The sequence below is a fragment of the Sandarakinorhabdus sp. DWP1-3-1 genome (assembly GCF_049896705.1).
Taxonomy (GTDB): Bacteria; Pseudomonadota; Alphaproteobacteria; order Sphingomonadales; family Sphingomonadaceae; genus Sandarakinorhabdus.
This window is the reverse complement of the sequence record NZ_JAFCUV010000001.1, coordinates 678961-735367: the sequence shown is the minus strand read 5'-3', so window position 1 is coordinate 735367 and position 56407 is coordinate 678961. Positions and strand designations below refer to the sequence as shown.

Below are 56407 nucleotides of genomic sequence, written 5' to 3'. Positions count from 1 at the left end.
ACCGTGCCGTCACCGCCAGACCGGCAGCCGTCAGCGCCGCGATCGCTGCACTGACAACACCCTCCGGCCGGCCATGGCGGCCGTGGCGGCGATTGGAGCCGAGCGCGATCAGGATGGTTGTTGCCATGGCCCCGTTGCGCCTACACGCTGGCGCCATGGAAATCGAACCTGCTCCTGCCGTGACGCCGCCTGCCGAGCCCTGGCCCGGCCATGTGCCGCAACCGGGCGACGCGCCGCGCGACTGCCCGATCTGCCCCCGCCTCGTCGGCTTCCGCAACGCCAATATCGAGCGCCACCCCGGCTGGTGGAATGCGCCGGTGCCGGCCTTCGGGGATCCCGATGCCTGGCTGGCCATCACCGGCCTTGCCCCGGGACTGCAGGGTGCCAACCGCACCGGCCGGCCGTTCACCGGCGATTGGGCCGGGCTGCTGCTTTATGCCACGCTCGAAAAGTTCGGCTTTACCAGCGGTACCTACGAAGCGCGCAGCGACGACGGCCTGGCGCTCGAAGGCGCCATCATCGTCAACTCGGTCCGCTGCGTGCCGCCGCAGAACAAGCCCGACCCAAGCGAGATCCACGCCTGCCGTCCGTTCCTCGTCGAGCGGCTGAAGACGCTGCCGAACCTGAAGGTCATCATCGCGCTGGGCCAGATCGCCCACCAGTCGACAATCAAGGCCATCGGCGGCAAGCTGCCGAAATATCCGTTCGGCCACAACAACCTCCACCGCCTGCCCAGCGGCATCGTGCTGATCGATAGCTACCATTGTAGCCGCTACAACACCAACACCGGCCGGCTGACGGCGGAAATGTTCGAGGCTGTCTTCGCCACCGCCTTGGCCGAACGGGAGCGCGGATGAACCTCGCACGCATCGCCGCCAACGAGCGTATCGCCCAGCTCGACGTGCTGCGCGGCCTTGCCATCCTGCTCATCCTGTACATGAATATCCAGTATATGGGGGATTTCTCGAACCCCGAGTATTTCCCCAACCGGGTCAGCTGGAACGGCTTCGACCAGGCGGCCTGGTGGGTGAACCGGCTGCTCGATGGCACGCAGCGCGGCCTTCTGGAACTGCTGTTCGGCGCCGGCGTGCTGATCATGGCGCGCCATGCCATGACGCCCGACGGCCCGGTGGCGGTGGCCGACCTGCACATGCGCCGCAACATGTGGCTGATGGTCTTCGGCATCGCCCATGGCGTCGTTTTCCTGTGGGAAGGCGATATCCTCTTTGCCTACGGCACCGCGGCGTTGCTGATCTTCCCGTTCCGCCGCCTCCGCTCCCGCTGGCTGCTCGGCCTCGGCATCGCCGTCAACCTCGGCCTGCTGGCCCCCAGCATGATCGAGTATCGCGAGCGCGCCGCGCTGGCGACCGCCGCCACGGCCGCCGGTGACCGGCTCGCCGGCGGCGAAAGACTCGGCGACGCCGACAAGGCCGTGCTGGCGAAATGGGGCGCCGCCCAGGCCGAGGCGCGGGGCATCGATCCTGCCATCATCAAGGCCGAAAAGGCCCGCATGAAAGGGCCGTTCGCAGCCTATGCCGCCGCCCGCATCAAGGCCTGGGTTTCTGTCGAGTTCACCGAAGTCGGCATCTACTGGGAAAATGTCATCGAAGCGTTCGGCACCATGATGATCGGCATGGCGTTGTTCAAATGGGGCATCATCCAGGGCCGGGCGAGCCGCGCCACCTTTGTGCTGCTGCTGGTCGCCGGCTATGGCATCGGCCTGGCCCTGCGCGTGCCCGCGACCGTCGCCCAGCTGCGTTTCGACGCCTTGCCCGATATCGGCATGGTGACCTTCGGACTGGCCCGCCTGCCGATCACGCTGGGGCACATCGGCGGCGTCACGCTGGCGCTGTCGACCGGCCTCGGCAAGATCATGCTCAGGCCGTTCGAGGCCAATGGCCGGTTGCCGCTGTCGACCTACATGGGCGCCTCGGCGGCGGCCGTGGTGCTGTTCGGCTGGCCGTTCCTCGGGCTGTTCGGGAAATTGGGCTTTGGCCAGCTGTTCGCCCTCGCCACCGCCATCATCGTCAGCCAGATCATCATCGCCAACCTGTGGCTGAAGCTGTTTGCCACGGGGCCGCTCGAATGGCTGTGGAAAAGCCTGTCCTATGCCGCGCCCCAGCCGCTTCGCACCGGTACCGAGCCGCTCTCATGAGCTTTCAGGTCATCGACCATGACCAGGGGAGCATCCCGTGGCTGCGCTGGCGCCACGACGGCATCGGCGGCTCCGACGCCCCAGCGCTGATGGGCGAGAACCCCTGGCGCTCCCCGGCCGCGCTGTTTGCCGAGAAGGTCGCCCCGCCGCGCTACGGCCCGGCTCGTTTGCTTTCAGGCCGCCGCCCGCGCCCGGCGCCCGTCGTCGCCGACTTGTTCGGTGCCCCGCCGCCGCCCCGCGATACGGGCCTGGAGGCCCAGGCCCGCCGGCTCTACATTGCCGCCCATGGCAGCGCCGTCGCGCCCTGTTGCCTCGTCTCCATCGCCCGCCCCTGGCAGCGCGCCAGCCTCGACGGCCTCGATCCCGCCGCCGGCCGCGCCCTCGAGATCAAGTGCGGCCAAGCGACCTACAGCGAAGTCGCCCGTTCCGGCCGCGTCCCCGGCCATTACATCGGCCAGCTCCAGCAGACCCTCGCCGTCACCGGCTACCCGAGCATCGATTTCTGGGTCTGGTGCCCCGGCCGGCCGCCGCTGCTCATCACCGAATGGCGCGACGAGGTCTATATAGAACGGCTCAACGTGCGCGGCGCCGACTTCTGGGCCCGCGTCCTCGCCGCGCGTCAGGCGTCGACTGCCAGCCGCCCATAGAGATCCGGCCGCCGATCGCGGAAAAAGCCGAACGCCGCGCGATGTTTGGCCGCGAGGTCGAGGTCGAATGTCGCCAGCACCTGCCCCTCGCCGGCGTCGCCGACCTCCGACATGATATCCCCGCGCTGGTCGGCTATGAAGCTCGTGCCATAAAAGGTCTGCGCATGCGGCGTCCCCGCCTCCTCGGTGCCGACGCGATTGCATGCCACCACCGGCACGACGTTCGACACGGCATGGCCCTGCATCGCCCGTCGCCACATGCGCCGCGTGTCGAGGTTGGGATCGTGCGGCTCACTGCCGATCGCAGTCGGGAACATCAGCACTTCGGCGCCCTGCAGCATCATCGCCCGCGCCGTCTCCGGATACCATTGGTCCCAGCAGATGCCGACGCCCACCACACCATGCTTCGTCGGCCACACCTTGAAGCCGGTGTTGCCGGGCCGGAAATAGAATTTCTCCTCATAGCCCGGGCCATCGGGAATATGGCTTTTCCGATAGACGCCCATGATGTTGCCGCCATCGTCGATCATCGCGAGGCTGTTGTAATGATGCGGTCCATCGCGCTCGAAGAAGCTCGTCGGGATATACGTCTTCGTCTCCAGCGCAACCTGCTGCATGGTCGCGACCGCCGGGTGCTTGTCGAGCGGCAGCGCATTGGCGAACAGGCTCTCGTCCTCGTGGCGGCAGAAATAATGCCCCTCGAACAGCTCGGGCGGCAGGATGACCTGCGCGCCCGCGGCGGCAGCGGCGCGCACGGCCACGGCAGTGTGGGCGATATCGGTATCGCGCACGCCGGTGAAGGCGAGCTGGAGCCCGGCAACGGTGATGTTACGCGTCATGGATCCTCAAGCCGGCTGCTGCTGGGTGATGCAATGAAAACTGCCGCCGCCGGTCAAAATATGGTCCGCGCGCAGCCCGATGCAATCCCGGCCCGGAAACAGCGCGCCGATCGCCCGAACCGCGGCAGCGTCCGACGCCGCGCCATAGGTCGGCACGACGACCACGTTGTTGCCGATGTAGAAGTTCATATGGCTCGCCGGCACGATCTCGCCGTCGCGCTCCACCCGGCCGGGTGAAGGCACGCCGACGATATCGAGCCCGAAATCGCGCGCCCGGTCGTGCGCATCGACCAGCACGGCATGATTGGGGTCGTCCGCCGCCGGCACCGGCAGCGCCAGCACCCCCGGCGCAACGAAGCGCGCCAGGTTATCGACATGGCCGTCGGTATGGTCGTTGAGCAGGCCGTCCCCCAGCCACAGCACCCGGTCGATCCCGAGATCGCGGCGCAGGTGCGATTCGATCTCGGTGATGTCCATCCTGGGGTTGCGGTTGGGGTTGAGCAGGCATTGCTCGGTGGTCACCGCGAGCCCGGTGCCGTCGCAATCGATGGCGCCGCCCTCCAGCACCCAGCCATGCCGCGCCAGCGGCACGCCGGCGGCCTGTGCCACGAACGCCGCAACGCCATCGTCGCCGGCCAGGTCGTATTTGCCACCCCAGCCGTTGAAGCGGAACCCGGCCGCCGCGGCGCCGACCGGCGATGCCATGAACAACGGGCCAGTGTCGCGCAGCCAGATGTCGCCAAAGCCGTAGGCGTGGAAGCCGACGTCGCAGCCCGCCAGCAGGTCGCGCGCCACGGCCATCGCGGCGTCGTTCGCCACCAGCAGCTCGACGCGTTCCCCCGCGGCGATCGCCCGCACCATGGCGGCAACTTCGGCCTGCGCCGGTTCGAGGTCATCTTCCCACAGGTCGGCGGCGCTGGGGAATGCCGTCCAGGTCGCGGCGTGCGGCATCCATTCCGCGGGCTGGCGCGCGGTCACTTGGCGGCGCTCCGCGAGGCATCGCGAATGGCGCGGAACTCGCTGTCGGTGAACCAGTTCGGCCAGGCGCTGCCATTGGCGAGCTCGAGCCCCAGCCCCTTGTACAGCTCCAGATCCTGCACCGCCCCCGACCAGTCCCAGTCGGGCGAATATTCGTCCGACGGCTGGTGATAATCCTTGCCGAAACGCGCCACCGCCGCGGCCGCCGACCCCTTTGGCTTGCCGACCAGTTCACCGCCGCTGCCCGCCGCCAGCATCGGCACGCCCAGTTTGGCAAAGCTGAAATGATCCGACCGGAAGTAAAAGCCCTTCTCCGGCGTGGCCTCGGCCCGCAGCGTGCGACCCTGCGCCCGCGCCAGCCGCAACGCCATCGCCTCCAGTTCCGACTTGCCGGCGCCTTCCACCGTCAGCCCATCCATGCGGCCGATGACGTTGAGGCTGTCCATGTTGACCCCGCCGACAGTCCGGCCGAGCGGATAGACCGGGTTTTCGGCATACCAGCGCGATCCGAGCAGGCCCGATTCCTCGGCGGTAACCGCGACGAACAGCACCGACCGCGCCGGGCGCTTGCCGGCAGCAAAATCCGCCGCGATCGCCAGCATGCCGGCGGTGCCCGAGGCATTGTCGACCGCGCCGTTGCAGATGTCGTCACCCGCGGCATTGGCGGCGCAGCGGCCGAGATGGTCCCAATGCGCCGAATAGAGCACCACCTCGTCCGGCCGCGACGCGCCGGGCAATATGCCCATGACATTCTTGGACAGCGACCGGGTGATGCTGTTGTCGAGCGTCGCCGACGCCGTCAGCCTGGTCTCGACCGCCTTGAAGCCCTTGACCTTCGCCGCCGCCATCAGGGCCGCCAAGTCGAGTCCCGCCGCCGCCAGCACCTGCGTCGCCGCCGGCTTGGTCATCCAGCCTTCGACACCGACGCGCTTCATGCCCTTGTCGGGCAGATCGAGATCGATCTTGGGCGCCCGCGCCGTCGAGGTGATGACGCTGAACGGATACGCCGCCGGCTCCGTATCATGAATGATGATTGCCGCCGCCGCCCCCTGGCGCATGGCTTCCTCATACTTGTACGAATAGCGGCCGTAATAGGTCATCGCCCGGCCCTCGAAGAGCCCGGCATCCTTGCCCGCCGCCCCGGTCTCCCAATCGGGATCGTTGACCAGGATGATCACCGTCTTGCCGCGCACATCGGCACCGGCGTAATCGTTCCAGCCGCGCTCGGGTGCGTTGATGCCATAGCCGACGAACACCACCGGCGCATTGGCGAGAACCTGCCGCTCGACCTGCCGCTTTGTCCAAACCACCATGTCGTCGATGTAGTTCAGCGTGATCGGCGCTGCCCCACCAGCAAAGGTCAATGTCACCTTGGGATCGAGCGTGATCGCCGCCAGCGGGACATCCTGTGTCCACTGCCCCTTGTTGCCCGGCTGCAGCCCGATCGCCTTCATGCGGCTGATCAGATAATCGACGGTCTTCGCCTCCCCCGCCGTGCCCGGCGCCCGGCCCTCGAAGGCGTCGGACGACAGCGTCTTCGTGTCGAGCTTAAGCTGGTCCACCGAGATGGCGGCGGCCGGGACGGAAGCAAGGAGCAGGGCGAGCGCGAGCGTTTTCATGGCGGAGTGCTTGCCAGCCATGACGGCGCGACGCAACGGGCGAGGATGGGGGAGCAGCTAAATCCACCCCATTGTCACCCCGGCGCAGGCCGGGGCCCATGAACCACGATCGATGTCGCCCGTACGCACACGAACCACATGGCAATTGTGAATTTGTGGGCCCCGGCATGCGCCGGGGTGACAGATGCAACCAGTTCACCCCTCGGTCGTCGCCTTGAACCCCTGCGCCACCACATACCATTCGCTCGACCCCTTGCGGCTGGCCGGCGGCTTCACATGCTTCACGGTGGTGAACGACTGTTTCAGCAGCGCCGTCAGCGCGCCGTCGCCGCCCCCGGCCAGCACCTTGGCAACGAATGCCCCGCCCGGCCGCAGCAGCCGCCCCGCCATGTCGAGCCCGGCTTCGATCAACCCCATGGTGCGCAGGTAATCGGTCATCTGATGGCCGACGGTATTCGCCGCCATATCCGACAACACGATATCCGCCTGGCCGCCCAGCGCCGCAAGCAGCACGCTTTCCGTGTCGTCGTCGAGAATGTCCTTCTCGAACAAGGTCACCCCCGTGATCGGCTCGATCGGCAGCAGATCGATCCCCACCACCGTCGCCCGCGGCCGCCTTTCCAGCACCACCTGGCACCAACCACCCGGCGCCGCACCCAGGTCGACAACCCGCTCGACCTGGTTCAGCAGCGAAAATTGCGCATCGAGTTCCTTCAGCTTGAACGCCGCCCGGCTGCGATAGCCGGCGGCCTTGGCGGCGGCGACATAGGGGTCGTTAAGATGCCGGGCGAGCCACTGGTTCGACGACGTCGTGCGCCGATGGGCGTTCTTCACCTTGACCTTGCCGCCGCGCGAGCGGCCGCCGGTGCCGCCCGGCCCCCCGCCGGCGCTGCCGCCCCCCTTGCCACCCTTGCCGCTCGTGACCGTCATTTACCTGCTGCCCAGACGCCGTCGCGGCCCATCAGGGTCCGCAGGATACCTTCGCGGATGCCCCGATCGGCCACCCGTACGTCGCCGCCCGGCCAGCGCGCCAGGATCGCTTCCAGGATGGCGCAGCCGGCGACGATCAACTCCGCCCTGTCGGGCCCGATGCACGCCACCCGCGCCCGCTCCTGCACGCTTTGCAGCGCGATGCGCCGGCACAGTGCCAGCAGCGGCGCATTGTCGACCGCACAGCCATCGACCTGACGCCGATCATAGCCCGGCAAGCCGAGTTCGACACTCGCCAGCGTCGTGATCGTCCCCGACGTGCCGAGCAGCTGCACGTCGCGCACGCCGCGCGCCACCAGCCGCTCGCGAAAGCCGTCGAGCATCGGCCCGACCCGCTGCAGCATGCGTTCATAACCGCGCAGGCGATCCTCCGCGCCCGGCCATTGTGGCTCGGTTTCCGCCAGCGAAACCACGCCCCAGGGCAGGCTGACCCACTCCAGAATATCGGGCTCGCCGCCGTTCACGGAGCCGGGGGCGACCAGCATCAATTCGGTCGAGCCGCCGCCGATGTCGAATACCAGCGCCGGCGGGCCATCGGCGGCGATCAGCATGTGGCAGCCAAGCACCGCCAGCCTCGCCTCCTCCGCCGCGCTGATCACATCGAGGGCGATGCCCGTCTCGTCGAACACCCGCTCGACAAAGCGCGCCCCATTGGCGGCACGGCGACAGGCTTCGGTGGCGACATTGCGGGTCAGGCGCACGTCGCGCCGCGACAGCTTGTCGGCGCAGGCGGCGAGCGCCGCAACCGTCCGGTCCATGGCGGCATCCGACAGCCGCCCGGCCTCGAGCAATCCCTCGCCCAGACGGACGACGCGGGAATAGGCATCGACGATGATGAAGCCTTGCGGTCCCGGCCGTGCGATGAGCAGCCGGCAGTTGTTGGTGCCGAGATCGAGTGCGCCATAGGTATGGCCGCGGCGCAAGGCGGGGCCCCGTTGCATCCGGCGCCCGGCGCTATCGCGTGACGGTGCCCATTCCACGGCCCCCGCCCCTGGCGGGGTTACCGTGTCGGGCGGCGATGATGCCGGGGCCGACATTGCAGTCTGTAATCCCATTCTTCACCGGCCACCCAGAACAGGGCGCCGGAACCTGTCGACACGCTAGTGCGGCAGCCCCGCCAATGCAAATATGCGGCCAACGGCGGCCGATAGGGCAACAGGCAATTGACTTGGCCGCCGGTCCTGCCTAGACGGCGCTTCCGCTGGCAGCCGGCCTATTGCCCTGTCGTCTAACGGTAAGACAACGGACTCTGACTCCGTTTATCGAGGTTCGAATCCTCGCGGGGCATCCAGCCCGCCAGCGCCAGCCCGGAAAATGCGAAAACGCCCGCAAAACCCCCGTTGCATCGCGCGGTGGCCGCCCCTATACGGGCCGCCTTCCGTCGCTGTGGGGCAATAGCTCAGATGGGAGAGCGCAGCAATCGCACTGCTGAGGTCGGGAGTTCGATCCTCCCTTGCTCCACCAACGACCCGTTCAGGGCTCGCAATCAGACTTTCGCCAGCGTGCCCGGCGGTGCATCGCCACCGATCGACAGGTTGCTCAGCGCATAATCGACAAATTCGACGTGGAAATCCATCGGCATCGCCTTGAACCGGCACGCCGCCACGATCTGTTCGATCAGGAAACGCGGCTGGTACGCCGCCAGCGGCACGTTTTTTGCACCCAGCTTGGCCACGATATCATCGAATACCGCGTCGTTGAATGCCTCCCCCAGGCCATGCGCCGCCGATACATCGGCCCAGATGCGCTTGTACAGCGCCAGCGGCGGGGCGCCGACCTCCAGCTTGTACGGGATGCGCCGCAGGAACGCCGGGTCCATCAGGTCGGCCGGGGCCAGGTTCGTCGAAAAGATGACGATCGCCTCGAACGGCAGCTTGAAGCTCTTGCCGGTGTGCAGCTTCATGTAATCGACACGGCTTTCCAGCGGCACGATCCAGCGGTTGAGCAGCGCCGTCGGGGTCACGATCTGGCGGCCGAAATCGTCGATCAGCAAACAGCCCCCCGCCGCCTTCACATGCAGCGGCGCCTCGTAGAAATTCGCCGTCGGCTCATAGCGCAGGTCGAGCATCTCCAGTGTCAGTTCGCCGCCGGTGACGATGAAGGGCCGCTTGCATGCCACCCAGCGTTCGTCGAAATCCTCGGCAAACAGCGAGACCGTGAGCAGCGCCGATTTCGGTTTCTTGTCGACAGGCTCGTGCACGTCGGGATCGAACACCCGCATGATCTGGCCATCGATCATCACCGCGTGCGGCACATGGATGACGTCCTTGAATACCCGGCTCAGCCGTTGCGCCGTCGACGTCTTGCCGTTCCCCGGCGGGCCGTACAGCAGCACCGGGCGCCCCGACCGGATCGCCGGCCCGATCTGGTCGACAAAGGCATCGGCGATCTGCAGGTCGGCAAACGCGGCCTGGATGCCGGCCCAGTCGATATTCTCGTTGGTGACCTTCTGCAGCTCGAGCCAATGGGTATAGCTCGTCAGCGTCACCGGCGCCGCGCCGGCATAGCTCGACGCTTCCAGCGCCTCCACCGCGCGCTTGCGGCCCTTTTCGGTCAGGCCATAGCGCATGCCACCGCCACCCATCGCCTGGCCGAGGCCGTTGAACAGCTGGTTGCGCACCCCTGAGTCGAACAGTTCGGCCATGATCGCCGTCGGCAGCCGCATCGCCTCGCTGCAGGCGGCCAGTGTCTCCAGGCCGCCCGACAGCACGGTCTTCAACAGCAGGTTTAGCAGCTCGGTCTCGCTGATGCCGGTTTCGGCGATCGATACCGGCGCCTTGGGGATCTGGTGCGAAAACTTGTCCAGCGTTGCCTGGTCGATGGCGCCGATATCGATCAGTTTCTGCCCGAGCCGTCCACCCTCGCTCGACTGCAGCTGCAGCGCCGCATCGATTTGACCGGGCGTCACCAGACGCGCCGCCACCAGCAATTCCCCGATACGCATGCCCGTCCCCCGTGCCCCACAACCGGATTACGGTCTGCCCGGCACTGTTTCAATTGGAAAATTCGGGAATCGTCGCCATGGCGCGACACCGCGCACCTTGAACCCCGCCCCGGCAGCGGGCAATGACATCGGCGTGTCCGCCACCGTCCTGCCCTTTGCCATCGCCACGCTGCAGACGATGGCGATCGTCATCGCCCGCTATTTCGCGGCGAGCGGCGGCTTTGCCTGGTGGACCGCCCGCCGTGGCATCGTCGCCGGGCCCGCCGATCCGGCGCGCCGGCGCCGCCAGGTCCGCGCCGAAATCCGCTGGTCGATCGTCTCCGCGCTGATCTACGGCCTGCCCGCCGGGCTGATGCTTGCTGCCTGGCGCTTCCAGGATCTCACCCGCATCTACACCGACTTCGGCCTCGGCGACGCGCTCTGGTGGCCGGTCAGCGTCGCGCTCTACCTGTTCCTCCACGATAGCTGGTTCTACTGGACCCACCGCTGGATGCATGCCCCGGCGCTGTTCGCCCGTGTCCACGCCATTCACCACGCGTCGAAACCCCCCACCGCCTGGGCCGCCATGAGCTTTTCGCCATGGGAGGCGCTGTCCGGCGCCCTCGTCATCCCGCTCATCGTCTTCGTCATCCCCATCCATCTCAGCGCGCTCGCCGTCGTCCTTACCGTCGCGACGGTCATGGGCGTCACCAACCACATGGGGTGGGAGATGTTTCCCGCCCGCTGGGTCGACGGCTGGTTCGGCCGCCACATCATCACGGCGAGCCACCACGAGGAACACCACAAGCGCTACACCTGCAATTATGGCCTGTATTTCCGCTTCTGGGACAAATTATGCGGGACGGACAAAGGGCTGGCCAACTTCAGGCGATAGAAGCTACACTGGCTATCCCGGGGGGCCGGTATCACCGGCTGAGAGGCAGCGTGCACGCTGCGACCCGCTGAACCTGATCCGGTTTGCACCGGCGTAGGGAGGGCGTGGCACCTGCCCGCACTCCCCTTTTGTGGAGTGCTCGACATGGCCGACATCAATTCCAAGATCGAAATGCCCGTCACCACCGGCGCCCTGCCCGGCAGCCGCAAGGTCCATGTCGCCGGCACGCTGTTTCCCGATATTCGCGTCGCCATGCGCGAGGTCGTGCTCGAGCCCAGCGCCAACGAGCCGCCGGTCCGCATCTACGACACCAGCGGGCCCTATACCGACGACACCGCCCGCATCGACATCGCCGCCGGCCTGCCGGCGCTGCGCCTGCCCTGGATCGAAGCGCGCGGCGATTGCGAGCGCTACGCCGGCCGCGAGGTCAAGCCCGAGGACAACGGCATCTTCGGCGGCCTGAAACAGCCCGAAACGCCTGAATTTCCGCACGTCAACCGCACCCCCTGGCGCGCCAGGGACGGCAAGGCCGTCACCCAGATCGCCTATGCCCGCCGCGGCATCATCACGCCCGAGATGGAATATGTCGCCATCCGCGAGAATATCGGCCGCGCGGCAGTAGCCGGCCACATCCGCGACGGCGAGGATTTCGGCGCCGAGATTCCCGACTATGTCACCCCCGAATTCGTGCGCAGCGAGATCGCCCGCGGCCGCGCCATCATCCCGTCGAACATCAACCACCCCGAAGCCGAACCGATGGCCATCGGCCGCAACTTCCTCGTCAAGATCAACGCCAACATCGGCAACAGCGCCGTTGCGTCGAGCATCGCCGAGGAAGTCGAAAAGATGGTCTGGGCCACCCGCTGGGGCGCCGACAATGTCATGGACCTCAGCACCGGCCGCAACATCCACAACACCCGCGAATGGATCCTGCGCAACTCCCCCGTCCCCATCGGCACCGTGCCGATCTACCAGGCGCTGGAGAAAGTCGGCGGCATCGCCGAGGACCTGACCTGGGAGGTGTACCGCGACACGCTGATCGAACAGGCCGAACAGGGCGTCGACTATTTCACCATCCACGCGGGTGTCAGGCTTGCCTATGTGCCGATGACCGCCAACCGCGTCACCGGCATCGTTTCCCGCGGCGGCAGCATCCTCGCCAAATGGTGCCTCAGCCACCACAAGGAGAATTTCCTCTACACCCATTTCGAGGACATCTGCGAGATCATGCGCGCCTATGACGTGTCGTTCAGCCTCGGCGACGGTCTGCGCCCCGGCAGCATCGCCGACGCCAACGACCGCGCGCAATTCGCCGAGCTGGAAACCCTCGGCGAACTCACCCAGATCGCCTGGAAGCATGACTGCCAAGTGATGATCGAGGGCCCGGGCCATGTCCCGATGCACAAGATCAAGGTCAACATGACCAAGCAGCTCGAAACCTGCGGCGAGGCGCCCTTCTATACGCTCGGGCCGCTCACCACCGACATCGCGCCGGGCTACGACCATATCACCAGCGGCATCGGCGCCGCGATGATCGGCTGGTTCGGCTGCGCAATGCTCTGCTATGTGACGCCAAAGGAGCATCTCGGCCTGCCCGATCGCGACGACGTCAAGGTCGGCGTCATCACCTACAAGCTCGCCGCGCACGCCGCCGACCTCGCCAAGGGCCACCCCGCCGCCCAACTCCGCGACGACGCCCTCAGCCGCGCCCGCTTCGACTTCCGCTGGCGCGACCAGTTCAACCTGTCGCTCGACCCCGAAACCGCCCTCAAATACCACGACGAGACCCTGCCGGCGGAAGGCGCCAAGGTCGCCCATTTCTGCTCGATGTGCGGCCCGAAGTTCTGCAGCATGAAGATCACGCAGGACGTGCGGGATTATGCGGCGAAGCAGAACACGGATGCGATGCTGGAGGCCGGGATGGCCGAGAAGAGCGCCGAGTTCCGGGCCAAGGGTGGGGAGATTTATTTGCCGGCGGCGGAGTGACAATTGCCGCTAAAATGTCTCTCTACGACGATTGACGGTAGCGAGTATCGGCGACCACACTAGGAGCGTGCGGACGAGAGGCGGGGGCCAAAATTGTCGGACGAGATCATTAAGATACTGCTTTCTCAAGGATATTTTCCGAAAGAGCTTCCGCCGACGTTTACGACGGAGTCTTTCGGCAACAACGCGCCAGACCTCATATCCCAATGGAGATCTGATAAACTCTTTAAGGAGAGGCGTGACTACAAAACGCGGGATAAAAGGAAAAAACGGGACGCTTACGGCTACGTTATAAGTGCGGCAGAGGTAGAGACTCTGTCGATTCCAAAAAAAGGCTTCGAACGCAGAAGCATAAACATAACCCACCCGATTCCTCAATCACTTCTCACATACGAACTGGCTACGAACTGGCGCAAGATCTCTAGGTGGCTTCAGCGTAGGCGGTTCACAATGGACAGTTTGGAAGTCGATAGTAAGCATCCTAGAGGTCTAAAGGATATAAATTTTGCACTTCATCGGATTCGTAAGGCGTACATTGAATCAACCTCAGACTGGTTGGTAAAAACAGACATTACAAGATTCTATCCTTCTATTTATACACATTCGATACCTTGGGCTGCATATGGGAAAGAACGGGTCAAGTCGGATCTGAAAACTCACGAAGGCTCCTTAGGAGACCGACTGGACGCGATAGTTCGCGCATGCAACCGTAACCAGACTGTTGGCATTCCTATTGGCCCAGAAACTTCACGTATTTTAGCGGAGATAATTTCTAGTCGTATTGATGATATGATATCAACCAATAGTAAAGATTTTACCAAAAATCGAGTGGATCGCCTTCAGGATGACTGGTTCATCGGACTATCGTCATTTGAAAAGTCTGAAAATGCGATAGCATCTATATCAGCAGCCTATCGAGCATACGGGCTTGACATCAATGGTAGCAAAACCAGCATACAGCGCGCCTTATTGCACACCGAAGAAGCTTGGCAATCTGAGCTAGGCGCTTTTTTGATTCATAGGCCGGGCCCGCTGCACGGTAATAGGCTTCGGGAGTTTTTGAGCTTGGTGATTCGCCTGCAAGTCCAATTTCAACAGCAACCAGTTACGAATTACGCTCTATCTGTCATTGCATCACATCGACCTTTGCCCAATGACGCTGAGATGCTGGAGTCGTTTCTACTTAAAGCTGCGGTAGTTTCGCCAGGGTCAATGGATAGAATATGCCAAGTACTCCTCAACCTAAGCTTCAAGACAAAACGTGTTTCATCTGATCGTATAGAAAAGAGATTTAACGAACTCATAACCCAAAATGTCGTAAATGGACACGACTACGAGGTAATCTGGTTGTTGTTTACCCTTCGAGGGCTGAAGCAAACTGTAACGAGCCGAATTCTGTACGATAGTTTAGTTAATACTCAATCGAGTGCTCTCGCTCTAACCATGCTTGATATGAATAGCCAAGGTCTTTGCCGCAGGCGACTTCCTATATCGGCATGGGAAGCATGTGTTACAGAGGATAGGGTTAAGACTGAACCCACGTGGTTGATGGCCTACGAAGGTATCCGCCACGGTTGGCTCGCTGATCCGAGAAGCGTGATGACCAAGCCATTCTTCCAAAGCATGGCATCGCGGAACGTCGTATTCTATGACGAAAGACGTAACGTTACCAAGACCGAGAAGACCGTCAAGCTGCGCGGCATCGCGCGCAAAATCGATAACTTAGAAATATCGAGTCTTATGTTCCAGCTGAGGCATTTTGACGATAACTATTAGGCGTTTGTCAGTTAGCTTTGATCGCTAGGGAAAGAACGCTGCTAATGCCCTGTGTCGAAAGCGGTAGTGTGCCTTAAGACAAAGGGGTCTAGGGCCTCAGGCCCCAGCCGCCGGAGGCCCTTCGTCCTCCAACGCCCACGCCGGCGCCTCCAGCGCCTCCGCCACCTTCCGCCGCGTGGCTGCCGAGCCAGTGCCGCCGGGAGAGGTAAGTCTTGGGCGAGCGGATGCTCAATAAGGCGGCGAGGGTGCTGCGCGCCACCGTGGCCCCCCAAACCCCCACATTGCGAGAACCCCGAAAAACTGCTAATCATTACACCTCGGGAAGGTGCGGCCAGTGTCGCAAAAGCGCCGGCCGGCACGGCCATGAGGCGCTGCGGACCACACCGCCGGGGATCGCATGATCCTTGGAAGGGGCCGCCGCCATGCCGCCACGCCTGATACCCACCATCGTCTTCGCATTCGCACTGGCGTTCGCCGCGCCCCCGGCAGCCGCGCAGGAAAACAGTCTCGGTGCGCCGCCGCCGCTCGAATTTCCGTTCCAGGCGAAGCCCGAAGCGCCGAAGGGCGTATCGATGGCGTTCTTCCGCGCCGGCGTCGAGAAGGCCGCCGATTTTGCCCTGTGCTCGATCCTGATGAAGCGCGACGGCAAGACCGGCCCCAGGGATGCCCAGGGCAATGAAACCTGCCTGCCCGACTATGCCAAAAAGGTCAAAGACAACCAGGGCTTCGTTCAATGGGCGCCCAATGCGCGCCCGCTGAAGTGCAAGACCTGTTTCGGCCGGCCCTTTACCGATCCCGAGCGCCACACCAGCCAGCCGAACCTGCGCCGCTTCACCGTTTTCGGCCGCCTCGCCTTCGTCAGCGTCACCGGCCCCAACCGCAGCATCACCTATCCTTACCAGGTGCATTTCACCTGCGCGGCGCCGAACGGGGCGCGCCAGGGCAATCTGGCGATCGACGTCGCCTTCGACCGCGCCATCGTCGGTGAACCGGGTTTCTGGGAGAAACTCGTCAGTTTCTTCACTGCCGACGAGCTGTCGCGGTTCATCGATTCCCGCATCAAGCGCGAGCTGTCGCCGATCGGCAGCCTGCGGACCTTCCAGGGCCCGTGCCGCTCGGTCGGCATCGACCTGGGCACCGATCCGATCACCGATGCGGTGAAGTTCGATCCGCCGCTGGCGACGCGGCCCTTCATCGTGGCGACCGGCGTCGACACGGCGACAATCCAGTTGCTGAGCATCCGGCGCAATCCGCTGCCGCCCGGTGTCGCCGCCGCCCATGCCCGGCCCGGCGCGCCCGAGGCGGGACAATTCAGGTTGTTCACCAACGGCGTCGTGCGCCAATTGCCGCCGGCGGGACTGGCATTGCCGCCCGAAGGTGGCAGCGTGCCGCTGAATTTCTGCCGGTCGGTGACGCTCGGCAGCGCCAACCGCCTGCAACTGCTGTTCGTCAACGATCTCGGCGGCGCCGTCTGGTCCGAATTTCGGCGCCCGGCGCGGTTCGGCGCCGGGCCGACACGCACGATGACGACCGGGCGCACCATCCTCGTCCCCGCAATCGGCAGAGGCCCCGGCGCCCACCCCCAGCCAGTGCCGCTGCGCGAGTTCGAACTGACCTATCGGATCAGTTTCAGCCCGACCATAAAGGCGAGACCCGGTCTCGCCGGCGCCGCACCTGCCGACGGCGCGCCCTGCGTCGCGCTGTAAAGCTGTCACCCTCTCCCGCCCGCCAAACTCGGCAAGGCGACGTCTACCGCCTGGCCAAAGCGCCGAGTCGCCTCCTCCCACGGGCGGCAAAGACGATGGACACCCCTCGAGGCCACAGCGCGGAATCCGGCCGGCTGTCCTACATGGTTCGTTTGTGCAACAGTCGCGGAATGCACAGCCTGCAGCCAGACCCTCGCCCGACGCTGCAAGACAGGGCGCAGGCGTACAGATTTTACAAAGTTCTCGCCCATTGCAACTCGGTGACTTTCGAGACTTTTGTTGGATGTTGCCGCCTGCGATCGAGCCGCCGACAGCCCCGCTCCGGCCTTATTGTACCGTGGCGGCTTCGCGCGCGGTCCAGTGCTCCGGCTCGGCATCGTCCCATTGGGTGATGCGCAGCGTCTTTTCCGCGGTCTGCGACATGGCGATGACGTGGTCGACGCCTTCGACGGTGATCGCGTATTGCCCGTCCTCGGTGTGTTCGATGAAGCCCTTCTTGCGCAGATACCAGGCGTGGAATTCGAAATGGTCTTCCGAACAATCGAGATTGCGCAGGATGTCGTAGGTACCGACACCGGGGTGCCGCGCGCATTCGCGCCGTTTCCTGTACAGGTACAACAGGATACTGCCGTGCATGTTGGCATCGCTGATCGCCGCCATGCCTTCGGTGCGCGGCGTCTCTTTCGGCGCAAAGGAATAGCCGGTCTTGTGGGTATAGAGCGTATTGTAGATCGACCGCTTATCCGGGTTTCTCAGCAGACTATAGGCTTCGGTGATGTTGTTGAAGCGCTCCAAGTCGGCGGTTTCCGGATGATCGGGGTGATACATCTTCGCCAGCTGGCGATAGGCCACCTCCAGCTGTCGCGCGCTGCACCGGGGGTCGACCTGCAGAACGGCATAACAATCGATGAAGGGATGACCGTCTTCCATGGTGAACCCCAGCTACGAGAAGTGCATGATGCCGCCGGAGACCCGCCCCGCGATAGGCACGACCCATATGCACCCACGACCATGATGTTGTCAAAGAAGAAACCATTTATTCATGGTAAAGTAGCCATCCCGCAGCTTGGACGCGGCAAACGCATCGGGAGTCGCCGCGCGGCGTCGCCCGGGCCGCCGGTATCGGTCGCTGACCGAGTCGGACGCGCCGCTGCTTCAGGCCACCGTCACGACGTCACGCGCTCGCCACCCGCCGCCGCATGACCGAGCCGACCAGCCCGAACCCGGCCACCAGCATCGCCCAGCTCGCCGGCTCCGGCACATTGGCGCTGGCGATGATCGCGACGCCGCTACGGCCCTCGGTGACGTTGCCGCCCGGTCCGAAGAACAGCACCGTCTCGCTCGGCGCCACGCCGAGGCATGTCACCGCCGACAGCGCGCCATCGAGGCAATAGGCGCCGCGGCCCGAAAACAGCATCAGGAAGATCGAATCCGCCGCGAAATCAAAGGTCAGATGCCGCCCGGCGGCGACAAGGCCGCTGCCCGACAGCTGCGGCGCCTGGTCGGCATAGGCGACCGACGTCGTCCGCGCCGGGCTGGTCAGGGTGACAAAGAAATCAGTGATGTTGGTATCGGCCAGCACCCCCAGCGTGCCGTCGGTCGTGATCGACATCGTCGCGGTGTTCGCCCCGACCGTCCGCACGCCGGTATAGATTGTCGCCGCCGCGGGTACCGCCATCGCCGCGATCACACCCGCCATCCCCAACCTGTGAAATGTCGTCATGCCTGCCCCCCGCAAAACCGCCGCAACGTGCACCGGTATTTACGGAACCGCAACATCTGCCGGCGCCTGTCGCCTCACATCCCGAACTTCGCCCGGAAAAACCCCACGATCGCCGTCGTGCTGCGCACCCGGTTCGGCAGCTTGCGCCAGCCATGCCCCTCGTCGGGGAACAGGATGTACTCCACCGGCACGCCCCGGCCCTTCAGGCTGGCAACAATCTGTTCGGCCTCGATCACCGGCACATTGGTGTCGTTGGCGCCGTGGAGCACGAGCAGCGGCGTCGTCACTACACCGATCTTGTTGAGCGGCGACAGGCGCGCCAGCATCGCCTTGTCCTTCACCGGGTCGCCGTATTCGACGGTCGAAATCGCCGCCATCCAGGGCTGGGTGTTCTTGAAGAACGTGTCGAAATTGACGACACCGAACAGGTTGACCCCGGCAGCGAACATTTTTGGAAACGCCGTCACCCCGGCCATGACCATATAGCCGCCATAGCTGCCGCCCATGATGCCCAGCCGCTTCGGATCGGCCAGGCCCGCCTTCACCACGAAATCGCTGGTATCGGCGATATCGGTGACGCCGTTCACCCGCAGCGGGCCGTTGTCGAGCTCCATGAATGCCCGCCCCGCCCCGCTCGAGCCGCGGACGTTGGGCAGCAGCACCGAGATGCCGTTCGCAACCAGTGCCTGGACATCGCTGCTCAGGCTGGGCCGCGACTGGCCCTCCGGCCCGCCGTGATACAGAAACACCATCGGCTGCGGCCCGGCGGCGCCCGCCGGCGCATACAACCAGCCCGACAGCTTCACCCCGTCGCGCGCCGTCCATTCGAGCAAGCGCGGCCGCACCAGCGCCGCCAGGTCGACACCGTCATGCGCCGAATCGGTCAGCCGGGTCAGGGCATTGTCGGCGACCTGGACCCGATACAGGTTCGCCGGCGCCGCCGCGCCCGACCCGGTGAACAGCAGCGATTTGCCATCCGCAGCAAAGTCCGGCGCGCCGGCGAGATCGAAGGGCAGCACTGGCCCGGCACGCTCCTTGCCTGCCCGCGTGTCGAACCACGCCAGTTCGCTGCGGCCGCCCTTGTTCCAGAACAGCGCGATGGTGGCGCCATCCTCGCTCAGTACGGCATTTTCCAGCTCGGCATCGACGCGGGCCAGCACCGTCCGCATCGGGCCGGTCTTGCCCGCGGCATCGATATCGACGGCGACCAGCGCATAACGATCGGTGGCGGCGTTGCCGATCAGCCACAGCCGCCGGCCGTCGGGCGACAGATCGATGGTCGAAAACTGCGCCCGCCCCTCGTGCGGCGTCACCAGCTGCTCCGCCCCGCTGGCGCGATCGACCAGCCAGATATTGCTGTCGCCGCGGGTCACCGCCCGGTCGACGACGGCGATCCGGCCATCCTTGCCGACGATCAGGTCGCCGAGCCCCGAAGACCCCTTGCCGATGCCGGTCGCCGTTCCGGTGGCAGGATTCACCAGCTGCGGTTCAAAGCGTGCCGGGTCGACGGCGGCCGAGCCGATGCGCAGCGCCTTGCCGTCCTTCGTCCAGCCGAACAGGCGGTTGTTGCTCTGTCCGCCGGCGGTAACCAGCCGGTCACCGCTGCCATCGGGCCGCATGACATGGACCTGAACGTTAAGCCCGCCACCCGGCGCCACGTCATAGGCCAGCCAGTCGCCGGCCGGGCTCCACGCCACCGACTGCACCGGATCGGGAAGACGCGTCAGTTGCACAGGCGGGTCGCCTCCGGTGATCGCCCACACCTGCGGGCTGCCCGACGCATTGGCGATATAGGCGATGCGCCGGCCGTCGCGCGAGGCGCTGGCGCCAGTGCTGCTGCGGATCGCGGCGATGGCCGCGACCGTTTCGGCGACGCTCGCCGCCGCCAATGGCGAACCCGCCAGCAACATGCCCAAGCCGATGATCGAGACTGGCCGCACCTGTTTCCCCCATTTGATCCGCCCGCCCGTCATCAACCCGGCGACCAGCCCGGCGCCGCCAGCGTGAACCCGGCAAATTCGAACCCGGGCGCCACCACGCAACTGACCAGCGCCCAGCCGGCGCCGGCCCGTGCCGCCTGCCAGTGGCCAGCCGGCACCACCGCCTGGCAATGATCGCCGGCCAGGACATCGCCGCCCAGCCGCACGCTCGCCACCGGCCCGGCATTGCCTGGCGCGGTGTGCAGCGCTACCGCGCTACCGGCATGCCAGCACCAGATTTCCACCGCATCGACGCGGTGCCAGTGCGACGCCCGATCGGCCTCCAGCAGGAAATGGATGGCCGTGACCGGCGCGCGGCCGTCCGCAGCCGGCGGGCCGCGCAGCGTCTCGCGATACCAGCCCCCCTCCGGATGCGGTGCCAGGTGCAACGCCGCGACGATCGCCGCGGCGCCGACGTCCATCACTTCGTCGACGGCTTGGCCTGCGGCTCCTTCTTGGGCGGGGCTGCCTTGGGCTTCCGGGTTTCCTTGTTCGACTTCATCTGGCCTTTTGCCATTGCGCGCTCCTCTGCCGGCGAAAACGCCTGTCGCGATAATGGCGGCTTGGCGGCCCCGCGTCACCGGGCAATCGCGATCCCGTGCGCAAAAGGCCAGGTTACAGCGAACGCTGCGCTGCAACATGTTGCTTGGCGCTGCGATCACCAGCGGCTAAGACACAGCCGCTTGCAGCGTGTCGGGAAAATTCAACGTCATCATGCCCGGCCCTGCTGTCCTCCGCGCCCGGGTCGCTCGCGCCCTCGGTGACCGAAACAACCGCCAGACCGCCATTGCCTTTGCCATCCGCCTGTTCGGCGCCGCCGCCAGCTTCGGGTTCAACACCATCGTTGCGCGCGAGTTCGGCGCCGCGGGTACCGGCAGCTTCGCGCTCGCGCTGACCACGGCGACGATCGCCTCCACCTTGTCGCTGGTGGGGCTCGATTACATCCTGCTGCGTACCGTCGCCGGCGATGTCCGCGTCGGTGACACCGCGGCAGCCGGCGGAACGATCCGCAAGGTCGCGGCACTTGTCGGCGGCATGTCGGGCAGCGCCGCCGTGCTGCTGGCGTTCGTCGGCGCCCCGATCCTCGCCTGGATACTCGATGATGGCCGCGACCCGACAATGCTCCGATTGGCGGCACTGGCAGTCGTGCCGTTGGCGATGATGCGGATCGCCGTCACGTCGCTGCGGGGTTCGGGCATTGTGCTGCGCGCCCAGTTCATGGACGGGCCGCTGCCGATGCTGCTCACCCTGGCCTGCCTGGCTGTGCTGATCGCCAGCGGCCGCACCGACGATATCGCGCTGCTGTTCGTGCTTTATGCGGCAATGACGGCAATGGGGACCATCACCGCCTGGCTGATGTTCCGGCGGCAATCACGCGGCTGGGCGCCGCCGACGGCGATGTCGGCCCGACCGCTGCTGTCGCGCAGCTGGCGGATCTCGCTGACGGTGCTGGCGGCGATGGTCGCCGACTGGCTGATCCTGCTCGTCCTCGGGCGTTATTTCGGCCGAGTGGAGGTCGGGCAGTTCCGCGTCGCCTGGCAGATCACCTCGCTCATCGGCCTGGTCATCACCACCCTCGATGTCGTCGTCGGACCCCGCCTCGCCGCTGCGCACCGTACCGGCAGCATCGCCGAGGTGCGCGGCATCTGGGCTAATTCGGCCAAGATCATGACACTCGGCTCGCTACCGCTGCTGGTGGTGGTGCTCGCGGTGCCGGAACTGATCCTCGGCATTTTCGGCCCGGAATTCGTCGTCGCGGCCACGGCGCTTCGCATCCTTGCGCTGGGGCAGGTCGTCAACATGCTCACGGGCTCGGTCGGCGCCGTGCTGCTGATGACGGGGCGGGAGAATTGGTCGTTGCGCCTGGCGCTGCTGTCGCTGGGCGCTCTCGGGGTGTCGGGGCTGCTGCTGGTGCCGGCATATGGCATCGTCGGTGCCGCTATCGCGACGGCGCTGGGCAGCACCGTCAGGAACGCGACGATGACCGTGCTGGCGCTGAAACAACTGCGCGGGCCGGCTTCCACCGACCCGCGCTGATTGTGACTTCAGGTGCTGTTACGCCGCCTTGTCGGTGACCAGCATCCGCACCGGCTCCTTGGTGCCGGCAACGACATCCTGGTCGACGAGGATCTCCTCGACACCCTCCAGGCCGGGCAGCTCGAACATGGTATCGAGCAGGATCGATTCCATGATCGACCGCAGTCCGCGGGCGCCGGTCTTGCGCTCGATGGCGCGCTTGGCGATCGCCGCCAGTGCGTCGGGCTGGAAGGTCAGCTTCATGCCCTCCATCTCGAACAGGCGAGCGTACTGCTTCGACAGGGCGTTCTTGGGCTCGGTCAGGATCTTGACCAGCGCCGTCTCATCCAGGTCTTCCAGTGTCGCGATCACCGGCAGACGACCGATAAATTCGGGGATCAACCCGAACCGCAGCAGATCCTCGGGCTCGCATTTCATCAGCAGCTGGCCGACACGACGCTCGTCGGGCGCGGCGACATGCGCGCCGAAACCGATCGACTTGCCCTGCAGCCGGTCACCGATGATGCGATCGAGGCCACTGAAGGCGCCGCCGCAAATGAACAGGATATTCGTCGTGTCGACCTGCAGGAATTCCTGCTGCGGATGCTTGCGCCCGCCCTGCGGCGGCACGGAGGCGGTGGTGCCCTCCATGATCTTCAGCAGCGCCTGCTGCACTCCTTCGCCCGACACATCGCGGGTGATCGACGGATTGTCGGCCTTGCGGCTGATCTTGTCGATCTCGTCGATGTAGACGATGCCGCGCTGCGCCCGCTCGACGTTGTAGTCGCTGGCCTGCAGCAGCTTCAGGATGATGTTCTCGACATCCTCGCCGACATAGCCGGCCTCGGTCAGCGTCGTTGCGTCGGCCATGGTGAACGGCACGTCGAGGATGCGCGCCAGCGTCTGGGCGAGCAACGTCTTGCCGCAACCCGTCGGCCCGACGAGCAAGATGTTCGACTTGGCGAGTTCGACCTCGGCACCCTTGCCGCCATGGTTCAGGCGCTTGTAGTGATTGTGCACCGCCACCGACAGCACGCGCTTGGCATGCATCTGGCCGATCACATAGTCATCGAGCACCTTGCAGATCTCGCGCGGGGTCGGCACGTCGCCGGCCTTTTTCACCAGCGCCGTCTTCGTTTCCTCGCGGATGATGTCGTTGCACAGTTCGACGCATTCATCGCAGATGAACACCGTCGGTCCGGCGATGAGCTTGCGCACCTCATGCTGGCTCTTGCCGCAAAAGCTGCAATAGAGCGTGCTCTTCGAATCGCCCCCACTCAGCTTGGTCATGGCTTTCCTCTCTCGCTCCACTGCGAGTGTAACTGTGTAAACGTGCCCCCGGCAAGTCCGGCGGCACAATCGGGCGTCATATTAACGCAGTGATCGGCCGGCCGGACCCACAAAACGGGGCCAGGCCGTCCGGTCACGCGGCCTTCAACGCTTCTCCATCGGTCGGCAGCGGGCGACGCTCGTAAACTTCGTCGCACAGGCCGAATTCCTTGGCTTCATCGGCCGACAGGAACTTGTCGCGCTCCATGGCACGCTCGATGGTGTCGAGATCCTTGCCGGTGTGCTTGACGTAAAGCTGGTTCAACGCATGCCGGACCCTGAGGATCTCGCGCGCCTGGATCTCGATGTCGGTGGCCTGGCCCTGGGCACCGCCCGACGGCTGGTGGACCATGATGCGGGCGTTCTTCAACGCAACGCGCATGCCCGGCTCACCGGCGGCGAGCAGGAAGCTGCCCATCGACGCGGCCTGGCCGATGCAGCAGGTGCCGACCCGCGGGCGGATATACTGCATGGTGTCATAGATCGCCATGCCGCTGGTGATCACGCCGCCCGGCGAATTGATGTACATGAAGATGTCCTTCTTCGGATTTTCCGATTCCAGGAACAGCAGCTGGGCGACGATGACCGAGGCCATATGATCCTCGACCTGGCCAGTGACAAAAACGATGCGCTCGCGAAGCAGGCGCGAATAAATATCGAACGAGCGTTCCCCACGATTGGAGGTCTCGATGACCATGGGGATAAGGCCGGCGTGGATGTCGAGCATGAATTACCTTTCCGTGTCACCGCAACGTCGGACGTTTGGCGACGAAGTTCAAGAGGGACAATGCGCTGCGGCCCGCCCCCGGCGCAAGGCCGCACAAGGCAAAGCGGGACGCGGCTGAAAGGCCGGCCCCGCTTCGTGTCTCGCCAAGCCCCGGGCGATCCGCCCGAGGAACATGGTGCTACTCGGCCGCCTTCTTCGCCGCACGCTTCGGCTTGGCCGGCGCTTCGGCAGCGGGAGCGGCCACTGCCGGCGCTTCGACAGCTGGCGCCGCCTTGGCCTTGGCCGCCTTCTTCACCGGCACCGCTTCGACCGGTGCTTCGACAGCGCCAGACTCGACAGGGCCAGACTCGACAGCGACTGTCTCGACAGGCGCCGCCTCGACCGGGGCTTCGGCCTTCACGGCCTTGGCCTTGGCGGCCTTCTTCGGCTTCGCCGGCGCGTGGTCATGGTCGTGGTCGCAATCGGGTCCATGGACATGCCCGGCATGGCCATGATCATGGATGTGTGCCGAACCCGGCGTTTCGTCTTCGTCCTCGATCGCGGCTTCCAGGTCGGCGCGGCTGACGCTGCGCTCGGTGATCGTCGCCTTCGACAGCAGGAAATCGACGACCTTGTCCTCGTACAGCGGCGCGCGAAGCTGGGCGGCGGCCATCGGGTTCTCCTGCAAGAACTTCACCACCTTCTGCTGCTCGCCGGGGTAGCGCGCGGCTTCCTGCCCGATCAGCCGATTCATCTCGGGCTGGGTCACGGTGATGTTGTTGCGCTGGCCGATTTCGCTCAGCAGCAGGCCCAGGCGGACGCGGCGAACGGCGATACGGCGATAGTCCTCGCGCTCGGCCTCCAGCTGCGCCTGGGCGGCAGCGGGGTCGGCATCCTGTGCCGCTTCCTGCTGCAGCTGGTTCCAGATCTGCTCGAATTCACCGTCGACCATCGATTCCGGAACGTCGAAATCATGGCGCGCCGCGAGCGTATCGAGCAGCTTGCGCTTCATGTGCGTGCGCGTCAGCCCGCCGAGCTCGGCATCGAGCTGGTCCTTGAGAATTTCCTTCAGAGCATCGAGCGAGTCGATACCGAAATTCTTGGCGAACTCGTCGTCCATCGCGCTCTCGACCGGCGTTTCGACCGCTTGCACGACGATCGCGAATTCGGCCGGCTTGCCCTTCAGATAGGCGACATTGTAATCCTCGGGGAAGGTCACCTTGACGGTGCGCTCATCGTTGGCCTTGGCGCCGACGAGCTGATCCTCGAAGCCCGGGATGAGCTGGCCGGAGCCGAGCGTGACGCGCATGCCCTCGCCCTTGCCACCGTCGAACAGTTCGCCGTCGACCCGGCCCTCGAAATCGATGACGACGGTGTCGCCGGTCTTGGCCTCATAAGTGACAGGTGCGGCCTCGCTGCGCTGCGACTGCCCGGCCAGGCGCTTCAGCGCCTCGTCCATGGCGCTGTCATCGGCAGCAACGACCAGCTTTTCGAGCTGCAGGTCGTCGATCTTGATGTCCTCCACGGTCGGCAGCACCTCGAGCGCGACCTTGAAGCCGACATCGCTGCCTTCGGTCATGTCGCCTTCCAGGTCGACCTGCGGCTGGTTCGCCGGGCGGAGCTGCTTTTCGCTCAGCAGCTGCTGGACGCCGTCATTGACGGCCGCCTGCAGCGCCTCGCCGCGCAGCGCCTCGCCATGCATCTTGCGCACCAGGTTCGGCGGCACCTTGCCGGGGCGGAAACCAGGCATGCGGATCGTCTTCGACACTTCGGCAAGGCGCGCATCGACCCGGGCGGCCAGCGTCGCGGCGGGAATGACCAGCGAATATTCGCGGCGGAGACCCTGATTCAACGTTTCGGCGATCTGCATCTGTCTGTCTCGTCTTTCGGCGAAGTCCGGCGCGCGGACCTGGTGCGGGCGAAGGGACTCGAACCCCCACGTCTTTCGACACTGGTACCTAAAACCAGCGCGTCTACCAATTCCGCCACGCCCGCTTAGGAGTGAAGCGCGCGTCTATAGCAACGCTGCGGCAACGCGCAAGGCTGCCGGCCCGCCCGGCGTCAAATCAGGTCGAGGCCGTAGAGGGTGGAGCCGAAACTGAAGACGACCATGAGCGCGATGCTGACGCCGAGCATCAGCTGATTCTGGCGCTTGGCAAGAAACATCGCCACCCTCGAATCGTCCCGGCGGCCGCCGACTGCCCAAGCCATCAGCACCAGCCACAGGGCAAAGGAGAATAGCGAGACGACATTCAGCGCCGCCAACGTGTGGCGACGCGGATGGCGCTGGGCATAGGCGATGGCGGCGGGCAGGAAATTGAACACGACCAGAAAAACGAAGATCCACCAGGCTACCCAGAACGCTGTGCCACTGATCATCGCCGTTCCTTTCACCCCAAGCGCAAGCTGCACGATAGCAACTTACCCTGCGGTTAACGGCGATTAAGCATATCCGTTCCGGATCGATCCGGGTGGCGATCAGGTCCGCATCAGTGCCCGATCCAGGCCCGCAGCAGCAGCGAAACCAGCCCGACGGCGGCGACACCCGCCGCCCACAGGCCGAAAAACCACAGCAATTGCCGCGACTTCACCTCAGTGATAGCCTTCGTGGCCGACCTTGCCGCGGAATACCCAATAGGCATAGGCGGTATAGGCGATGATGATCGGCAGCATGATGCCGACGCCGATCAGCATGAACACCTGGCTGTTCTCCGCCGTGGCCGCCTGGAAGATCGTTACCTCGCCCGGCACCAGCCAGGGGAACATCGAAAAACCGAGCCCGATGAAGCTGAGCAGGAACACCGCCAGCGCCAGCAGGAACGGCTGCAGTTCCGCGCGTCGCGCCAGCGCCCGGACGAACAGCAGCGAACAGACGGCGACAAGGATCGGCACCGGTGCCCCGAGATACAGGCCGGGCGCCGAGAACCAGCGGCTGAAATAGTCATGGTTTAGGAACGGCGTCGCAAGGCTCACCGCGACGACAGCAACCAGGGTCGCCACGCCGGCGAGTTTCGCCATCCGGAACGCCTGGTCCTGCAGGCCGCCTTCGGTGCGATAGATCAGCCAGCAGGCGCCAAGCAGCGCATAACCGACGACGACCGATACGCCGGTCAGCAGCGAAAATGGCGACAGCCAGTCCCACCAGCCGCCGGCATAGGCGCGGCCGCTGACCTTCACCCCCTGCAGGATGGCGCCGAGGATCACCCCTTGCGAAAATGCCGCCATCGTCGAGCCAAAGGCAAAGGCCGCGTCCCAGATCCACAGTCGCGTCGTCCGCGCGCGATACTCGAACGCGACACCGCGGAACACCAGCCCGAGCAGCATCGCGATCAGCGGCGTGTACACCGCCGGCATCAGCACCGCATAGGCCAGCGGGAATGCGGCGAACAAGCCACCGCCGCCCAGCACCAGCCAGGTCTCGTTGCCGTCCCACACCGGCGCGATGGTGTTGACCGCGGTATTCCTGTGCTCGCCCTTGGCAAACCACGGGAACAATATGCCGAGCCCCAGGTCGAAGCCGTCCATGACGACATAACCGAACACCGCCAGCGCGATGATGCCGGCCCAGATCAGCGAGAGCGTGTCGTTCGGTGCCATCGCCGCTACTCCGCCATCACTGCATCGGGGTCGACCTGCGGCGCCGGCGTGATGCCGGCGGCGCGGGTGATGCCATCCGCGCCCTGCCCGCGAGTCGGACCTGTTTCGCCCGGATGCGGTTCATGGCCCATCAGCTTGATGATGAACCACGTGCCCACTCCGAACACGCCGAAATAGACGATGATGAAGGCGATCAGCGACGCAGCCACCGCCGGCGCCGCCAGCGGCGAGACGCTGTCGGCGGTACGCAGCAGCCCGAAAACGGTGAACGGCTGGCGCCCGACCTCCGTCGTCACCCAGCCGGCGATCACCGCGACAAAGCCCGTCGGCCCCATCAGCAGCGCCAGCCGGTGCAGCCAGGGTGAATCGAACAGCTGACCGCGGGCCCGCGCCCACAGGCTCCACAGGCCCATCGCCAGCATCAGCACGCCGATGCCGACCATCACGCGGAACGACCAGAACACGATGGCGACCGGCGCCCGGTTGGCGGCGGGATAACCATCGAGCCCGACGATCGGCGCGTCGAAATCGTCTTTCAGGATCAGCGACCCCAGCCGCGGGATCTCGACCCGGGCGCGCATCGCCTGCGCCTTGTCGTCGGGAATGCCGAACAGGATCAGCGGCGCGCCGCCGTTCGGATAGCTGTCGTAATGGCCCTCCATCGCGGCGATCTTGGCGGGCTGGTGCTGCAGCGTGTTGCCGCCATGTTCGTGGCCGGCGAAAATCTGCAGCGGCGCGACGACGGCGGCCATCCACATCGCCATCGAGAACATGATGCGCGTGCCCTCGCTGGTCGCCAGCCCCTTGCGGCGGTCGCGCAGCAGGTGCCAGGCGCCTGCCCCGCCAACGACCAGTGCCGTCGTCAGATAGGCCGCCAGCAGCACATGGGCGAGCCGGTACGGCATCGACGGGTTGAAGATGACCTCCAGCCAGTCCTGAACATAGAACTGGCCCTTCGGATTGATGCCATAGCCGGTCGGCGTCTGCATCCAGCTGTTGACCGAGATGATCCAGAAGGTCGAAATCGCCGTGCCGAGCGCCACCATGCAGGTCGCGGCGAAATGCAGCGGCTTGCCGACGCGCTCCAGCCCGAACAGCATGACGCCGAGGAACCCCGCCTCGAGGAAGAACGCCGTCAACACCTCATAGGCCATCAACGGGCCGATCACCGGCCCGGCCTTGTCCGAGAACACCGCCCAGTTGCTGCCGAACTGATACGCCATAACGATCCCGGACACGACGCCCATGCCGAAAGTGATGGCAAAGATCTTCAGCCAGTATTTGAACAGCTGCAGGAACACGTCGCGGCCGGTCTTCAGCCACAGCCCTTCCAGCACCATCAGATAGCTCGCCAGCCCGATCGTGAACGACGGGAAGATGAAGTGGAACGATACAGTGAAGGCGAACTGCATCCGGGCCAGGGTCAGCGCCGAGAAAGTGTCGAACATGCCTGCTCCGGGTGACCGAACGATAGGGCGTCGCGCGCCACATAGCAGAAGCCTTCCGGCGCCGCGCGGGCTTTTCGCCGCAGGGCGCGGACATCCGGGCCAAAATACGCCGTCGGCAGCGGCTCATTCCCGGCTATAAGCGGGGAAAACCTGCGGGGGACCACTTGACCAGCGACATCGACATTGCCCGCGCGGCGGCCCTGCGCCCGATCCGGGAGATCGCCGCCGGCGTCGGCCTCGGCCTGGCCGATATCGAGCCGCAAGGCCACCACATCGCCAAGCTGTCGGCCGGCGCACTGCAAGCGCTCGCCGATCGCCCGCGCGGCCGGCTGGTGCTGGTCACCGCGATCAACCCGACGCCTGCCGGCGAAGGCAAGACGACGACGACGATCGGCCTCGGCGATGCGCTCAACCGCATCGGCAGGAAGGCTGTGATCGCGCTGCGCGAACCGTCGCTCGGCCCGGTATTCGGTCGCAAGGGCGGCGCCACCGGCGGCGGCCAGTCGCAAGTGGTGCCGATGGAGCGCATCAACCTGCACTTCACCGGCGATTTTCACGCCATCACGTCGGCGCACAATCTGCTGGCGGCGCTGATCGACAATGCCCTCCACTATCGCCTGCCGACCGCCACCGGGCTGCCACTCGATGCCCGCCACGTCACCTGGCGCCGCGTGCTCGACATGAACGACCGGGCGTTGCGCCAGATCGCGACCGGGATGGGCGCGGGCAACGCCCCGGCCCGCGAGACCGGCTTCGACATCACCGTCGCGTCCGAGGTCATGGCGATCCTCTGCCTTGCCGACGACCTCGCCGACCTGCAGGCGCGGCTCGCCCGTATCCGCATCGGCCGCGACGAGGCCGGCACCCCGGTCACCGCCGGCGACATCGGGGCGGCCGGCGCGATGACCGCCCTTCTCGTCGATGCCATGCTGCCCAACCTCGTCCAGAGCATCGGCGGTTCGCCCGCGCTCATCCACGGCGGCCCCTTCGCCAACATTGCGCATGGCTGCAATTCGGTCGTCGCCACCCGCGCCGCGCTGGCGCTCGGCGAGTTCACCGTCACCGAGGCCGGCTTCGGCGCCGACCTCGGCGCCGAAAAATTCTGCAACATCAAGTGCCGCAGCGCCGGCCTCGCGCCATCGGTCGCCGTCGTCGTCGCCACCGTCCGCGCGCTCAAATATCACGGCGGCGCGGCGCTCGCCGATCTCGGTCGGGACGACTCCGCGGTTCTCACCGCCGGCCTCGCCAATTTGACCCGCCATGTCGAGAACATGGCGCGCTTCGGCATCCCCGTCGTCGTGGCGCTCAACGCCTTCACCACCGACAGCGCCGCCGAACAGGCCGCCGTCATCGCCCATTGCCGCGACGTGCTCGGCGTTCCGGCGCATCTCTGCCGCCACTGGGCCGACGGCGCCGCCGGGGCCGAGGACCTGGCCCGCAGCGTCGCTGCCCTCGCCGACGCCGGCAGCGCCGATTTCCGCTTTCTCTACCCAGACGCCATGCCGCTCGCCGACAAGCTTCGCACCGTCGCCCGCGAGATCTATCGCGCGTCGGACATCGCGCTGACCGCCGCCGCTGTCCGCCAGCTTGCGGCCTTCGAGAAACAGGGCTTCGGCACCTTGCCCGTCTGCATGGCCAAGACCCCCTACAGCTTCACCGCCGACGAAAGCATCCGCGGCGCCACCAGCGGGCATCTGCTGCCGATCCGCGAGGTCCGCCTGTCGGCCGGCGCCGGCTTCGTCGTCGCACTCTGCGGCGACATCAACACCATGCCCGGCCTGCCGAAAGCCCCGGCGGCAAACCACATCGGCGTCGACGCGGCGGGCAACATCACCGGGCTGGACTGACCCTGACGGCATCGCAATAATGGTTGCCGCCGACGTCGACACACGTTTCGATGATGCGAAGCCCGGCGACATCGCAGAACGCGACGTCGACGATGCTGGCACCGGCCGGCAGGTTGGCTGCGGCCCAGCTTCGGACGACATCGGCACCGATATCGGACCGCGCCGTCAGGAACGCCACGGCCACTGCATCCCAGCCTTCGGACCTGCCGCCTATCACAGCAGCCACTTCGCGGGCAGGTGACTGGCCACCCAGATCACCGCACGCTGCAGCGGCCCCGTCCCCGGCTCATGGTCATGGATGATGGTCCGGTCGCCGTCGCGCTCGATCCAGCGCAGCCGCCGACCATCGAGTTTCACCTCATATGCCGCCTGGGCGATATCGCCATCAAAGAAGCCCTGCAAACCCGCCGCCAGTGTTCGGCTTTCGATGACGAAACCGATTTCGGTGTTCAGCCGTGCCGACCGCGGGTCGAGGTTCAACGACCCGACGAACATCTTCTCGCCATCGACGGTGAACGTCTTGGCATGCAGCGCCGTGCCGCTCGACTTGAAGGCCGACCCGCGCACGACGCCGCGCCGCAGCTTCAGCCGCGCCCGTTTCTCGGGATGCGCGCCCTTCAACTCCCACAGCCGCACCCCGGCGCGCAGCAATGGCCGCCGCGACGGCGCATAGCCGGCATGGACCACCGCGACATTGTTGGCCTTCAGCGAGTTGGTCAGCACGTCGACCGATACCCCGGCGGCCGTCAACGCGGCGAGCGACGTGACGCCACTGTCGGTCGGCACGAAATAGGGCGACACCAGCCCCAGGCGGTGCCGCGGCTGGCCGATCGCGGCGCGCAGCCGCGTGCCGATCAGCCCGCGCGTCCGCGCCCGCCCCAGCCCCTTGGCGGGGTCGTCACTGACCATCCACACCGGCACCCATTCGAGGCCCTCGGCAAGGTCGGGCATGCTCGCCGCGGCGCCCGGGTCGTCGGACAGTGCCAGGTCGCTGCCAAGGGTCGCCGGCGGCAGGATCCGGGTTGTCGGCCAGGCCGATCGGCACGCCCAGTACCGGTCGAAATCCGCCGACACCATCGGCACGATCGCGCCGACCGCCAGCACATCCAGGTCGGCAACCTGCTCCTGCGCATGCCGGCCGAAATATTCGTCACCGATGTTGCGCCCGCCGATGATCGTCACCTGGTTGTCGACGGTCATGCTCTTGTTGTGCATCCGGCGGTTCAGCCGCGGAAAGTCGGTAAGATAACCAACGACCTTCGGCCGTCGGATGACAAACGGGTTGAACAGCCGGATCTCGACGCCGGCATGGCTGTCGAGCGCCGCCAGCAGCTGGTCGAGCCCGCCGATGCCATTGTCGTCGAGCAGCAGCCGCACCCTGACGCCGCGATCCGCCGCCGCGCGCAACGCCGCCAGCAGCTGCCTGCCCGAGGCATCGGCGCGCCAGATATAGTATTGGATATCGATGCAGCGCTCGGCTGCCGCGACCAGTGCCAGCCGGCTGTTCAGCGCATCGGCGGGATCGCTGACCAGCCGCACGCCGCTGAGGCCCGGGTTGGCAGCAGCCGCCATGGCGACCGCCCGACCCAGCGCGGTATCGGCGGTATCGTCATAGGCCGCCGACGCCGGCCGGTCCCGCCGCCGCGGCAGTCGTCCGGCCCACCACAGCGCCAGCCAGCCGAGCGCCGGCACCACCAGCCACAGCCAGCTCATTCGCCCGACAGCTCCAGCCGCACCCAGACCGGCAGATGATCCGACGCCACCGCCGCCCGCGCGCTGTGATGGACGCCGGCGCCGACGACACCGACCTCTCCGCCGACAAAGATCCGGTCGAGCGCCGCGATCGGCATGCGGGCATGGAAGCTCGGGCCCGTCGGCACCGGCGTCAGCACCGCCGAAAAGTCGGCAATCGCCGCTGCCGATGGCCGCCATTCGTTCATGTCGCCCATCACCAGCACCGGCGGATCGCCCGGATGCCGCTCCAAATGCCGCAGCACTGCCCGCGCCTGGCGCCGCCGCCACAGCCCCGACAGATCGAGGTGCATCCCCACCACCCGCAGCGCCGCGCCATCGATCGACAGGTCGGCGAGCACAGCGCCGCGCGGCTCCAGCGCCGGGATCGGCAGCGTCGCCTGACGCACGATGGTCACCCGGTCCGATACCAGCACGGCGTTGCCATGCCAGCCGATCGACAGCGGCCGCGTTTCGAACGGCACGCAGCGCCAGCCCTGCGCCGCCACCGCCGCCAGCGGTAGCGCGCTCTCGCGGCTGCCGAAGCGTCGGTCGGCCTCCTGCAGCACGACGATGTCGGCGCCGATCTCGTGGAGCACCGCCAGGGTGCGGTCGGGCCGGCGCCGGAAATCGGTGCCGATACCCTTTTGAATGTTGTAGCTGGCTGCCAGCACCGAAATCGCCATGGCGCCAGCCAAGCACCCATTTGCAGCGCTGGCCAGCCCCCCGGGTGGCGAAAATGACGCGGCGGGCATTATGCTATGGTCACTTGCCAATACCTGCATAGGTCAGTATTGTTGACCTAAATAAACCTTGGGATATGCTGATGGTCGCCGGCCTGCCGCCTGTATCGCTCGATGACAAATATCGCTTTACCGAAGGGCGTGTGTTCATGTCCGGGGTGCAGGCGCTGGTCCGCTTGCCGCTGGTGCAGCAGGCGCGCGACAAGGCGGCGGGGCTTAACACCGGCGGCTTCATCTCCGGCTATCGTGGCTCGCCGCTTGGCACCTATGACCAGGAACTTTGGCGCGCCAAGAAGATGCTGGCGGAGCGCAACATCGTCTTCCAACCCGGCGTCAACGAAGAACTCGGCGCCACCGCGGTCTGGGGTTCGCAGCACGTCGGCATGCGCCCCGGCGCGACCGTCGATGGCGTCTTCGGCATCTGGTACGGCAAGGGCCCGGGCCTCGACCGCGCCATGGACGTGCTGAAGCACGCCAATGCCGCCGGCACCTCGCCCCATGGCGGCGTCCTTGCCATCGTCGGCGACGACCATGGCGCCAAATCCTCGACCCTGCCGCATCAGTCCGATCATAATTTCCAGGCGGCGTTCGTGCCGTTCCTGGCGCCGTCCTCGGTCCATGAATTCGTCGAATATGGCCTGCTCGGCCTCGCCATGAGCCGCTTTGCCGGCACCTGGGTCGGCTTCAAGGCCACCGCCGACACGGTCGAGACCAGCGCCACCATCGACCTCGCCAATGAATGGAAACCGATCATCATTCCGGATTTCGAATTTCCGGAAGGCGGCATCCATATCCGCGGCGGCGACATCTGGCGCGAGGAAGATACCCGCCTGCAACGCTACAAGGGCTTCGCCGCGCTCGCCTTTGCAAAGGCCAACCGGATCGACCGCATCGTCTGGGACACGCCGAAACCCCGCTTCGGCATCGTCACCACCGGCAAGGCCTATGCCGACACGATGGAGGCGCTCGACGAACTGGGCATCACCGCTGCCGTTGCTGCCGACATCGGGCTGCGCGTCTACAAGGTCGGCATGCCCTGGCCGCTCGAACCCGATGGCATGCGCGCCTTCGCCGAAGGGCTCGAGGAAGTCCTCGTCATCGAGGAAAAGCGCGAGTTCATCGAGCACCAGCTGAAATGGCAGCTGTATAACTGGAACCCTGCCGTCCGCCCGCGCATCGTCGGCAAGCATGACGAGCGCGGCGACTGGCTGCTGAGCCCCGACAATGAGCTGACCCCCGGCGTCATCGCCCATGTCATCGCGGCGCGCATCCAGCGTTATCACGACACCGAAAACATCCGCAAGACGCTGACGTTCTTCGACGACCAGTCGCGCAAGTCCGATGCCTATGTGACTCCCATCAAGCGCACACCCTATTTCTGCTCGGGCTGCCCGCACAACAGCTCGACCAAGCCGCCCGAGGGCCAGCGCGCGCTTGCCGGCATCGGCTGCCACATCATGGCGCTGTGGATGGACCGCGCCGAAACCTTCACCCAGATGGGCGGCGAAGGCGTGACCTGGGTCGGCGAGGCGCCGTTCACCAGCGAAAGGCACGTCTTCGCCAATCTGGGCGACGGCACCTATTTCCATTCGGGCCTGCTGGCGATCCGCCAGTCGATCGCGGCGGGCGTCAACATCACCTACAAGATCCTCTACAACGACGCTGTCGCCATGACCGGCGGCCAGAAACACGACGGCGAGCTGAGCGTCGACCAGATCGCCCAGCAGATGGTCGCCGAAAACGCCAGGAAGGTCGTCGTCCTGACGGAAGACCTGTCGCGTTACCAGGGGGTTGTGTTGCCGTCTTCCGTCCGGCTGCTCGATCGTTCGGCGCTGCCTGCCATCCAGGACGAATTCGCCGCCACCGCCGGCACCACGATCATCATCTTCGACCAGACCTGCGCCGCCGAAAAGCGCCGCCGGCGCAAGCGCAAGACGATGGTCGATCCGTCGCAGCGCATCTTCATCAACAGCGCCGTCTGCGAAGGCTGCGGCGATTGCTCGGTTCAATCGAACTGCGTGTCGATCGAGCCGCTGGAAACCGAATTCGGCCGCAAGCGCCGCATCAACCAGTCGAGTTGCAACAAGGACTATAGCTGCCTCAAGGGCTTCTGCCCGAGTTTTGTCACGATCGAAGGCGCCGAGGTCAAGAAATCCAAGGTCGATTTCGAATTCGCCGACGTGCCGGAGCCAAGCGTGCCCGCCCCCGGCCATGGCTATAACATCATGGTCACCGGCATCGGCGGCACCGGCGTGCTGACCGTGTCGGCGCTGCTCGGCACCGCCGGGCATCTGGAGGGGCTCGCGTCCACCACCGCCGACATGGCCGGCCTCGCGCAAAAGGGCGGCGCCGTGTACTCGCACGTCCGCCTGGCGACGAAGAACGAGGACCTGCTGAGCCCCCGCATCATCGCCGGCGGTGCCGACTTGGTGCTGGCCTGCGACGCCGTCGTCGCCGCCGACAAGCCGACCCAGACGCTGATGATCCCGACCCGCACCGCCGTCGTCGCCAATGCCGACATCGCGCCGACCGCCGATTTCGTCCGCAACCGCGACCTGGATTTCCGCTCGGCGCAGGTCGAAAAGGTCATTCGCGGCGCGTCCAACCCCAATGCCTGCGACTTCATCGCCGCCGATACCGTGGCCGTCTCACTGATGGGCGACGCCATCGCCTCCAACATCATCGTCATGGGCTATGCCTGGCAGAAGGGCCTCATCCCGCTGCAGCGCGCCAGCATCGAGGCGGCGATCGAACTGAACGGTGTCGCCGTCGACTTCAACAAGCGCGCGTTTGGATTGGGAAGGCTGCTCGCTACCCGCCCCGACAAGGTGCTGGCGATGGTCGAGGAGGCGCGCGGCCCGGCTGTCGCGCCGCCGGCGACGACGCTCGACGAGGTCATCGCCCGGCGCATCGCCGATCTGACCGCCTATCAGGACGTCGCCTATGCCGATCGCTTCGCCGCGCTGGTGGCGAAAGCCCGCGCCGCCGGCGGCGATGCCTTCGCCGAAGCCGTGGCAAGAAGCCATTACAAGCTGCTGGCCTACAAGGACGAATATGAAGTCGGCCGGCTCTATTCCGACGGTCGCTTCAAGGCGGCCTTCGACGCCCAGTTCAGCGGCGGCAACCTGAAGGTGCAACTCGCGCCGCCGTTCCTAAGCGGCCTCGACCCCGCCACCGGCCGCCCGAAAAAGCGCAGTTTCGGCCCGTGGATCTTCACCGCCTTCGGCCTGCTGGCGAAGATGAAGGGCCTGCGCGGCACCGCCTTCGACGTCTTCGGCTACAGCGCCGAACGCCGCGATGAACGCGCCGACATCGCCGCCTATGAGGGCGAGGTCGACCGCCTGATCGCCGGCCTGACCGACAGCAACGTCAGCATGGCAATCGCCATCGCCAAGCTGCCGATGGACGTCCGCGGTTTCGGCCCGGTCAAGGCTGCCCAGCGCGAGGCCGTCGCCAAGCGCCGGACGGCACTCTGGGCGAAATGGCCCGGCGAGGCGGCACGCGCAGCCGCCTGACCTCCTCCCCCTTACGGTGGAAGCGACTCGGCGCGGCCGAGCGGGTGGGGGTCGCGCGCCTGTGGCCACGCTGGGCTGCCCCCCAGGCCGGCTGCGCCATCTCTCGCTTTCCCCCCTCAGGGGGAAGACTCACCCCTCGGTCACGAAACATGCCCGCCCGGTAAACGCGATCTTCGCGCAGGCGTCGCGCGCCGCCGTCTTGTCCTTGTACGGCCCCATCTGCAGCTTGGTCACGCTGCCGTCGGCCTGGTAGATCGGCCGCTGCTTGCCGACGAGCTGTTTCTGTTTGGTCGCAACATCCGTCCAGGCGACCTCCGCCTGCGCCCGCTTGGCAAAGGCACCGAGCTGGACGCGCCAGCCGGCGGGCTTGGGCGGGAGCTTGACGGCAGGTTTGGGCAACAGCGCCGCAGTTTCAACCGTCTTGGGCCTGGACGCCTGAGCCGCGACCGCAGCCGGTCGGGGCGTCGGAACCGGCACCGCCGCAGTCGTTTCCACAGGCGTCGGCAGCGATGACGGTACCGCCACGCTTGCCACCGGCGGCGCCGCCGGGCGGGCCTCGAGCGTCGCGCTCCGCACGGCAGGCTGCGGAACCGGTGCGGAGATCGGCACCGGCGTCGACGCGGCCGCGGTCAACGGCGCCGGCCGCGCCGGCGGCAGGGTGGCGGGGCGTACCGGCGCCGGTGTCGTCAGCATCGATGCGGGCACCGGCGGCCGTACAGGCACGCTGCTTGCCACCGATACCGGCGCGACAGACGGCGGCGGCGGCCCCTGCACCGGTTTTACCAGCTGGGCCGAGGGCGGCAGGGCGGCCGGGTTCACCGCGGCGATGCCGGTCGGCGCCGGTGCCGTCGGCTCGGCAGCCTTGGCAAACACCACCGGCGGCGTGACCGGCGGCGTTGCGGGCGGCGTTACGGGCGGCAGGGGCTTGATCACTGCATCGCGATTCAAAGCCAGTGCCTGCCGGGGCGCGCCCGGCGCGAATTCGGGCGGCACGCCATTGCCGCCGGCGAGGCTCGTCGCCACCGCCCAGCCATTGGCGCGTTCCACCGGCGCGATGATGCCGGTCAGATTGTCCAGCGCGGTCTTGGCTTCCGGCAGGCCCTGCGCAGAGGCCCGCGCCAGATAGCCGTATGCCAGCGTCATGCTGCGCGGTACGCCATCGCCGTTCCAGCTGGCGACGCCGAGCACATATTGCGCCCGCATCTCGTTCTTGTCGGCCGCCGCCTTCAACCAGCGCACGGCTTCCGCCTTTTCGCCGGCCTGGAACAACAGGATGCCCAGATTGGCCTGCGCCGGCAGATGGCCCTTGGCCGCGGCCCGGCGATACCAGTCGCGGGCCAGCCCCAGGTCCTTGGGCACGGCGCGGCCCAGCTTGTACGCCTGGCCGATATTGAACATCGCATCGGCATCATTGCCGTTGGCAAAGGGCTGCCACATGGCGACGGCGCCGGCATAGTCCCCGGCGCGCCACAGCTCGACACCCTGCTTGACGCTCGGCGCCGGCGGCACCGGGGCGGCGACCGGCGCCGGTGCCGGCTTGGGCCGCGCCGCCAGGGCCGGAGCCGCGGCAAGCACCATCAACAGCGTCAATCCTACCCGCGCCAAACCAGCTCTCCACCCTTGATCGTCATCCGCACGTGCCCTGCCACCGGCAGGCCGTCGAACGGCGTATTGCCGGCACCCGTAAAGCGATCGCCATCGATCCGCCACGGCGCCGCTTCGTCGAACAGCATAAGATCGGCAGGTGAGCCGAGGCTTAACGTGCCGCCCGGCAATCCGAACAGCGCCGCCGGCGCCGCCGTCATGGTCGCCAACGCCTGTACGAGCGTAAACGTGCCCGACCGCACCAGCGACAGCGCCAGCGCCAGCAACGTCTCCGCCCCGGCCATGCCGGGCTTGGCATCGGCGAACGGTAGGCGCTTGTCTTCCTGGGTGCGCGGGTCATGGCCCGATGCGATGATGGTGATGGTGCCATCGGCGATGCCGGCCTCCACCGCACGCCGGTCGTCGTCGCTGCGCAACGGCGGCGACAGCCGCGCGAACGAGCGGAAACCCGCCACCGCCGTCTCGTTCAGCAGCCAGTGCGCCGGAGTCACCCCGGCCGTCACCGCAACACCGCGCGCCCGGGCATCGCGGACCAGCGCAATGCCCTCCGCCGTCGTCACCTGCCGGATGTGCAGCCGCGCGCCGGTCGCCTCCGCCAGCCTGATATCGCGGGCAATCGCCAAGCTCTCGGCAAAGGCCGGCGCCGCAGCGAGGCCCAGCCGCGTCGCATAATCCCCCTCGGTCGCCACGGCGCCGGCCGTCAACGCCGGGTCCTCGGCATGGGTCACCACCGGCAGGTCGAAGGCACGCGAATAGGACAATAGCCGGTGCATGACGGCGCTGCTGGCGATGGCGCCGCGCCCGGTCGCCACGCCGACAGCGCCCGCCGCCTGCCCCAGCCCGATCTCGGCGAGTTCCTGCCCCGCGAGGCCGCGCGTCGCCGCCACCAGCGGATGCACCCAGACGCCCGGCTTGCCCATCGCCTGCGCGAACGCCACCAGCGCCGGATCGTCGAGCGGCGGCCGCTGGTCGGGCATCAGCACCACGCGGGTGATGCCGCCGGCGTGGCAGGCCGCCGGATCGGCGCGGAACACGCCGGTGTCGATGAGCCCCGGGGCGAGCACCAGGCCGCTGCCGTCGATGAGCTCCGCCTCGGCCGGCGGCGCATCGCTGCCGATGCCGGCGATGACCCGGTCGCGAACCAGCACGGTCGCGACGCCGTCACGCCCCGACGCCGGGTCGATGACGCGCGCGCCGGTGATCGCCAGCGGCCTCATGGGTGGGGCCAGCCGGCGACTTCGCGCCGCGTCCGCGTCAGCACGTCGAGGCAGGCCATGCGCACCGCGACGCCCATCTCGACCTGTTCGGTGACGGCGCTGCGAACGATGTCGTCGGCGATGCTGCCGTCGATCTCCACGCCGCGGTTCATCGGGCCGGGGTGCATGACCAGCACATCGGGCGCGGCATGGGCCAGCCGCGCGTCGGTCAGCCCGAAAAAGCGGAAATATTCGCGCGTCGATGGCACATAGGCGCCATCCATCCGCTCGGTCTGCAACCGCAGCATCATCACCACGTCGACGCCGGCCAGCCCCTTGTCCATGTCGGTGAACACATCGACGCCCAATTGCTCGACATTGGCCGGCAGCAGCGTCGGCGGCGCCACCACCCGCACCTTGGCGCCCAATGACCCCAGCAGCTGAAAATTCGATCGCGCCACGCGGCTGTGCAGGATATCGCCGCAAATCGCCACCGTCAGGCCTTCAAGGCGGCCCTTGCGCCGCCGGATGGTCAGCGCATCGAGCAGGGCCTGGGTCGGGTGCTCGTGCCGCCCGTCGCCGGCATTGAGCACCGGGCAATCGACCTTTTCGGCGATCAGCTGCACCGCCCCCGACGATCCGTGCCGGATGACGATCAGGTCGGGGTGCATGGCGTTGAGCGTCAGCGCCGTGTCGAGCAGGGTCTCGCCCTTTTTTACCGACGATCCCTGCACGCCCAGGTTGACGACATCGGCGCCAAGCCGCTTGCCGGCGATCTCGAAGCTCAGCAGCGTCCGCGTCGAATTCTCGAAAAAGGCGTTGACCTGGGTCAGCCCCGCCAGACGATTGTCATGCTTCGACCGCCCGCGGTTGAGGTCGACCCACTGTTCCGCCTCGTCGAGCAGGAACAGCATTTCCCAAGGCTGGAGCGCGCCGATGCCGAGCAAGTGGGAATGCGGAAACGGATGAGCACCGGCGGCGATGGCGGGGTGCGGGGCATGCTTCATCGCCCGCGGGTTTAGGTCATCAGGCCCCCAAAGGGCAAGCCGTTCACCCCGAATTGCGCAGCCCCGCGGCAATGCCGTTGATCGTCAAGTGGATGCCCTCGGCGATGCGACCGTCCTCCTCACCGCCGCGCCGACGCCGGATCAGTTCGATCTGCAGCTCATTGAGCGGATCGATGTAGGGCAGCCGCAATTTCACCGATCGCGCCAGCGCCGGCTGGTTCTCCAGCAGCGCGCCCTGCCCCGTCAGCATCAGCAGCGTGTCGCGCGTGCGTTCCCAGCTCCCCGCGATCCGCCCAAAAATCGCGTCGCGCTGCGCCACATCGGGCACCAGCCCGGCATAACGGCGGGCGATCTCCATGTTCGACTTGGCCAGCACCATCTCCAGGTTCGACAGCGTCGCGCCCAGGAACGGCCACGCCGCGACCATCTCCGCCAGCAAGCCCTTGTCGGGATAATCGGCCAGCGCCTCCCCCGTCCCATACCAGCCCGGCAGCATGATCCGCGCCTGCGCCCAGCTGAACACCCAGGGGATGGCGCGCAAATCCTCGATACGGTCCGACGCGGTGCGCGACGCCGGGCGCGAGCCGATCTTCAGCTCGGCGATCTCGGTGATCGGCGTGCAGGCGCGGAAAAAGCCGTTGAAGCCCGGCGTCTCGTAAACCAGCGCGCGATAGCCGCGGTACGCCGCCGCGCTGATATCGGCCATGGCGGCCCGGAACCGCGCGAACTCGGCCTCGCTCAACCGCGGCGGCTCCAGGCTGGCGAGCACGGTCGCCGCCGCCATCGTTTCCAGGCTCACCGCCGCTACCGCCGGCGTGCCGTATTTCGACGCGATCACCTCGCCCTGTTCGGTGATGCGGATGCGGCCCATCACCGTGCCCTGCGGCTGGGCCCGGATGGCGTCGAACGCCGGCCCGCCGCCGCGGCCGACGGCGCCGCCGCGGCCGTGGAAAAGCTGCATCTGCAGGCCGCGCGCCGCGAACACCCCGGTCAGCGCCAGCGCGCCCTCGTGCAACGACCAGTTCGAGGTCAGATAACCACCATCCTTGTTCGAATCCGAATAGCCGATCATCACCTCCTGATGGCCGCGCTCGGTGGCCAGCGCCGCCGCCTTGGGGCGATCGAGGTAGCGCGCCATCACATCGGGCGCCGCCTCCAGGTCCGCGATCGTCTCGAACAGCGGCACCGCCATGACCGGGCAATGCGGCGGGTCGCCGGGCACATACAGCCCGACCTCCTTCAGCAGCACATAAACCTCGAGCAGATTGGCGACCCCGCTGGTCTTTGACACGATATAGGCGCGGATCGCCTCCGGCCCGAAGTTCCGGTGCGCCTCCGCAGCGGCGCGCAGGATCGCCATTTCCTTGCATGTTTCGGCGTCATAGTCGGCGTGCGAGTTGAACAGCAGCCGCGGCGATGCAAGTTCCGCCCCCAGCAGCGCCACCCGCGCCGCATCGTCCATGGCGCTGTAATCGCCCGGCACCCCGGCAACACGCAGCAGGTCGGCGACGACGCGGGCATGGACATCGGCATTCTGGCGCAGGTCGAGCGTCGCCAGGTGAAAGCCGAAGATGCGCACGGCGCGGATCAGCTGGTCCAGTCGTGCACCGACCATCGCCTTGCCGCCATGCGCCATCAGCGACGCCGCCACCGCCTCCAGGTCGGCCAACAGGTCCGCGGCACGATGATAGGGCGCGGCAGCAACGATCCCGGCCAGTCCCGGCGCCTTGCCGGTCAGCAGGCGGTAGCTGGCGGCGGTCCGCGCATAGACGCCGCTCAGGGCGCGGCGATAGGGCTCGTCGGCGCGGCTTGCCGCGGTGTCGCCGCTATTGTCCGCCAGTGCCGCCACCGCCTCCGACACCGCGACATGCGCCGACGACATCGACAGCTCGGCGCCCAGCACGTTGAGTTCGCGCAGATAATGCCCCAGCGCCACCCCCGCCTGCGCCGCCAGCGCCGCCTGCAGCGTGCCGGCATCGACATTGGGGTTGCCGTCTCGATCACCGCCGATCCAGCTTCCCGGCCGCAGGAACGGCGGCAGCGTCGCGCCGGTCAGTGCCTCCCATTCGGCATGGAGCCGCGGCAGGACGGGCAGGAAACTGCTTTCGAGATACGACAGTGCCGAGGCGATCTCGTCGGCGACGACGGGCTTCACCGCACGCAGCGGCCGCGTCTGCCACAGGATGGTGATCTGGCGGACCAGTTCGGCCTCGGTCGCCATGTCGCAGAACCCCGCCTGGCATTGCGCCATCAGCGCCGCGATCGCCGCCTCGCGGTCGATCATGCTCTTCCTGCGCACCTCGGTCGGGTGGGCGGTCAATACCGGCGCGATCAGTGCGCGCTGCAGCAGCGCCGTGACCTCGGCGCGAGGCACCCCGGCCGCCGCCAGCCGGTCGATCGCGCCGGCCAGCGTCGCCTCGCGCCGGCCGCTGCCGCCGCGATCCTCGGCCAGGTTGGCGAGCAGCGAAAACAGCAGGAAGCCGCGCACGAAGCGGAGCGTGTCGCCAAGCTCGAGCCGCTCGAGCCGCTCCTCGAGCGCCCGCCGCGACGCCCCGTCCGGCGCCCGGTGCGCGGCGACACTGGCCTGGCGGATACCTTCGATCGCGTCGAACACCGCGGCGCCGTCCTGTTCGCGAATGACATCGCCGAGCAGCCGCCCGAGATAGCGGACATCCTCGCGATCGGAAGCGGGCGCAGGCTGGTTCATGGCGGCAGTGAAGCGTGTGGCGTCGCCATTGTCGATGCCAAATGTTGCAGCGCAACAGCTCGCTACCGGCAGCTCCGCAAAATCCGGTCTCGACCGCCGGACGCCGACGGTCGAGATTCTACACTCGCAGGTCGATCGGTGCTGACCGGTTGTGTCTTGTAACGGCCTTCGGGCCGGTTATGGTAACGTTCCCATGATCAACGCGCTGGACATGCCGCCGGTCCGTTGATGCCCGCAATGCCCGACAACACCCCTCGAAGAACTGGATCGCTGATGGCCCTCGCGCCGACCGTGGCTGCCGCCCCCCCAGAGACGCCCCAGAGGGTCGACGCCCCCGACCTGCGCATCTTCGTCTTCGGGCTGTTCTTCATCTTCGGCGGCATCACCAGCCTCAACGATGTCATCATTCCCAAGCTGAAGGACCTTTTTACCCTCAGCTATGCCCAGGCGATGCTGGTGCAATCAGCGTTTTTCGCCGCCTATTTCATCATGTCGCTGCCCGGTGCCGCCATCGTCAAGCGGCTCGGCTACATGCGCAGCGCCGCGATCGGCCTGCTGACCATGACCGCAGGCTGCCTGATGTTCATCCCGGCATCGCAATCGGGGCAGTTTCCGCTGTTCCTGCTGGCGCTGTTCGTCCTCGCCAGCGGCGTCACGCTGGTCCAGGTCGTCGCCAATCCGCTGATCTCGCTATTGGGACCACCCCTCACCGCCCATAGCCGGCTGACGTTTGCGCAGGCCTTCAACTCGCTCGGCACCACGATCTTCCCGTTTTTCGGTGCGATCATCATCCTCGGCGGCCTCGCCACCGTCGATCCGGCGACGCTTAGCGGCGCTGCGCTCGACGCCTATCGCACCGCGGAGACCCAAGTCGTCGTCCGCACCTACCTCGGCCTTGCCGCGGCGCTGGTCATCATCGCCGCCGTCGTCTGGACCCGCCGCCATCGCCTCACCAACGATCGCAGCGACGATGTCAGCATCACAAGGGCCTTCGACCTGCTGAAACGGCCTCGCTTTGCCTGGGGGGCTGCCTGCATATTCCTCTATGTCGGTGCCGAAGTCGCCATCGGCTCGCTGATCGTCAACTATCTGATGCGCCCCGAAGTCATGGGCCTTGCCGAACAGGACGCCGGCAAGCACCTGCCGCTCTACTGGGGCGGCGCCCTCGTCGGCCGCTTCATCGGCGCCTGGCTGCTGCGTCTGGTGTCGCCCGGCAAGCTGCTCGCGACTGTCGCCGCCGTCGCCATTGCCCTGCTGGCGCTGTCAGCGAACAGCGGCGGCGCCATCGCCGGCTGGACGTTGCTGGGCATCGGCCTGTTCAATTCGATCATGTTCCCGACCATCTTCAGCCTGGCGAGCGAGGGCCTGGGCAAGCGCGCCGCCGAAGGATCGGGCCTCATCTGCGTCGCCATCGTCGGCGGCGCCATCATCCCGCCCCTCACCGGCAGCGTCGCCGATGCCAGCAACCTGCAGATGGCGCTGGTGGTACCGGCGCTGTGCTATGCGGTGATAGCAGGATATGGCCTCTATGCGCGCCGGCCGCTGGTGCGCTGACGCCTAGATCCGCAGCCGCGCTGCCGCTCGCGCCGCAACCTCGATACCCGCCGCGTCCACGCCGCTCTTGCCGACCAGCCAGGTCCCGCCGACGCACAGCACCGAAGGCTCCGCGAGCCACTCCGGCGCCGACGCAAAGGTGATGCCGCCCGTCGGGCAGAACCGCACCATGCCGAACGGCGCGGCCAGTGCGCGCAGCGTCGGCAGCCCGCCCGACGCCACCGCCGGGAAAAACTTGAAGCGGTCGAGCCCCAGTTCCAGCCCGCGCATCAGGTCGCCGGCGTTGGCGATTCCCGGCAAAAACGGCACGCCGCTGGCGATCGCCGCCCGCCCCAGCCCCTCGGTCAGCCCCGGGCTGACGATGAACTGCGCGCCGGCGGCGATTGCGCCGTCCAGGTCCCGGGTGTTGAGCACGGTCCCCGCCCCGACGATCGCGCCCTCTACCTTGGCCATTTCGGCGATCACGGCCATCGCCGCGGGGGTCCGCAACGTCACTTCCAGCACACGAAGCCCGCCGGCGACCAGCGCTTCGGCGATGGGCCGGGCCTCGCTCACGTCCTCGATGACCAGCACCGGGATCACCGGCGCCGTCCGCATGATATCGTCGATGCTGGTCATGGATGCTCCCGTGCATAGGCCGCCGCGGCACCGAACAGCCCCGGCTCGTCCAAGATGATCAGTTTGACCGGCAGCGCCCGCATCATCGGCTCGAACCGCCCCTTCGCCGCCAGCCGCGTACCGAACCCCGATTGTGGCAAATGCTTCGCCAGCCGTGCCCCGAGGCCGCCGGCAATGACGATGGCGTGCGCTCCCTGGGCCAGCGCAATGTCGCCTGCCACCGATCCCAGCGTCATGCAGAAGCGGTCGAGCGCCGCCACGGCGATGTTGTCGCTGCCGTCAAGCGCCGCCGTCCACAGCGCCTTGTCGTCGCGCGCCACCACCGGCACGCCTTCGATCGCCGCCAGCGCCTCGTACAGGCTGGCGAGGCCGCTACCCGACGCGATGCGCTCCACCGAAACCCGCCGCGTCCGCCGCCGCAATGTCGCCAGCAAGCCGTCCTCGAACGCATCCAGCGGGGCAAAATCGATGTGTCCGCCTTCCGTCTCGACCACATCGTAGCGGCCGTCGTTGCGCAGCAGCTGGGCAACGCCGAGCCCGGTGCCCGGCCCGATGATGCTGATGACGCCGCGGTCGGGCAGCGCGACATCGGGTCCGCACAGCGTCCGGAACTTGTCGGCACCCGCCTGCGCCACCGCATGGGCTACGGCGCCGAAGTCGTTGATCACCACATAATCGTCGACGTTCAAGCGCTCGCGGATCAGGTCCGGCCGTACCACCCAATGGCTGTTGGTCAATTGCAGCGCCTGGCCCTTGACCGGCCCGGCAAAGGCGATGGCGGCGGCGCGCGGCAACGGGCCGTGTACAGCGGCAAAGGCCTGCCATGCGGTCTGGAAACTGGCGTGTTCGGCGGTCTTCAGCGTCGTTGGCGCACCGATGGACTGCACGCGGCCGCCCGCGACCTCGGCAATGGCAAAGCGCGCATGGGTGCCGCCGATATCGACGGCGACCACCTGACTCAAAGCCCGGCCCCCGCCAGTATCGCCGAGGCGCCGCGCTCGGCGGTATCGCTGCCGGCGCGCATGAAGGCGAACAGCTCGCGCCCCGTGCCTTCCGGCCCAGGCGGCACCGGCGCCGGCGTCCGGCCGGCCAGGTCCGCCAGCACCGACAGCGCCCCGGTGCGGGCACAGACGCGCACCATGTCACCATCCTCCAGCAGCCCCAACGCACCGCCCAGCGCCGCCTCGGGCGTCACATGGATCGCCGCCGGCACCTTGCCGCTGGCCCCCGACATGCGGCCGTCGGTGACCAGCGCCACCTTGAAGCCGCGGTCCTGCAGCACGCCCAGCGCCGGCGTCAGCTTGTGCAGCTCCGGCATCCCGTTGGCGTGCGGGCCCTGGAAACGCACCACGACCACGACATCACGCTCCAGCTCACCCGCCTTGAAAGCCCGCAGCACATCATCCTGGTCGGCGAACACCCGCGCCGGCGCCTCGATGGTCCAGCGTTCCTCGGCCACCGCACTCGTCTTGAAGATCGCCCGGCCCAGATTGCCGCTGACCAGCCGCATGCCGCCATCCGGAAAGAACGGCTCGGCAAGGTTGCGCAGCATCGAACGGTCGCGCGGCGCGGCCGGCGCCTCGGGCCAGGCCAGCGCTTCGTCGACCAGCGCCGGCTCCACGGCATAACCGGCCAGCGATTGGCGCGCGACGGTCATGATGTCGCCGTGCAGCAGACCACCTGCCAGCAGTTCACGAATGATGAAGCCCATGCCGCCGGCATGGTGGAAATCGTTCACATCGCCCGACCCCGAGGGGTAGACTTGCGCCAGCAGCGGCACCACCGCCGACAACTCGTCGAAGTCCTGCCAGTCGATGCTGATCCCCGCCGCCCGCGCCATCGCCGGCAGGTGAATGGCATGATTGGTCGAGCCGCCGGTCGCGAGCAGGCCCACGATCGCATTGACGATGGCCTTCTCATCGACGCAGCGCCCCAGCGGGCGGTAATCGTCGCCATCCCAAGTCAGCGCCGCCACCCGGTGCGTCGCCGCCCGCGTCAGCTCGGTGCGCAATTTCGTGCCCGGATTGACGAAGGCGGCGCCGGGCATGTGCAGCCCCATGACCTCCATCATCATCTGGTTGCTGTTGGCGGTGCCATAGAATGTGCAGGTGCCGGCATCGTGATACGACGCCGCCTCGGCATCGAGCAGCTCGGCCCTGGTCGCTTTCCCTTCCGCATAAAGCTGGCGGACCCGCTGCTTTTCCTTGTTGGCCAGCCCCGACGGCATCGGCCCCGCGGGCACGAAGATTGCCGGAAGGTGCCCGAAGCGCAGCGCTCCGATCAGCAGCCCCGGCACGATCTTGTCGCAGATGCCGAGCAGCAGCACCGCCTCGAACATCGCATGGGACAGCGACACCGCCGTCGCCAGCGCGATGACGTCGCGGCTGGCCAGGGAAAGGTCCATGCCGGCCTGGCCTTGCGTAACGCCATCGCACATCGCCGGCACGCCGCCGGCCACTTGCGCCGTGGCCCCGGCTTCCCGCGCCGCGATCTTGATCTGCTCCGGGTAGCGGCCATAGGGCTGATGCGCCGACAGCATGTCGTTATACGCCGTGACGATGCCGATATTCGGCGCCCGGCCGCCGCGAATGACCGGCTTGTCCTCTCCCGATGCCGCGAAACCATGGGCGAGATTGCCGCACGACAGGCTGGTGCGATTGGTGCCGGCCTCGCGCTGCCGATCGATCAGCGCCAGATAGGCGGCGCGGCCCGGCGCGGAGCGTTCGATGATGCGATCGGTGACCGCGGCGACGACGGGATGCAGGGCGCTCATGCCCCTGTTGTGGGCAGCGGTCGGCAGCGAAGCAACCCCGGGAGGCGGCTTTTCCCCGTCACTCGCCCCGCTATCGCGCCGGATCCACCCCGACATGGCCGCCGCGCGCGATGCTGTGCTCGACGATCCGCGTCGCTGCCAAGTGCGCTGCCACGGTCGCTAGCGCTGCGGCCGGGCTCTGGGTAGCACCGCACAGGAAGATATCGATCGCGGCAAAGCCATATTCAGGCCAGCTGTGGATCGACATGTGCGATTCCGCCAGCAACGCGACGCCGGTGACGCCGTGGTGGCCGCCGAAGTGATGCAGCCGGATATCGATCAGGGTCGCCCCGGCCGCCAGGACAGCTGCGCGCAGTGCTGCCTCGATCGCCACCGGGTCGTCGAGATGCCGGCAGCCGTACAGATCGGCGAGCAGATGTGTTCCCAAGGCCGTCATGCGACCAGCAGCGACCGATGGGCAAAACCGACGTGGCGCATCGCCGCTTCCGCCGCCAGGGTGCCGCGGTAATGCGCCTCCTCGAAGATCGAGATACCGCTGAGGTCCGAATGTGCGGCGAACAGCGGCGGTGCGAACCGCGCCGCCGCCTGACGTGCCGCACCCCACATGAAGCCCGGCACCGGCCGTACCATGGCATGGCCCCACCGCCAGACGTCGATACGGCTGATCGCGCCGTCGAGATCGGGGTTCATTGCCATCAGATCGTCATGGACGACACGCTGCCAGTCTGCCAGCGGCCGCGCCTGCATCAGCGCGCGTGCCTTCGCGGGCGCCATTTCGGACAGCGGCAGGTACCAGGTCAGCACGCTCGCACCGCCGACGCTGGCGAGGCCCTGGTGGGTCGCCACGACATAGCCGAGCGAATTGGACGTCGCCGAGACATTGTCCCACGCCAGCGCCGCGCCGGGCCCGGCCGGCAGCCGGTTGACACTGACATTGGCGACGATCCAGGGTGCATAGCAAAAGCCATCCGCCGAGCCTTCCCAACCCTCGACGACATGGGCGGCGACGAAGCGTGGCATGGCGATGATCGCGGCATCGGCATCGATCCGCACCCGGCGCCGGCGCACGGCATCGAGCGCGTCGACGTGGACCCCATCGCCGCGCCGCCGGACCCGCCCGACGACGTGGCCGGTGTCGACATGGGATCCGACCCGCGATGCCATCGCGTCGGCCAGATGCCCTGTCCCGCCCGGCCAGGTCAGCACCGCATCGCCATCGCCGACGGCATCACCGCGCCGGCCGGCGAAATAGTGGATGCCCGTCCAGGCCGAAACCTCGCCGGGCTCGGTGCCATATTCGTCGCGGCAGACGTAGCGGATATGGCTGCGCAGCTCGGCACCGGTATAGCCATGCGCGTCGAGCCAACCTGTCCAGCTTTGCGCGTCGAGCGCCAGCAATGCCGGATCGCGCGAGCTGAGCTCCATCGGAATGGCAAACGCCGGCCGGCCGTCGGTGCCCCGCGCTGCAGCAAAATCGGCCATGGCGGCAAAGAACCCCTGGATCTCGTCGCGTTCGCCTTTGGCGAGTGCCAGCGTGGGCACCAGGCCTTCCTGCCAGCGCCCCAGGCGCAGCAGTCGTTCGTCGGGGTCGCCGACCAGCTGATAGGGGTCGAACACCGGCTTGCCGCCCTGCCAGCCGGTGATGATGCCGAGCCGGTCGAGCAGATGCCGCACCCCCACCGCCTCGGCATTGGGGATCGGCAGGTAATGCGCGCCGAGCGGATAGGCGGAAATGACGTTGCGTCCCGAACGGGCATTGCCGCCGCTGCGATCCTCCAGTTCCAGCAGCCGGAAATCGCGATAGCCGGCCTCTGCCAGCGTCCACGCCGCCGCCAGTCCGGCGATGCCGCCTCCCAATATGGCGATGCCGGTCCGGCGCGTTTCGGCCGGGGCCGCGTCACCAAAGGCGTCGCGCAGCAGATGCCCGCGTGCCATGTCGGCGCCGCCGAGCGTGCCGGGCATGGCACGCGGCGGCCGACACGCCGCCAGCGCCGCGCCCGCTGCAATCGCACCGCGCCTGGTAAAACCGATCCCCCTCACCCTTCGAACCGCGACCATTCGGCGTCGAAGGCGCGGACCAGCACCTGGTTGTCGAGCCGGTTCACTTCGACCGGGCGGCGCGCCATGTCGGGCGGGAACACCGACATCGCCGCCAGCGTTGGCGCGTCGAGGAAATGCAGCCCCGCCGGCAGCCGTACCGCGCTGCCGATCGGTCGATGCGCCGCCAGGATGAAGCCCCATTCGCCGAAACTCGGCACATTGGCGTGATAGGCGCGCGTCGCCAGCCCCGCCGCCTCCAGCGTCGCCGCCACCGTCCAATAGGCACGCGGCGCCACCAGCGGCGACGTGCTCTGGATGACGGCGATGCCGCCGGGAGCGATGGCCCGCGCCAGTTCGCGGTACAGGCTGAGCGTGTAGAGCTTGCCGACCGAGAAATTGGTTGGATCGGGGAAATCGACGACGACGGCGTCGAACTGGTCCCGGTTTGCCCGCAGCCAGACAAAGGCGTCGGCATTGACGACGCGAACCCGCCGGTCGGTCAGCGCCTTGCGATTGATCGCCGTCAACATGGCACTGCCCGAAAACAGCTGCGTCATGGCCGGATCAAGATCGACCAGCGTGATCGCTTCGACCCCCGGATGCTTCAGCACTTCGCGCAGCGCCAGCCCGTCACCGCCGCCGAGCACCAGCACCCGCGCCGGCCGCGCCACTCGCCCCAGCGCCGGATGCACCAGCGCCTCGTGATAGCGATATTCGTCACGCGACGAAAACTGCAGGTTGCCGTTGAGATAGAGCCGAAGATCATCGCCGGCCTTGGTCAGCACGATGCGCTGATAAGGCGTCGACTGGGCATAGATGACCGGCGCCTGGTAGGCTGCGACCTCGGCAAGTTTCTGCAGCCGCTCGGCGGCGAACAGGCCCACCAACAGCAACGTCGCGACCATGATCCCCGCTGCCGTCTCGCGCGGCAAGCGGGCGCTGCGCGGCAGCACCAGCAGCAGGCCCAGCGCCACCGCGACATTGGCGAGCCCGAACAGGAAACCCGTGCGGATCAGCCCCAGATACGGCACCAGCACCAAGGGGAACAGCAGCGACGCTGCCAGCGCACCGATGTAGTCGAAGGTCAGCACCTTCGACACCAGGTCACCGAATTCCAGCCGGTCCTTCAGCAGTCGCATCAGCAGCGGCACCTCGAGGCCGACCAGCGTGCCGATCAGCAGCACCATGCCATAGAGCGGCAGCCGAAAATCGCCGACGCGATCGAACAGCAGGAACAGCAGCGCCGCCGAACCGCCGCCGATCGCCGCGATCAGGATCTCGACACGGATGAACACCGCGAGCTCGTTGCGCTTCACCCCGCGCGACAGCCAGGCGCCCATGCCCATCGCGAACAGATAGGTGCCGATGACGGTCGAAAACTGGGTGACGCTGTCGCCGAGCAGATAGCTGGCCAGCGTGCCGGCGAGGAGTTCGTAGACAAGGCCGCAGGTGGCAACGACAAAGGCCGAAAACAGCAGGATCGGGCCGAGGCGCGTCACCGCGTCCCCAGCCGGGGCATCAGCCATGAATGGCGCTGCCGATGATGATGGCGAGGCCGATGGCGACGGCGCCGGACAGGATCGCCAGCGCGATATTGTGCTTTTCGGCGATTTCCTTCCAGATATCGGTCGGCGTCAGCCAGTCCCACAGCCGGAACCCGACAACGAAGATCACGATGCCGAGCAAGGCATAGGCCAGGGTTGCGAGAAAGACATTCATGGTCAGCATGGCACAGTCCCCTTATTTGTGACGCGGCCCGCCGCCGCTCCGCACGAAAATCCCGCCGCTGCCGCCGCGCCCGCTATCCGCGAACGGCGACCAGCCGTTGCTGACCGCCATGGCGAACAGGATGACCACCAGGCTGCACCAGGCGATGAACAGGATGCGACCAACAATCGTCATTCGTCGCTCTTGGCCTGATACCAGAAAAACCACTGCGTCAGCGGGATCGCCCAGGTCACGATCAGCGCCAGCCACAGCACGCCCCAGAAGGTGGCGTTGCGTGTCACCATCACCCTGACCGGGATCGGGGGTTCGGACAGGGCCGCCGGTTGCTCCCAGCTCTGGCGCGCCGGCCAGACATGGGCGGTGGCCTCGACAACCAGGTCATAGCGGCCGCGCGGCATGCTGGCGAAGGTCACGTCCGGACGGCGATCGCCCTCGGTCCATTCACCGTCGGAATCGCGACCGCGATAATGTTCGGCGGTGGTGGATGCCTCATAACGCTCCTGCGTCACCTGATTGACCAGCGCGAAATCGAGCTCGACCCAGGCGTTTTCGAGGTCAGCCGCGCCCCTGACCGCAACGCCGCTGCGCTGTCGATCAAGCACGACCGGTCCGAACCTGGCCGTCACGGCCGGGCCGTCGGGGGTGACGACCACGGTCGTGTCGAGCGCCGTCACCCCCCAGGGCGCCAGCATCAATATGGCAAGCAGCAGGAAGCTGGCGATGCCGGCAACAATGGTGTTGAAGGTCGGCGCAGTCGCATCATCGAATCCGGCGGCTCGGCGCGGTGCCGCGGGCGCGAGGCCGAATGCGCTCTCGACGACGCCCTCGCCCTGGGGTTCCAGCCGCGTCCAGGCGACTTCGGCGGCATTGGCCTCGCGAGACAGCGTCGCTTCGCCCTGCCCCTCATAGTCGCAAACATCGACGGTCTCGCCGACTGCGACCCGCCAGTAGAATTCGCCGACGACGAAATCGACCTGCGCGTCATAGCGTTCGGTGCGCTGAAAGCGGTCGCCGCCCAGCGTCGCGGCGTCGCCGACTTCGGACGGCACCGCGTCGAGCGGCGTTCCCAGTCGCCAGGTCTCGCCGTCGTCGACGAGGAAGCGATAGCCCTCCCAGGGGTTGAACAGCAACGTTTCCTGCCAGGACCCGCCGCCACCGCTGCGTTCGAGGAAACCGATCGCTTCCCATTCGATGCCGCCGAGAAAGCCCCGCGTACCAAGCGGGATGCGTGACCGCGATCCCGCCGCGACGCTCTGCTTCAATATGGCGAGGTCCGGGTCGGTGGCATCGAGGCTGCTGCCACAATTGCCGCAGACGACGGTCACTGTGTTGCCGACCGCACGCACCACGATCGGCGCGCCGCAGTTGGGGCACGACAGGGCGCGCGGGGTGTCGCTCATGCCGCCCAGCCGGGCTGGCGCCAGCCGTCGAGCCGGCGCAGGCCGCGGGGCTGCAACGCCCTCAGCTTGACGGCGCTGCCACGCCAAGCCGTCACCACATCGCCATGCCTCTGCACGCTCGCCCGGCCACCGCCGGCATTGGCCAGGTCGACCCCGAACACCGTCTCGCCGGCAGGCGCGGCAAAGGGCAGCTCACCCTCGCTGCCCACCACTTCGGCGGTGCGCGCATCGATGGTGCGATAGCTGGTGCCGGCGAGCTCAACCAGCATGTCGGCAACGATCGGTTCGCCGGCGCCGACCCGGCGGACGATGTCGTCGTCCGGTAGCGGCTCGATGCCGGTCAACATCGTGTAGCGACCCATCGCCTCGGCCAGCCAGCCGGCGCTGCCATCGGCGGACAGCGCCAGCCATTCGCTCCAGCCGCCACCGACAAGCTTGGCCTCGTCCCGCCACTGCCAGCGCACCCGACCGATCAGCTCGAACACCTTGCCACCGAACATGCCACGCACACCGATCTGCAGGGGCGTGATCGTGTCGGGCACGCGCGCCGACACGCCAATCAGCTCCAGGTCAGGGCCGCGCCGCATGACCGTGCTGCGGCAGAAATCGCAGACAACGATCGGCAACCCCGCCGAGCGGAAGGCGATCGGTGCCCCGCAGCTGGGGCAAGCGGCATCCAGCACCGGCTCAGCCGATCTTGGCCAGCAGCGCTGCCTTTTTCGCGTCGAACTCGGCCTGGGTGATGGCACCGGCGGTCAACAGACCGTGCAGCTTGCCGATCAACGCAAAGGCATCTTCCTGCGGCGCCCCGCCGCCCATCCCGCCGACCCCCATCGCCTGGCCGATCGCCATGCCCGCGGCCGCACTGGCGCCGATGCCGGCGACGCCGCACGGATTGGCCGCGGCCGCTGCGATGCTGTCGGCGGCCTGGAACTTGGCATATTTGTCGAGGTCGCCGAGCGCCCGGATCGACGAAGCCTTGTCGATTGCCGCCTGGACTTCCTCAGGAAGCGACAGGCTTTCGACGTTGAAGCTGGTGAGGTTGAGCCCGAGCGCGGTAAAAGCCGGCGCCACTGCCGCTTTCAGCGCATCCGACAACGCCTGCTGGTTCGCCGCCATGTCGAGGAAGGCGATTTCGCCCTGCCCGAGATGCGACGCGAGCGCCGTGGCAACGACGGCGCGCAGCTGCGGCTCGACATCATCGACCGTGAAGCGCTCGAGATTGCCCACCAGCGTGCGCCAGAACGTCTCGACGTCGCCGATGGTGAAAGCATAGCGGCCGAAGGCGCGGACCCGCAGCGTGCCGAAATCCTTGTCGCGTAGCGTGATCGGCTGGGTCGTCCCCCATTTCCGATCGATCTGCTGGCGCAGCGAGAAGAAATAGACGTCGGACTTGAACGGCGCCTGGAACCCCTTGTCCCAATGTTCCAGCGCGCTCAGCACCGGCAGGGTCGAGGTATCGAGCGTGTGCTGGCCAGGCCCGAATTTGTCGGCGAGCTGGCCTTCGGTCATGAACACCGCGGCCTGGCCCTCGCGCACGGTCAATTGGCCGCCGTGCTGAATCTCCCGGTCGGCGATCGGATAGCGAAGCGCCAGGACGCCAGATTCATCGGTCCAGTCGATGACATCGACGAACTGTTTAGAAAAAAAGCTGCCCAGGCTCATCTCAAACCCCCAACGAACAAGGCTCAAACCTAATGCATCAGGGGCGCTGCGCAAGGTGTTGCGGGCAACTTACGCCTCGCGCAGGGCCGCCGCCGCCTCAGCAGGCCGAGCTGCCTCGTTCAGCCGCATCGTCAACTCCGCATCGGGCACGGCTGGCCATGCGTCCTTGTCGAACCCCGAAAGCCCCTCGAAGTCTGCAGCCAGCACCGGCAATGCCACACTCCCGGCGACTGGATCGATGACGAAACATGCCCAGGGCACTGCATACAGGCGCTCGCCGATGCCAAAGCGACCGCCGATGGCAAGCGCGGCATAGTCGATCCGCCCCTCTCCTGCCGCGATCATCAGTTCGACGATTGTGCCGAGCTTTTCACCGTCACGCCCGAGCACATTGGTGGTGCAGAGCAGCGAAGCCGGGCTCAATGTACGGTGGCTGGCATCGACGACATCGGCCATCAGCGTGCGCGCCCCGCCGATGCCCGTGTCGCCCGCGCCGCGCCGCGTTCATAGCGCGCCCGCACTGCCAGCCAGCGCCACACCCCGATGACGTTGATGACGAACAGCACAGCGTTCTGGAACGTCAGGTTGTTCTGGCCGGTCGCTACGCCGACCAGCAGCCACGCGACCGAGCCTGCGGCGAAGACGATAAAGCCCAGCCCCGTGATGCGGGAGCCCAGATTAGCAGCAACCATCACGGCGGCCACGGTCGTCAACACCGGCGCGAGCCAGCCGGCAATATCGGCGATCATGCAGCGACCATCGCAAAGCGCTCCGCCTGCGCCTTTACTTCGGCCGCCAGGCCGGCATGGACATGGCGCGGCCCGTCGCTATCGAACCCTTCGAACAGGCCATTGCCGCAGTGACGATCATCATCCCAGCCGAGATGACTGATGATCGGATAGAGGCACAGCGCCTCGAGGTCGACGCCTTGCCGACGCGCCTCGCGCATCTGGTCGGCAACATAAC

General features: G+C 66.8%; 50 protein-coding genes, 3 tRNA genes and 1 riboswitch (2 of these 54 running past the window's edge). Of the genes, 13 read left to right on the top strand and 40 right to left on the bottom strand.

Annotated features, from left to right (window positions below; all coding sequences use genetic code 11):
- Positions 1 to 127: the 5' end (the start) of a 2-amino-4-hydroxy-6-hydroxymethyldihydropteridine diphosphokinase gene (gene folK / locus ACP7AI_RS03395; protein WP_426164070.1), read on the bottom strand. Its footprint begins 362 nt before the window's first position; the window shows 127 of its 489 coding nt (coding positions 1–127); it begins with the start codon at positions 125 to 127; its stop codon lies off the left edge, out of view.
- Positions 128 to 155: 28 nt separating this feature from the next.
- Between folK and ACP7AI_RS03390 the strand changes: the two genes are divergently transcribed.
- From ACP7AI_RS03390 to ACP7AI_RS03380, 3 genes are read left to right on the top strand one after another with little or no spacing between them, the layout of a single operon-like run.
- On the top strand, positions 156 to 857 hold the full coding sequence (locus ACP7AI_RS03390) for a uracil-DNA glycosylase (RefSeq protein ID WP_426164068.1): 702 nt from the start codon (positions 156 to 158) through the stop codon (positions 855 to 857).
- On the top strand, positions 854 to 2155 hold the full coding sequence (locus tag ACP7AI_RS03385) for a DUF418 domain-containing protein (protein WP_426164066.1): 1302 nt from the start codon (positions 854 to 856) through the stop codon (positions 2153 to 2155). Before ACP7AI_RS03390 ends, ACP7AI_RS03385 begins: the two co-directional genes overlap by 4 nt.
- Positions 2152 to 2802: a lambda-exonuclease family protein gene (locus tag ACP7AI_RS03380; protein WP_426164064.1), complete on the top strand. Its 651-nt coding sequence runs from the start codon at positions 2152 to 2154 to the stop codon at positions 2800 to 2802. Before ACP7AI_RS03385 ends, ACP7AI_RS03380 begins: the two co-directional genes overlap by 4 nt.
- On the opposite strand, the gene aguB is transcribed toward ACP7AI_RS03380, so the two are convergent.
- The 5 genes from aguB to ACP7AI_RS03355 form a co-directional block, all read right to left on the bottom strand.
- Positions 2775 to 3641, bottom strand: coding sequence for an N-carbamoylputrescine amidase (aguB, locus tag ACP7AI_RS03375; protein ID WP_426164061.1), 867 nt, complete (start codon positions 3639 to 3641; stop codon positions 2775 to 2777). The two genes, ACP7AI_RS03380 and aguB, sit on opposite strands and share 28 nt — an antisense overlap.
- A 6-nt stretch (positions 3642 to 3647) precedes the next feature.
- Positions 3648 to 4619 carry an agmatine deiminase family protein gene (locus ACP7AI_RS03370; protein ID WP_426164059.1) on the bottom strand — a complete coding sequence of 324 codons (972 nt, stop codon included), beginning with the start codon at positions 4617 to 4619 and terminating at the stop codon, positions 3648 to 3650.
- The gene (locus tag ACP7AI_RS03365) at positions 4616 to 6238 is read right to left on the bottom strand and encodes a M28 family peptidase (RefSeq protein WP_426164057.1); all 1623 of its coding nucleotides are present in this window, start codon (positions 6236 to 6238) and stop codon (positions 4616 to 4618) included. The genes ACP7AI_RS03370 and ACP7AI_RS03365 overlap by 4 nt, the downstream gene beginning before the upstream one ends.
- Positions 6239 to 6433: 195 nt before the next feature.
- On the bottom strand, positions 6434 to 7168 hold the full coding sequence (locus ACP7AI_RS03360; protein WP_426164055.1) for an RlmE family RNA methyltransferase: 735 nt from the start codon (positions 7166 to 7168) through the stop codon (positions 6434 to 6436).
- Positions 7165 to 8265, bottom strand: coding sequence for a Ppx/GppA phosphatase family protein (locus ACP7AI_RS03355; protein ID WP_426164052.1), 1101 nt, complete (start codon positions 8263 to 8265; stop codon positions 7165 to 7167). The genes ACP7AI_RS03360 and ACP7AI_RS03355 overlap by 4 nt, the downstream gene beginning before the upstream one ends.
- Positions 8266 to 8445: 180 nt before the next feature.
- On the opposite strand from ACP7AI_RS03355, the gene ACP7AI_RS03350 reads away from it, so the two are divergent.
- Both ACP7AI_RS03350 and ACP7AI_RS03345 read left to right on the top strand, forming a co-directional pair.
- Positions 8446 to 8519, top strand: a tRNA-Gln gene (locus ACP7AI_RS03350).
- Between the two features lie 97 nt (positions 8520 to 8616).
- A tRNA-Ala gene (locus ACP7AI_RS03345) sits at positions 8617 to 8692 on the top strand.
- 22 nt (positions 8693 to 8714) lie between these two features.
- On the opposite strand, the gene ACP7AI_RS03340 is transcribed toward ACP7AI_RS03345, so the two are convergent.
- Positions 8715 to 10172: a hypothetical protein gene (locus tag ACP7AI_RS03340; RefSeq protein WP_426164049.1), complete on the bottom strand. Its 1458-nt coding sequence runs from the start codon at positions 10170 to 10172 to the stop codon at positions 8715 to 8717.
- A 178-nt stretch (positions 10173 to 10350) separates the two neighbouring features.
- Here ACP7AI_RS03340 and ACP7AI_RS03335 point away from each other — a divergent pair, with 178 nt between their 5' ends.
- The 4 genes from ACP7AI_RS03335 to ACP7AI_RS03320 all read left to right on the top strand — a co-directional run bounded on the left by ACP7AI_RS03335 (position 10351) and on the right by ACP7AI_RS03320 (position 16514).
- The gene (locus ACP7AI_RS03335; RefSeq protein WP_426166544.1) at positions 10351 to 11046 is read left to right on the top strand and encodes a sterol desaturase family protein; all 696 of its coding nucleotides are present in this window, start codon (positions 10351 to 10353) and stop codon (positions 11044 to 11046) included.
- Positions 11047 to 11054: 8 nt separating this feature from the next.
- Positions 11055 to 11163, top strand: a riboswitch (TPP riboswitch).
- 27 nt (positions 11164 to 11190) lie between these two features.
- Entirely contained in the window at positions 11191 to 13032 is a 1842-nt protein-coding gene (gene thiC, locus ACP7AI_RS03330) for a phosphomethylpyrimidine synthase ThiC (RefSeq protein ID WP_426164046.1), read from the top strand.
- 450 nt (positions 13033 to 13482) lie between these two features.
- On the top strand, positions 13483 to 14808 hold the full coding sequence (locus ACP7AI_RS03325; protein ID WP_426164043.1) for an RNA-directed DNA polymerase: 1326 nt from the start codon (positions 13483 to 13485) through the stop codon (positions 14806 to 14808).
- Positions 14809 to 15230: 422 nt separating this feature from the next.
- Complete coding sequence (locus ACP7AI_RS03320; RefSeq protein WP_426164041.1) at positions 15231 to 16514, top strand: hypothetical protein; 1284 nt, start codon at positions 15231 to 15233, stop codon at positions 16512 to 16514.
- A gap of 327 nt (positions 16515 to 16841) precedes the next feature.
- Here the strand turns inward: ACP7AI_RS03320 and ACP7AI_RS03315 are convergent, their stop codons facing one another.
- The 4 genes from ACP7AI_RS03315 to ACP7AI_RS03300 form a co-directional block, all read right to left on the bottom strand.
- Positions 16842 to 17444: a J domain-containing protein gene (locus ACP7AI_RS03315; RefSeq protein ID WP_426164039.1), complete on the bottom strand. Its 603-nt coding sequence runs from the start codon at positions 17442 to 17444 to the stop codon at positions 16842 to 16844.
- Positions 17445 to 17688: 244 nt separating this feature from the next.
- Positions 17689 to 18237 (bottom strand): PEPxxWA-CTERM sorting domain-containing protein, encoded by a 549-nt coding sequence (locus ACP7AI_RS03310; protein ID WP_426164037.1) that lies wholly within the window; start codon positions 18235 to 18237, stop codon positions 17689 to 17691.
- Positions 18238 to 18311: 74 nt separating this feature from the next.
- Positions 18312 to 20210, bottom strand: coding sequence for a S9 family peptidase (locus ACP7AI_RS03305; protein WP_426164035.1), 1899 nt, complete (start codon positions 20208 to 20210; stop codon positions 18312 to 18314).
- Positions 20210 to 20638, bottom strand: coding sequence for a cupin domain-containing protein (locus ACP7AI_RS03300; protein WP_426164033.1), 429 nt, complete (start codon positions 20636 to 20638; stop codon positions 20210 to 20212). Before ACP7AI_RS03300 ends, ACP7AI_RS03305 begins: the two co-directional genes overlap by 1 nt.
- A 292-nt stretch (positions 20639 to 20930) precedes the next feature.
- On the opposite strand from ACP7AI_RS03300, the gene ACP7AI_RS03295 reads away from it, so the two are divergent.
- A complete protein-coding gene (locus ACP7AI_RS03295) occupies positions 20931 to 22253 on the top strand; it encodes an oligosaccharide flippase family protein (protein ID WP_426164031.1) in 1323 nt (440 codons plus the stop codon).
- An 18-nt stretch (positions 22254 to 22271) separates the two neighbouring features.
- Here ACP7AI_RS03295 and clpX read toward each other — a convergent pair whose 3' ends face one another.
- The 8 genes from clpX to ACP7AI_RS03255 form a co-directional block, all read right to left on the bottom strand.
- On the bottom strand, positions 22272 to 23522 hold the full coding sequence (gene clpX / locus ACP7AI_RS03290) for an ATP-dependent Clp protease ATP-binding subunit ClpX (protein WP_426164029.1): 1251 nt from the start codon (positions 23520 to 23522) through the stop codon (positions 22272 to 22274).
- Between the two features lie 133 nt (positions 23523 to 23655).
- Entirely contained in the window at positions 23656 to 24288 is a 633-nt protein-coding gene (clpP, locus tag ACP7AI_RS03285) for an ATP-dependent Clp endopeptidase proteolytic subunit ClpP (RefSeq protein WP_426164027.1), read from the bottom strand.
- A gap of 178 nt (positions 24289 to 24466) precedes the next feature.
- Complete coding sequence (tig, locus tag ACP7AI_RS03280; protein WP_426164025.1) at positions 24467 to 26137, bottom strand: trigger factor; 1671 nt, start codon at positions 26135 to 26137, stop codon at positions 24467 to 24469.
- A 40-nt stretch (positions 26138 to 26177) separates the two neighbouring features.
- A tRNA-Leu gene (locus ACP7AI_RS03275) sits at positions 26178 to 26262 on the bottom strand.
- 66 nt (positions 26263 to 26328) lie between these two features.
- Positions 26329 to 26646: a superinfection immunity protein gene (locus ACP7AI_RS03270; protein WP_426164023.1), complete on the bottom strand. Its 318-nt coding sequence runs from the start codon at positions 26644 to 26646 to the stop codon at positions 26329 to 26331.
- 110 nt (positions 26647 to 26756) lie between these two features.
- A complete protein-coding gene (locus ACP7AI_RS03265; protein ID WP_426164021.1) occupies positions 26757 to 26858 on the bottom strand; it encodes a DUF2474 domain-containing protein in 102 nt (33 codons plus the stop codon).
- Position 26859: 1 nt separating this feature from the next.
- A complete protein-coding gene (gene cydB / locus ACP7AI_RS03260; RefSeq protein WP_426164019.1) occupies positions 26860 to 27864 on the bottom strand; it encodes a cytochrome d ubiquinol oxidase subunit II in 1005 nt (334 codons plus the stop codon).
- A gap of 5 nt (positions 27865 to 27869) precedes the next feature.
- On the bottom strand, positions 27870 to 29312 hold the full coding sequence (locus ACP7AI_RS03255) for a cytochrome ubiquinol oxidase subunit I (protein ID WP_426164017.1): 1443 nt from the start codon (positions 29310 to 29312) through the stop codon (positions 27870 to 27872).
- A 164-nt stretch (positions 29313 to 29476) separates the two neighbouring features.
- Here ACP7AI_RS03255 and ACP7AI_RS03250 point away from each other — a divergent pair, with 164 nt between their 5' ends.
- Entirely contained in the window at positions 29477 to 31159 is a 1683-nt protein-coding gene (locus tag ACP7AI_RS03250) for a formate--tetrahydrofolate ligase (protein ID WP_426164015.1), read from the top strand.
- On the opposite strand, the gene ACP7AI_RS03245 is transcribed toward ACP7AI_RS03250, so the two are convergent.
- The 3 genes from ACP7AI_RS03245 to ACP7AI_RS03235 are packed head-to-tail and all read right to left on the bottom strand — an operon-like array spanning position 31143 to position 33576.
- On the bottom strand, positions 31143 to 31343 hold the full coding sequence (locus tag ACP7AI_RS03245) for a hypothetical protein (protein WP_426164013.1): 201 nt from the start codon (positions 31341 to 31343) through the stop codon (positions 31143 to 31145). The two genes, ACP7AI_RS03250 and ACP7AI_RS03245, sit on opposite strands and share 17 nt — an antisense overlap.
- Before the next feature lie 29 nt (positions 31344 to 31372).
- The gene (locus ACP7AI_RS03240; RefSeq protein WP_426164010.1) at positions 31373 to 32872 is read right to left on the bottom strand and encodes a phospholipase D family protein; all 1500 of its coding nucleotides are present in this window, start codon (positions 32870 to 32872) and stop codon (positions 31373 to 31375) included.
- Positions 32869 to 33576, bottom strand: a complete 708-nt coding sequence (locus ACP7AI_RS03235) for an endonuclease/exonuclease/phosphatase family protein (protein WP_426164008.1) — start codon at positions 33574 to 33576, stop codon at positions 32869 to 32871. The genes ACP7AI_RS03240 and ACP7AI_RS03235 overlap by 4 nt, the downstream gene beginning before the upstream one ends.
- A gap of 134 nt (positions 33577 to 33710) precedes the next feature.
- Between ACP7AI_RS03235 and ACP7AI_RS03230 the strand changes: the two genes are divergently transcribed.
- On the top strand, positions 33711 to 37148 hold the full coding sequence (locus ACP7AI_RS03230) for an indolepyruvate ferredoxin oxidoreductase family protein (RefSeq protein WP_426164005.1): 3438 nt from the start codon (positions 33711 to 33713) through the stop codon (positions 37146 to 37148).
- Between the two features lie 129 nt (positions 37149 to 37277).
- Here ACP7AI_RS03230 and ACP7AI_RS03225 read toward each other — a convergent pair whose 3' ends face one another.
- Genes ACP7AI_RS03225 through ppc form a run of 4 tightly spaced genes read right to left on the bottom strand, consistent with a single transcriptional unit; the run spans position 37278 to position 43663 of the window.
- Complete coding sequence (locus ACP7AI_RS03225) at positions 37278 to 38726, bottom strand: SPOR domain-containing protein (RefSeq protein ID WP_426166542.1); 1449 nt, start codon at positions 38724 to 38726, stop codon at positions 37278 to 37280.
- A gap of 14 nt (positions 38727 to 38740) precedes the next feature.
- A complete protein-coding gene (locus ACP7AI_RS03220) occupies positions 38741 to 39970 on the bottom strand; it encodes a dihydroorotase (RefSeq protein ID WP_426164003.1) in 1230 nt (409 codons plus the stop codon).
- Positions 39967 to 40956 (bottom strand): aspartate carbamoyltransferase catalytic subunit, encoded by a 990-nt coding sequence (locus ACP7AI_RS03215; protein ID WP_426164001.1) that lies wholly within the window; start codon positions 40954 to 40956, stop codon positions 39967 to 39969. The genes ACP7AI_RS03220 and ACP7AI_RS03215 overlap by 4 nt, the downstream gene beginning before the upstream one ends.
- Before the next feature lie 43 nt (positions 40957 to 40999).
- Positions 41000 to 43663 (bottom strand): phosphoenolpyruvate carboxylase, encoded by a 2664-nt coding sequence (ppc, locus tag ACP7AI_RS03210; RefSeq protein ID WP_426163999.1) that lies wholly within the window; start codon positions 43661 to 43663, stop codon positions 41000 to 41002.
- 273 nt (positions 43664 to 43936) lie between these two features.
- Between ppc and ACP7AI_RS03205 the strand changes: the two genes are divergently transcribed.
- Positions 43937 to 45217 (top strand): sugar MFS transporter, encoded by a 1281-nt coding sequence (locus tag ACP7AI_RS03205; RefSeq protein WP_426163997.1) that lies wholly within the window; start codon positions 43937 to 43939, stop codon positions 45215 to 45217.
- 3 nt (positions 45218 to 45220) lie between these two features.
- Here the strand turns inward: ACP7AI_RS03205 and eda are convergent, their stop codons facing one another.
- The 14 genes from eda to ACP7AI_RS03135 form a co-directional block, all read right to left on the bottom strand.
- Entirely contained in the window at positions 45221 to 45835 is a 615-nt protein-coding gene (gene eda / locus ACP7AI_RS03200) for a bifunctional 4-hydroxy-2-oxoglutarate aldolase/2-dehydro-3-deoxy-phosphogluconate aldolase (protein ID WP_426163995.1), read from the bottom strand.
- Positions 45832 to 46797 carry an ROK family protein gene (locus tag ACP7AI_RS03195; protein WP_426163993.1) on the bottom strand — a complete coding sequence of 322 codons (966 nt, stop codon included), beginning with the start codon at positions 46795 to 46797 and terminating at the stop codon, positions 45832 to 45834. Before ACP7AI_RS03195 ends, eda begins: the two co-directional genes overlap by 4 nt.
- A complete protein-coding gene (gene edd, locus ACP7AI_RS03190; protein WP_426163991.1) occupies positions 46794 to 48608 on the bottom strand; it encodes a phosphogluconate dehydratase in 1815 nt (604 codons plus the stop codon). Before edd ends, ACP7AI_RS03195 begins: the two co-directional genes overlap by 4 nt.
- Positions 48609 to 48678: 70 nt before the next feature.
- Entirely contained in the window at positions 48679 to 49044 is a 366-nt protein-coding gene (gene speD / locus ACP7AI_RS03185; protein WP_426163988.1) for an adenosylmethionine decarboxylase, read from the bottom strand.
- The gene (locus tag ACP7AI_RS03180; protein WP_426163986.1) at positions 49041 to 50570 is read right to left on the bottom strand and encodes an FAD-dependent oxidoreductase; all 1530 of its coding nucleotides are present in this window, start codon (positions 50568 to 50570) and stop codon (positions 49041 to 49043) included. Before ACP7AI_RS03180 ends, speD begins: the two co-directional genes overlap by 4 nt.
- 74 nt (positions 50571 to 50644) lie before the next feature.
- Positions 50645 to 52174, bottom strand: coding sequence for a polyamine aminopropyltransferase (locus ACP7AI_RS03175; protein WP_426163983.1), 1530 nt, complete (start codon positions 52172 to 52174; stop codon positions 50645 to 50647).
- Positions 52167 to 52376 carry a DUF350 domain-containing protein gene (locus tag ACP7AI_RS03170; protein ID WP_426163982.1) on the bottom strand — a complete coding sequence of 70 codons (210 nt, stop codon included), beginning with the start codon at positions 52374 to 52376 and terminating at the stop codon, positions 52167 to 52169. Before ACP7AI_RS03170 ends, ACP7AI_RS03175 begins: the two co-directional genes overlap by 8 nt.
- 12 nt (positions 52377 to 52388) lie before the next feature.
- Complete coding sequence (locus ACP7AI_RS03165) at positions 52389 to 52550, bottom strand: hypothetical protein (RefSeq protein WP_426163981.1); 162 nt, start codon at positions 52548 to 52550, stop codon at positions 52389 to 52391.
- On the bottom strand, positions 52547 to 53776 hold the full coding sequence (locus ACP7AI_RS03160; RefSeq protein ID WP_426163979.1) for a DUF4178 domain-containing protein: 1230 nt from the start codon (positions 53774 to 53776) through the stop codon (positions 52547 to 52549). The genes ACP7AI_RS03165 and ACP7AI_RS03160 overlap by 4 nt, the downstream gene beginning before the upstream one ends.
- The gene (locus ACP7AI_RS03155) at positions 53773 to 54363 is read right to left on the bottom strand and encodes a DUF4178 domain-containing protein (protein ID WP_426163977.1); all 591 of its coding nucleotides are present in this window, start codon (positions 54361 to 54363) and stop codon (positions 53773 to 53775) included. The genes ACP7AI_RS03160 and ACP7AI_RS03155 overlap by 4 nt, the downstream gene beginning before the upstream one ends.
- 100 nt (positions 54364 to 54463) lie before the next feature.
- Positions 54464 to 55441: an SPFH domain-containing protein gene (locus ACP7AI_RS03150; protein ID WP_426163975.1), complete on the bottom strand. Its 978-nt coding sequence runs from the start codon at positions 55439 to 55441 to the stop codon at positions 54464 to 54466.
- Positions 55442 to 55510: 69 nt separating this feature from the next.
- Positions 55511 to 55897, bottom strand: coding sequence for a PRC-barrel domain-containing protein (locus ACP7AI_RS03145; RefSeq protein ID WP_426163972.1), 387 nt, complete (start codon positions 55895 to 55897; stop codon positions 55511 to 55513).
- Positions 55897 to 56190, bottom strand: coding sequence for a hypothetical protein (locus ACP7AI_RS03140; RefSeq protein WP_426163970.1), 294 nt, complete (start codon positions 56188 to 56190; stop codon positions 55897 to 55899). The genes ACP7AI_RS03145 and ACP7AI_RS03140 overlap by 1 nt, the downstream gene beginning before the upstream one ends.
- On the bottom strand, positions 56187 to 56407 hold the 3' portion of the coding sequence (locus tag ACP7AI_RS03135) for a hypothetical protein (protein ID WP_426163968.1). It continues 931 nt past the right edge of the window; only the last 221 of its 1152 coding nucleotides appear in the window; its start codon lies off the right edge, out of view — the gene reads right to left on this strand; the stop codon is at positions 56187 to 56189. The genes ACP7AI_RS03140 and ACP7AI_RS03135 overlap by 4 nt, the downstream gene beginning before the upstream one ends.

Excerpts from the sequence above, each read along its gene's own strand:
- ACP7AI_RS03390 (WP_426164068.1), top strand. The coding sequence starts at position 156 with ATGGAAATCGAACCTGCTCCTGCCGTGACGCCGCCTGCCGAGCCCTGG.
- ACP7AI_RS03385 (WP_426164066.1), top strand. The coding sequence starts at position 854 with ATGAACCTCGCACGCATCGCCGCCAACGAGCGTATCGCCCAGCTCGAC.
- ACP7AI_RS03380 (WP_426164064.1), top strand. The coding sequence starts at position 2,152 with ATGAGCTTTCAGGTCATCGACCATGACCAGGGGAGCATCCCGTGGCTG.
- aguB (WP_426164061.1), bottom strand. The coding sequence starts at position 3,641 with ATGACGCGTAACATCACCGTTGCCGGGCTCCAGCTCGCCTTCACCGGC.
- ACP7AI_RS03365 (WP_426164057.1), bottom strand. The coding sequence starts at position 6,238 with ATGAAAACGCTCGCGCTCGCCCTGCTCCTTGCTTCCGTCCCGGCCGCC.
- ACP7AI_RS03360 (WP_426164055.1), bottom strand. The coding sequence starts at position 7,168 with ATGACGGTCACGAGCGGCAAGGGTGGCAAGGGGGGCGGCAGCGCCGGC.
- ACP7AI_RS03355 (WP_426164052.1), bottom strand. The coding sequence starts at position 8,265 with ATGTCGGCCCCGGCATCATCGCCGCCCGACACGGTAACCCCGCCAGGG.
- ACP7AI_RS03340 (WP_426164049.1), bottom strand. The coding sequence starts at position 10,172 with ATGCGTATCGGGGAATTGCTGGTGGCGGCGCGTCTGGTGACGCCCGGT.
- ACP7AI_RS03335 (WP_426166544.1), top strand. The coding sequence starts at position 10,351 with ATGGCGATCGTCATCGCCCGCTATTTCGCGGCGAGCGGCGGCTTTGCC.
- thiC (WP_426164046.1), top strand. The coding sequence starts at position 11,191 with ATGGCCGACATCAATTCCAAGATCGAAATGCCCGTCACCACCGGCGCC.
- ACP7AI_RS03325 (WP_426164043.1), top strand. The coding sequence starts at position 13,483 with ATGGACAGTTTGGAAGTCGATAGTAAGCATCCTAGAGGTCTAAAGGAT.
- ACP7AI_RS03320 (WP_426164041.1), top strand. The coding sequence starts at position 15,231 with ATGCCGCCACGCCTGATACCCACCATCGTCTTCGCATTCGCACTGGCG.
- ACP7AI_RS03315 (WP_426164039.1), bottom strand. The coding sequence starts at position 17,444 with ATGGAAGACGGTCATCCCTTCATCGATTGTTATGCCGTTCTGCAGGTC.
- ACP7AI_RS03310 (WP_426164037.1), bottom strand. The coding sequence starts at position 18,237 with ATGACGACATTTCACAGGTTGGGGATGGCGGGTGTGATCGCGGCGATG.
- ACP7AI_RS03305 (WP_426164035.1), bottom strand. The coding sequence starts at position 20,210 with ATGACGGGCGGGCGGATCAAATGGGGGAAACAGGTGCGGCCAGTCTCG.
- ACP7AI_RS03300 (WP_426164033.1), bottom strand. The coding sequence starts at position 20,638 with ATGGACGTCGGCGCCGCGGCGATCGTCGCGGCGTTGCACCTGGCACCG.
- ACP7AI_RS03295 (WP_426164031.1), top strand. The coding sequence starts at position 20,931 with ATGCCCGGCCCTGCTGTCCTCCGCGCCCGGGTCGCTCGCGCCCTCGGT.
- clpX (WP_426164029.1), bottom strand. The coding sequence starts at position 23,522 with ATGACCAAGCTGAGTGGGGGCGATTCGAAGAGCACGCTCTATTGCAGC.
- clpP (WP_426164027.1), bottom strand. The coding sequence starts at position 24,288 with ATGCTCGACATCCACGCCGGCCTTATCCCCATGGTCATCGAGACCTCC.
- tig (WP_426164025.1), bottom strand. The coding sequence starts at position 26,137 with ATGCAGATCGCCGAAACGTTGAATCAGGGTCTCCGCCGCGAATATTCG.
- ACP7AI_RS03270 (WP_426164023.1), bottom strand. The coding sequence starts at position 26,646 with ATGATCAGTGGCACAGCGTTCTGGGTAGCCTGGTGGATCTTCGTTTTT.
- cydB (WP_426164019.1), bottom strand. The coding sequence starts at position 27,864 with ATGGCACCGAACGACACGCTCTCGCTGATCTGGGCCGGCATCATCGCG.
- ACP7AI_RS03255 (WP_426164017.1), bottom strand. The coding sequence starts at position 29,312 with ATGTTCGACACTTTCTCGGCGCTGACCCTGGCCCGGATGCAGTTCGCC.
- ACP7AI_RS03240 (WP_426164010.1), bottom strand. The coding sequence starts at position 32,872 with ATGAGCTGGCTGTGGCTGGTGGTGCCGGCGCTCGGCTGGCTGGCGCTG.
- ACP7AI_RS03235 (WP_426164008.1), bottom strand. The coding sequence starts at position 33,576 with ATGGCGATTTCGGTGCTGGCAGCCAGCTACAACATTCAAAAGGGTATC.
- ACP7AI_RS03230 (WP_426164005.1), top strand. The coding sequence starts at position 33,711 with ATGCTGATGGTCGCCGGCCTGCCGCCTGTATCGCTCGATGACAAATAT.
- ACP7AI_RS03225 (WP_426166542.1), bottom strand. The coding sequence starts at position 38,726 with ATGGTGCTTGCCGCGGCTCCGGCCCTGGCGGCGCGGCCCAAGCCGGCA.
- ACP7AI_RS03220 (WP_426164003.1), bottom strand. The coding sequence starts at position 39,970 with ATGAGGCCGCTGGCGATCACCGGCGCGCGCGTCATCGACCCGGCGTCG.
- ACP7AI_RS03215 (WP_426164001.1), bottom strand. The coding sequence starts at position 40,956 with ATGAAGCATGCCCCGCACCCCGCCATCGCCGCCGGTGCTCATCCGTTT.
- ppc (WP_426163999.1), bottom strand. The coding sequence starts at position 43,663 with ATGAACCAGCCTGCGCCCGCTTCCGATCGCGAGGATGTCCGCTATCTC.
- ACP7AI_RS03205 (WP_426163997.1), top strand. The coding sequence starts at position 43,937 with ATGGCCCTCGCGCCGACCGTGGCTGCCGCCCCCCCAGAGACGCCCCAG.
- eda (WP_426163995.1), bottom strand. The coding sequence starts at position 45,835 with ATGACCAGCATCGACGATATCATGCGGACGGCGCCGGTGATCCCGGTG.
- edd (WP_426163991.1), bottom strand. The coding sequence starts at position 48,608 with ATGAGCGCCCTGCATCCCGTCGTCGCCGCGGTCACCGATCGCATCATC.
- speD (WP_426163988.1), bottom strand. The coding sequence starts at position 49,044 with ATGACGGCCTTGGGAACACATCTGCTCGCCGATCTGTACGGCTGCCGG.
- ACP7AI_RS03180 (WP_426163986.1), bottom strand. The coding sequence starts at position 50,570 with ATGCCCGGCACGCTCGGCGGCGCCGACATGGCACGCGGGCATCTGCTG.
- ACP7AI_RS03175 (WP_426163983.1), bottom strand. The coding sequence starts at position 52,174 with ATGGCTGATGCCCCGGCTGGGGACGCGGTGACGCGCCTCGGCCCGATC.
- ACP7AI_RS03170 (WP_426163982.1), bottom strand. The coding sequence starts at position 52,376 with ATGCTGACCATGAATGTCTTTCTCGCAACCCTGGCCTATGCCTTGCTC.
- ACP7AI_RS03165 (WP_426163981.1), bottom strand. The coding sequence starts at position 52,550 with ATGACGATTGTTGGTCGCATCCTGTTCATCGCCTGGTGCAGCCTGGTG.
- ACP7AI_RS03160 (WP_426163979.1), bottom strand. The coding sequence starts at position 53,776 with ATGAGCGACACCCCGCGCGCCCTGTCGTGCCCCAACTGCGGCGCGCCG.
- ACP7AI_RS03155 (WP_426163977.1), bottom strand. The coding sequence starts at position 54,363 with ATGCGGCGCGGCCCTGACCTGGAGCTGATTGGCGTGTCGGCGCGCGTG.
- ACP7AI_RS03150 (WP_426163975.1), bottom strand. The coding sequence starts at position 55,441 with ATGAGCCTGGGCAGCTTTTTTTCTAAACAGTTCGTCGATGTCATCGAC.
- ACP7AI_RS03145 (WP_426163972.1), bottom strand. The coding sequence starts at position 55,897 with ATGGCCGATGTCGTCGATGCCAGCCACCGTACATTGAGCCCGGCTTCG.
- ACP7AI_RS03140 (WP_426163970.1), bottom strand. The coding sequence starts at position 56,190 with ATGATCGCCGATATTGCCGGCTGGCTCGCGCCGGTGTTGACGACCGTG.